This window comes from Microcoleus sp. B13-B6, assembly GCF_036705405.1.
GTDB lineage: Bacteria > Cyanobacteriota > Cyanobacteriia > Cyanobacteriales > Microcoleaceae > Microcoleus.
The window spans coordinates 1-57,671 of record NZ_JAUBUJ010000024.1 but is presented as its reverse complement, the minus strand read 5'-3'; the positions used below and the strand labels follow the sequence as shown (position 1 = coordinate 57,671).

The following is a 57,671-nucleotide window of genomic DNA, read 5'->3' as shown; positions in this document are numbered from 1 at the left end:
AGATACATTAGCAGTAGTCAGCGAAGAAGTACCCGATCCAACGGGATCAGTGCTATGGAAAGCCTTGCTTGAAGGACTCATTTTAGTGATGGCAGAAGGCTATAACTTGATTCAAGCAGATGCTCAATCCCCTCCTGGGTCTGTTGCTAATCCCACTTATAAGTTCTTGCACGATCGCGTCCAGGAAGCAGCTTATTCCCTAATACCCGAAAACGAAAAACAAGCCACTCATCTCAAAATTGGACATTTATTCCTACACAAATATTCGGACATAGAAAGAGAGGAAAAACTATTTGATATTGTCGGGCATTTGAATTTAGGGCAAGAATTAATCAGCCAGCCAAGCGAGCGGGAAGCTTTAGCACAACTTAACTTAGAAGCCGGACGTAAGGCAAGAAATTCTACCGCCTACGCTGCGGCCAATATCTATCTGCAAACAGGAATTGAGCTACTGACAGTCAACTGCTGGCAAAGTCAGTATGAATTGACCCTGAATCTCTATATTGCTGCTACCGAAGCTGCGTATTTGAATGCTGACTTTGAGGGCATGGAACAGATGGCAGCAGAGGTATTGCAGAATGCTCAGACGATTTTAGACAAAGTTAAAATTTACGAAATTCAAATTGCCGCCCTGACAGCCCAGGGCAAGATGTTGGAGGCGATCGCAGTAGGCAGAAATGCACTCTTGCAATTGGGGATTGATCTACCCACCGAACCTGATGAAGCCTTGATTGGCAAAGCGTTACAAAACCTTGCCAACCAACTCCAGGGTAGACAGATTGAAGAACTGGTTGACTTGCCTGTGATGACCGATTCCCAGACTCAGGCAGCTATGCAATTGTTAGGAATATTGTTTGCAACCATTTTCCAGGGAATGCCGGGTTTGCTGCCCCTACTTAGCTCCAGGATGGTGAGTTTATCGCTCTCCTTTGGGAATGCACCCGCATCAAGCGTGGGGTATGCGATTCACGGACTGGTTTTGTGTGCTTTTTTTGGAGATGTCGAAACGGGCTATGACTTTGGTAAATTGGCATTCTCATTGCTGGATCGGTTCAATATGCGGGAATTCAAGTCTCAAATTATAATTGTGTTTGGGGGTTTTATTCAGCATCGCCAAGAAGCTCTCTTAGCAACGATACCGACGCTGAAAGATGGCTATACGGCGGGCATGGAAACTGGTGATTTTCTAAATGCTGGCTACAACATAAGTGGTTACTTTTATGTCCATTTCTTCGGTGGGGTAGAACTAGACAGTTGGGCATCAGAAATAGCAGGTTACAGCGCTGTCATGGCGCAGGTAAAGCAATATTCTGCCCAGGGTTTGTTGAATATGACGCAGCAGACGGTGAAGAATTTGAGGGAAGCCTGTATTCTGTCGGATTGCTTAATCGGAACTGCCTACGATGAAACCGTGATGATTTCTAAGCACCATCAGAACAATGACCTGACAGCGATCGCTGCTGTCTACATCTACAAACTGCTGCTTGCTTACTGCTATGGCAATTATACGGCTGCCCTAAACTACATTGCCCAAGGTCAACAGTATTTAATGGCAGTATCGGGATCGGTTTTTGTTCCCGCTTTCCATTTTTATGCAGCTTTGACGCACTTGGCACTCTTCCCCACACAGCCAGGAACCGAGCAAGCTGAAATTCTTACTCAGGCCCAAGCCCATCAAACGACTCTGCAACAGTGGGCGCAAAATGCTCCGATGAATCATTTGCATAAATGGTATTTGGTTGAGGCCGAAAAACATCGCGTTTTGGGTAATAAAGTTGAGGCGATTGAAATGTACGAGCGCGCCATTGCTGGAGCTAAACAAAATCTATTCCTCAATGAAGAAGCAATAGCCAACGAACTAGCAGCCAAGTTTTATCTAGAATGGAATAAAGAAAAATTTGCCCAACTCTACATGATTGAGGCGTATTATTGTTATATCCAATGGGGAGCCACTGCTAAGGTAAAAGATTTAGAAACGCGATACCCCCACTTATTAAAACCTATTCAAGCCGGAAGAAAAAACACTAAAACTACCGGAACTGTAACGACCACGGGTTTGGTTAAAAACTTAGATGTCAGCACAGTAATGAAAGCTTCTCAGGCAATTTCTGGAGAAATTATGCTAGATAAGCTACTGTCTAGCTTGATGAAAATTTTGATCGAAAGTGCAGGGGCGCAAAGAGGATATCTAATTTTATTAACCCAGGAAAAGCTGTTAATTGAAGCTGAAGGGGCAATAAATTCCCCACAAGTCACCGTGTTGCAGTCAATCCCCGTTGAAGATTGTCAAGAACTTTCCTCCGCAATTGTCAATTATGTGGCCCGCACTCAAGAAAGCGTGGTACTAGATGATGCTGTCCGAGAGGGACAATTTACCAACGACCATTACATCCACAAAAATCAGCCCAAATCAATTTTATGCGTGCCGCTGATTAACCAAGCTCAAATCGTCAGTATTGTTTACCTAGAAAACAATCTGACAGCCGGAGCTTTTACCCCAGAAAGAGTGGAACTATTAAAAGTGTTATCTGGACAAGCGGCTATATCGATTCAAAATTCTAAACTCTATACAGAAGTACGCGAAAATGAAACCAGGCTGACTCAATTCCTAGAAGCTATGCCAGTAGGGATAGTTGTAATCAAACCCAGTGGTACACCTTACTACGTTAATCAGAAGGGGCAGCAGCTTCTGGGAAAAGGAGTTGCGCCTGATGCCACGTCCGAGCAATTCGCAGAGGTTTATCAACTATATACTGCGGACACTTCCAATCCGTATCCTGCTGAAAAAATGCCTGGAGTGCGGGCATTAAATGGCGAAAGTTCCACTGTTAATGATATGGAAATCTACCAGCCTGACAAGGTTGTACCCATCGAAGTTTGGGGAACGCCTATCTATGATAATCAGAGCAATATTGCCTACGGTCTAGCAGCATTTCAAGATATAACGGAGCGCAAAAAAGCCGAAACAGAGCAGATAAGGTTCACCAATGAACTATTTCAACTCAACAAAGCTTACGAGCGCTTCGTCCCCAATCAGTTCCTCCATTTTTTAGATAGACCAAGCATTGTCGATGTCGAATTGGGCGACCAAGTGCAGTTAGAAATGTCAGTGCTATTTTCTGATATTCGCGACTTCACCACGCTTTCGGAAAGTATGACTCCGGAGGATAATTTTCAGTTCATTAATGCTTATTTATCTCGGATGGAATCAGCGATTATTGAGAATCATGGCTTTATTGATAAATATATTGGTGATGCGATTATGGCCCTATTTAGCGGTAATGCTGATAATGCAGTAAATGCCAGTATTGCCATGCTGCATCAACTTCAAGTATACAATCAAGAGCGGGTTAATTCTGGCTATGCCCCGATTAAGATTGGCATTGGCATTAATACTGGGAATTTAATGTTAGGCACGGTGGGCGGACCAAATCGCATGGATACGACGGTAATTAGTGATGCGGTGAATTTAGCTGCTCGTGTGGAAGGATTAACAAAAAATTATGGTGTTGCTTTACTGATTACACAGCAGACTTTTAATAAGTTAGCTAATCCTAGCAACTATGCTATTCGCATGATTGCTCAAATTAGTGTGAAGGGAAAAGTAGACTTATCTACAATTTATGAAGTTTTTGAGGCAGATATTCCTGAAACAAAGCGAGGAAAATTAGCAACTAAAGATTTATTTAATCAAGCTTTGAGCTTATATCGGCAACAGAAATTTATCGAAGCCACAGCATTATTTGCTCAATGTTTAGAACTCTGCCCTTCGGATCAAGTTGCTCAAATTTATTGGGATTGGTGTGAACAAAAAACTATCAGTTTAAACATCGAACTCTTAGAGAGAAGTTTAGCATTAATAAAACCTCACTCTGATGAATTTGTAAGTAACTTTTATGAAATACTTTTTAATGAGTCTTCTCAGATTAAAGCTCTTTTTATGAATACAAGAATGGCACAGCAAAAAGAAAAGCTTTGGCAAAGCTTAGAAATCATTATTGAAAATTTACGGAAACCTAAGTTAATTAATGTTTTTGCTAAAGGATTAGGTGCAACTCATGCCAAATATGGCGTTTCAGTAGAACATTTTCCTGTTGTGGCCAATGCACTCATTCAATCTCTGAAAGCGCAGATGGGTTTAGAGTGGACACCTGAAACTGAGAAAGCTTGGGTAGAGGCTTATACAATTATTCAGTCAGCTATGATTGATGGAATGGCAGTTATGTGACCTTGATGAGGTGTTTGATGCTGACCCGCCAGAAATCAAAGCGGGCAAGTTAGCTACGCTGGAATTGTTTGCAGAAGCGAGGGCAAATTACTTGGAAGGGAAGTTAGCTGAGGCGGCGCGGGTGTTTGCCGAGTGTTGGCGTCAGAATCCGGGCGATGCCGTCGCTAAAATTTACTGGGAACGCTGTCAGTCTACTTTAAGGACTCGCACAAAAATCAAAGACAGCCCACACAATATAGATTAATCATAAAAGTCCAAAGCTCGATCGCTACATTAAAAACTAAACATTTGTTACAAAAAAAAATTACCTTTCTAACGTGCTATTCTATACACAAAGCTGGTGCCTTTTGACTTAGCGTTAATTTTTAGCAAAAAAATCAATATGCTCTCTCTTCCAGGCGTTGCTGTCGAGACGCTGCTTTACGAAAGTGTCAACTCTCTGGTTTACCGGGCGATTCGGGAAGCAGATAAAGGGCCAATTATCCTCAAACTGCTCAAAGAAAACTACCCCACACCTCAAGAATTGGTGCGCTACCGCACCGAATACCGCATCACCCAAGAGTTGAAAGAGGCGGGAGTCGTGCGGGTTTATGACTTGCAAAAATACCAAAACAGCCTCGTGATGTTTGTCGAGGACTTTGGCGGGGAATCCTTGACAATTTGGATGCAGCAGCGAAAGTTTACTCTGGAGGAATTTTTACAAATTGCGATCGCCACTACTGAAATTTTAGGAAAAATTCACAGCGCCAACATCATCCACAAAGATATTAACCCCTCGAATATTGTTTACAACCCCGAAACAAAACAATTAAAAATTATCGACTTTGGTATTTCTACTCAGCTAACGCGAGAAACGCCAACCCTGAAAAACCCCGGCGTTCTGGAAGGAACCCTCGCTTATATCTCGCCAGAACAAACTGGCAGGATGAATCGCACTCTCGATTACCGTACTGACTTTTACTCCCTCGGCGTCACCTTCTACGAATTGCTGACAGGAAAATTGCCTTTTGAGACAAAAGATGCTTTAGAGATAGTTCACTGCCATATTGCTAGACAGCCAGTTCCTCCGCACGAAATCAATCCAGAAATCCCCCTAATTGTGTCTCAAATTGTCAGTAAATTGATGGGGAAGAATGCCGAAAACCGCTATCAAACTGCCTTGGGGATAAAGCATGATTTAGAAATGTGTCTGCTTCAATTACAACAAACCGACAGCATAGAAGAATTTGACTTGGGAAGGCGAGATATTACAGACCGTTTCCTGATTCCCGAAAAACTCTACGGCAGAGAAAGTGAAGTCGATCATCTATTAGCTGCCTTTGAACGAGTCAGTATCGGTAGCGCCGAAATGATGCTGGTGGCTGGCTTTTCTGGGATTGGTAAAACCGCAGTAGTGAAGGAAGTCCACAAGCCTATAGCCAGACAGCGTGGCTATTTTATTAAAGGCAAATACGACCAATTTCAACGCACTATTCCCTTCAGTGCATTTGTGCAAGCTTTTCGGGAATTGATGAGGCAATTATTATCAGAAAGTGATGCTCAGTTACAAACCTGGAAAACCAAGATTTTGACAGCCGTGGGCGAGAGTGGGCAAGTGCTGATTGAGGTGATTCCTGAATTAGAACGCATCCTTGGCCCTCAACCTCCTGCACTAGAACTGTCGGGGAGTGCCACCCAAAATCGGTTTAATTTGCTGATGCAAAAGTTTGTGCAAGTATTTACTACTGCCTCACATCCGTTAGTGATGTTTTTGGATGATTTGCAGTGGGCCGATGGCGCATCTTTGAAGTTGCTACAACTGTTGATGGAGGATAGGGGGCATCTGTTGGTGTTGGGTGCTTATCGGGATAATGAAGTTTCCCCTGTTCATCCGTTTATGTTGACAGTGGATGAGATTATTAAGTCTGGGGCTGTGGTAAATACTATTAACCTGCAACCGTTGAGTTTAGCCGATCTCAACCAGTTGGTGGCAGATACGCTGATTTGTAATTTATCCTCTTCTCAACCGTTGACAGAATTGGTTTATGAAAAAACCAAAGGTAATCCCTTTTTCTCGACTCAATTCCTCAAGGCGTTGCATGAAGAGGGTCAAATTACTTTTGACCCCCCTGTGTCCCCCCTTAGTAAGGGGGGAAGTAAAGGGGGGTGGCAGTGCGATATTGCTCAAGCTAGACTTACCCACGCCTCGGATGTGGTGGAGTTTATGGCGGCGCAATTGCAGAAGCTGCCGAAAGAAACTCAGGATGTCCTCAAACTTGCCGCGTGCATTGGGGCGCAATTTGATTTAGAGACGTTGGCAGTAGTCAGTGAAGAATTATCAGAACAAACGGCATCAGCATTGTGGAAAGCCTTGCAAGAAGGACTCATTTTACAGATTACAGAAGGCTATAGCTTAATTCAAACAGACTTTCAATCCCTGAATCAGTCTGTTACTAACCCAATTTATAAGTTCCTCCACGATCGCGTCCAGCAAGCGGCTTATTCCCTAATACCCGAAAACGAAAAAAAAGCTACTCATCTCACAATCGGACAGTTACTCCTCCAAAATTATTCGGAGATAGAAAGAGAAGACAAACTCTTTGATATAGTGGGGCATTTTAATCAAGGAATTGATTTAATCAATCAATTAAGCGAACGAGAAGCCTTAGCCCAACTCAACTTAGAAGCGGGAGGTAAAGCGAGAAGTTCTACCGCCTATGCAGCCGCAATGGTCTATCTGCAAACAGGGATGGAGCTACTAACAGCCAACTGCTGGCTTCTTCAGTATGAATTGACCCTGAATCTCTATGTTGCTGCTACCGAAGCTGCCTATTTGAATGCTGACTTTGAGGGTATGGAACAGATGGCAGCATTGGTATTGCAAGAAGCTAAGACGATTTTAGACAAAATTAAAATTTACGAAATTCAAATCGCTACTCATGCAGCCCAAGGCAAGATGTTGGAGGCGATCGCAGTCGGTAGAGATGCACTCTTGCAATTAGGAGTTGAACTGCCTCCCGAACCTGACGAAGCCTTGATTAACAAAGCTCTACAAACCCTTGCCAGTCAACTCCAGGGAAGAAGGGTAGAAGAATTGATTAACCTGCCTGTGATGACCGATCTTCATACTCAGGCAACTATGCAACTGTTAGGAATGTTGATTTCACCCATTTACCAGGGACTGCCAGAATTACTACCACTGCTTAGCTCGACAATGGTGAGTTTATCGCTCTCTTTTGGAAATGCACCGGCATCAAGCGAGGGGTATGCAATTCACGGTATAGTGTTGTGTAGTTTTTTGAAACAAGTAGAAACTGGCTATGCCTTTGGCAAATTAGCACTCTCATTGCTCGAACACTTTAATATTCAGGAATTCAAGCCCGTCATTTTAGTTCTGTTTGGGGCCATGATTCAGCATCATCAGGAAGCTATGAGAGCAGCGATATCAACGCTGAAAGAGGGCTATACGGCTAGCATAGAAACTGGCGATTTTCTACAGGCTGGCAACAACCTAGGTTTTTACTTTCATACCAACTTTTTCAGTGGGGTAGAACTGGATACCTGGGAACCCGAAATAGCAGCTTACAGTGCTGTCATGGCCCAGGTAAAGCAATATTCTGCTCAGGTTTATTTAGATATGACGCAGCAGATGGTGTTGAACTTGAGGGAAGACGGGATTCTGTCGGATTGCTTAATCGGCTCTGCCTACGATGAAACGGTGATGATTCCTAAACACCATGAGGTTAATGAATTCACGGCGATCGCTACTGCCTACATCTACAAACTGCTGCTTGCTTACTGCTATGGCAATTACACGGCTGCGATCGACTACATTGCTCAAGCCAAACAGTATTTAATGGCAGTATCGGGATTAGTTCTTGTTCCCATTTTCCATTTCTATGCAGCTCTGACACACTTGGCACTCTTCCCCACACAGCCAGCAATTGAGCAAACAGAAATTCTTGGCTTAGTAGAAATTGATCGAACCACCCTCGAAGAGTGGGCGCAAAATGCTCCGATGAATTATCTGCATAAATGGTATTTAGTTGAGGCAGAACGGCAACGGGTGTTGGGTAATAAAGCTGAGGCGATTGAAATGTACGATCGCGCCATCTCCCTCGCTAAAGAAAATCAATTTCTCAACGAAGAAGCCCTTGCCAACGAACTCGCAGCCAAATTTTACCTAGAATGGGGTAAAGAAAAATTTGCCCAACTCTACATGATTGAGGCGTATTATTGTTATATCCAATGGGGAGCCACTGCTAAGGTAACGGATTTAGAAGCGCGATATCCTCAGTTATTGGCGGCAATTCAACCGGGAAGGAAAAACACTAAAACTACAGCAACAGTGATAACTACTGGTTCGGGTAATAAGTTAGATATAACCACAGTAATGAAAGGAACGAGCGCAATTTCGGGCGAAATAATGCTAGATAAGCTAATGTCTAACTTAATGAAAATTTTGATTGAGAATGCGGCGGCGCAAAGAGGCTATCTGATTTTCTCAAGTCAGGGAAAGCTACTGGTTGAAGCTGAAGGAGCCATAAACTCCGAACAAGTCACCGTGTTGCAGTCAATCCCCGTTGAAACCTGTCAAGAACTTTCCTCCGCAATTGTCAACTATGTGGCCCGCACTCAAGAAAGCGTGGTACTGGATGATGCTGTCCGAGAGGGACAATTTACCAACGACCCCTACATCCAAAAGCATCAGCCCAAATCAATTTTATGCGTGCCACAGATTAACCAATCTCAAATTATTAGTATTGTTTACCTAGAAAATAACCTGACAGCCGGAGCTTTTACCCCAGAAAGAGTGGAACTATTAAAACTGTTATCTGGACAGGCGGCGATCTCGATCCAAAATTCTAAGCTTTATACAGAAGTACGCGAAAGTGAGAACAGACTCGCTCAATTTTTAGAAGCAATTCCAGTCGGGGTGTCAGTGCTGGATGCTTCTGGCAAACCTTACTATAGTAATCGCGTTGCTATTCAATTATTAGGTAAAGGAGTTATTCCTCAAGTTACCAGCGAACAAATCTCCGAGGTTTATCAAGTGTATAAAGCTGGTACTGATCGGGAATATTCCTCTGCTGAATTGCCAATTGTGCGAGCGTTGAGGGGCGAAAGTGCCACCGCTGAGGATATGGAAATCCACCAAGGCAACAAGATTATTCCGATCGAGGCTTGGGGTACTCCCATCTATGATGAAAAGGACAACATTGCTTATGCAATTGTAGCCTTTCAAGATATCACGGAGCGTAAAAAAGCCGAAACAGAGCGAATCAGATTTACCGCTGAACTGTTTCTACTCAACCAAGCTTACGAGCGCTTCGTTCCCAATCAGTTCCTCCAGTTTTTAGATAAATCAAGCATTATTGATGTGGAATTGGGCGACCAAGTGCAGTTAGAAATGTCGGTGTTGTTTTCCGACATTCGCGACTTCACCACGCTTTCGGAAACTATGACGCCGAAGGATAATTTCCGATTTATTAATTCCTATCTTTCTCGCATGGAACCCGTTATTAATGAAAATAACGGGTTTATTGATAAATATATTGGCGATGCGATTATGGCGCTGTTTAGCGGCGAGGCGAATAATGCGGTGAAAGCCGGAATTGCTATGCTGCACTGTCTGGTTGAATACAATCAAAATCGCGCTAATTTTGGCTGTGCGCCGATTCAGATTGGGATTGGCATCAATACTGGAACTTTGATGCTGGGAACGGTGGGCGGTCAAAATCGCATGGACGGGACGGTAATCAGCGATGCGGTGAATTTAGCTTCTCGCGTGGAAAGTTTGACGAAAAATTATGGGGTGTCGCTGTTAATCACCCAGGAAACTTACTCGCGCTTAGAAAATCCCTCCCAGTACGCAATCCGCACCCTCGATACGGTAAAAGTCAAGGGAAAATCTGAATTAGTAACAGTTTATGAGGTGTTTGATGCTGACCCGCCAGAAATTAAAGCGGGCAAGTTAGCTACGCTGGAATTGTTTGCAGAAGCGAGGGCAATTTACTGGGAAAGGAAGTTAGCTGAGGCGGCCCGGCTGTTTGCCGAGTGTTGGCGTCAGAATCCGGGCGATCGCGTCTCTAAAATTTACTGGGAACGCTGTCAGTCTACTTTAAGGACTCGCACAAAAATCAAAGACAGGCTATACCATTTAGATTAATCATAAAAGTCCAAAGCTCGATCGCTACATTCTTTGAGGGGGAGATCATTTTCATTTTTCACCAGTGGTATTGGGGCGACGGTTGGGTGCAGTCTCGGTTGGAGGGAGTCTCGCTGCTACGGCTGAATTTGGGTCAAACGGCTAGTTTGTTGCGGCTGCGGGAGTTTTTGGCGGGTAAGCAGAAAGATCCAGACTGATGTGAAGGTCGATCGCACTTATTTTATCTCAAAGTCTCATCCTTCAGGTTTACCGATTTTGCCTGTTAATGTGTAGTGCATCGTCTTAAGTTTTACCCCATCTTTACTCCCTAAATCTTTCAACTTTGTTAACTAACTCGAAGCCAAATTGCCTCACCCTATTGACATAAATTTGGTCAGATGTTTATTAATTATTCGTAAAAATCTAGGTCTGGAGGAACACCAAACTCGACATAAATAATTATCTCTGAAGATAGAAGAACCCCAAATTAAACACAGCTAATGTATAAAACTATGAAGGAGAAAAAACTACTTAAAAATTGATTAATGTAATAAATTTTTAAGTAGAGCTTAAGATTATTAAAAAAAGGAAATTTATGGTACTGAGTATTATTGTTCACGGTGGAGCAAAAACCATCTCAGAAGAGAAGGTTGCAGCCAACAATGCAGGCTGTACCGCAGCAGCAGAAGCTGGTTGGGCAGTGCTCGCAAGCGGGGGTACCGCAGCAGAAGCTGTTGAGGCAGCTATCCGGGTTCTGGAAGCTGACCAGACATTTAACGCAGGCTTTGGATCGGTTCTCAACAACCAGGGAGAGGTAGAGCTAGACGCAGGGATGATGGAAGGCGGTTCATTAGCTTGGGGAGCTCTCGCAAATGTTCAAGGCGTGCGCCATCCCATCTCCGTGGCGCGAAAGATTATGGATAAAAAACCCATGTTCTTAGTAGCGGATCACGCCGAACATTTTGCAGCAGAAAATGGAGCCGAGATGTCTGCAAAAGAAGACTTAATCGCAGATGAGCAACAGGAAGAGTGGGAGGAGGAAAAAGAAGTTATTGACCGCCCCAATACCGTTGGTTGTGTAGCTTTGGATAGTAGTGGCACTTTAGTTGCCGGTACCTCAACAGGTGGCACTATGAATAAGCCCGCCGGTCGCGTCGGCGACAGCGCCATTATCGGCTCAGGCTTGTTTGCGGAGAATCAACAGGGCGCTTGCTCGACCACAGGCGATGGCGAGTCCATTATGCCAGTAGTTCTAGCTAAGACTGCGATCGACATTCTAGCGTCCGGCAAGCACCCAGACGAAGCAGCGAAGATGGCAATTGAGACTCTGGCATCTAAGGTGGCAGGAGAAGCTGGGTGCATCCTCATAGACCCTCAAGGGCGGGTTGGCTGGGCGCATAACTCAACCGACATGGCTTGTGCTTATAGAACCTCAGAAATGGACAAGGTGGCTGTGTTCACTAAGAAAAAACAACTCGCCCATCGTTGAAATTATTGAGGTTAAAGTCTCTCTAGTTGCAGAGAGTTAAAATTCCGCAACTAATATCTTGTTTCCTAGGTATTAAGTAGCTGGACATCAATAAACAGTTTTTCAATTTGTAGGGCGGGCATTGCCCACCCTACTTTTAATTATGTCGAGCTACTTAGTGGCCGGAAAAACAGTTCAATTCAAACTAGACTTGGATATTCCTATGAACTCAACATACGACTTTCCTTACTTTCAGGGTAATTCTCTTTCCGATTTGTTTGCTCCAGACATCACAGATGCACGTTATGCGTTCATCCTCAATTACCCTGCAACTGCCAGTTGGGCTGCTTACCCCAACAGGGAAAAATACTTTATTCAAGACGGCAGCAGTGAAGCCACCAAAACTTCTTTCGACAAGATTGGCCAGAAGGAACCTTGGAAAAATCTGGCAGTGTTAGGCGATGCCATCCCAGGAATTGTGATTAATCACCCGCCGAACTCGCTGATTGACTATTGGCGGGAGCATTTGGGCTTCAGCAACAGCAGTATGGAGATGATAGACTGCTCAACTTATCTCGAAGATCTCAGCGTAAGCGATCGCTTTGACAAACTCCTGACTCTATTTCCCTTCGACAATCTCAAACCCGAAAAACACGCCGTTCATCCCGACATCCACTACCACTTGCTCAGCAAAGCAACGCTAGCAGAATTAGGCGTGCAATGTCCGAAATACGAAAGCTACAATCTGCACGAAGTCAATCTCGAAAGCATTCAGTTACCAGAGCAATTCCCCTACTTGATTAAAACATCCCACGGACTTTCTGGAGAAGGCACTTATATTATCAAAAGCGCCAGCGATCTGAACTACTGCTTGCAGGAAGTGAGGAAATATCTCGATATTAAGTTGCTGGATACGATTATTGTCTCGGAATTCGTCAAGAATGAAGTGCAGAACTATTGCGTGCAGTTCTATGTAAGCAAAACGGGAAATATCACGCTTATCGGCACTACCGGCCAACTTGTCACTCCAGAGGGCAGCTATTTAGGGGGACTGATTCACTACCGCGAAACCGACATGAGTAGGTTTTTTGAGATGATTGCCGCTATTGGTAAATATGCTCACCAACAGGGTTATTTCGGCGTTATTGGCTTCGACGTGCTGGAAGATTCTGAGGGACAGTTGTATGCCATTGATGCCAATTTCCGAGTTAATGGCTCGACTCCGCTTTGTGTGCAGCGCCATACCTTACTGGGGCTGGGAAAGGAGGTGGCTAAATATTCGAGTGACTGGCGAATGGATGGGACTTTGGAATCGATTCTTGTCACCCTGAAACCCGAACTCGATCGCAAGGACTTGATAATCTTGTCAGCTTTAGAGAAGGTTAAATACGGGAAAATCTACACGGAAATTTACGGGATAGTTGCTGGTGAGGATATGAAGGATATGCAGCACATCGAGCAGAAGTTGCACAGTAAGGGATTGCAGCAATAGGGTTAATATCTATTCTACCGATTGCAGCGGTTATGCGGTTTTCCCGCTCATCTCGATCGCAGGCTTCGGTGATATCGGCAAACGGGCCATCAAAAATCAAAATTGAAGGTTCCACAGCTTTGAAGTGACCAGATTCATCGGGTTCGGCAAGATAATGCCACACTTCGCGAATATCCTCAACTAAATAACACTTTGATTGAGGGGAATTTCGATCCAAAACTCTGTTCTTTCTCCGGGTTCTGATGTACACCACAGTTTCCCTTTATGCTTTTGGATCACAATTTGATAACTAATAGACATCCCCATTCCCGTACCTTTTCCTACCGGTTTGGTGGTAAAAAATGGGTCAAATAGCCGTTTTTTGACTTCCTCTGTGATGCCACACCCATTATCAGCAATACAAATTCTGATCAATTCTGAGTTATACAGACTCGTACTAATCCGAATTGTCTTTTTCTCCACCCGATCTCGCTCATCTAAAGCATCCAGAGCATTTGTCAGAATATTCATAAATACCTGGTTAAGCTGTCCTGCATAACATTCGATCTGCGGCAGATTACCGTACTCTTTGATCACTTCAATCTCTGGATGTGTGTGTCTGGCCTTGAGACGATTTTGCAGAATCATCAGGGTGCTTTCAATGCCTTCATGGATATCGACTGCTTTGATATCTGCTTCGTCCAATCGAGAAAAGTTCCGTAGAGATTTAACAATATCGCGGATACGTTCAGAACCTACTTGCATAGACTTGAGCAGTTTTGATAAGTCTTCGCTCAAAAATTCTATCTCAATATCTTCCGACTTGGCTTGAATCTCCGATACCGGCTGGGGATAATACTTTTGATAAAGCTGTACTAGCTCTAGTAAATCTTGGGTATATTGGCTAAGATGAGATAAATTACCGTGAATAAAATTCGCGGGATTATTCACTTCATGGGCAATCCCGGCTACCAGTTGCCCCAGAGATGACATTTTCTCACTTTGGATGAGTTGGGCTTGAGTCTCCCGTAGTTCTTGAGTGCGTTCTTCTACTTTTTGTTCAAGGGTTTGGTAAGAGTTCTTTAATTCGTGACTCATTTGATTAAAAGATACTGATAAACTTACCAATTCCTCTACGAGAGTGTCGGAAACATTTTGCTCGAAATTTCCACCGGCGATCGCCTGACTGGCTTGACTCAATTGCCGAATAGGTTTAGCTATCCATTGTGAAGTGATAATTGCTAATCCTGTGGCGATTACCAGTGATAACAGACAAAGGATAATCGTCGTATTTCTATTATAATTTATTTGCTCCATAAAATCCGATTCAGGCACGACGACTACAATTAGCCAATCTATACCTCTACCATCATTCAGCGGTAGCAACTGAACAAACTGCCGTTCACTGTTGAGGGTAAATTCTAACTGTTCAGATTTATGAATTTGGTCAAAGTTACCAAAATATTTCTGCAAATATTTAGCTGTCTCCCGCACAAATGGTTCGCTACTTTCCACGGCGTAAATCATCTTCTGAGCTTTACCTTGTCCTTTGATTAGTGGCTCTTTGGTGGAACTAGAAATCATTGAACCAGATCGCTCCATCACAAAAGCCTTACCTGTTTTACCAATAGACAAACTTCCCAGAAATTCCCTTAAATTTTCTGAGAGGACAACAAGAGTGGCACAGACACCCACAAGTTTACCTTCTGAGTCATAGACAGGTTCGCTGGCAGTAATTGCAGGCTTACCATTGTTGACAATATTCACAAAAATATTGCTCCAAGTAGGCCTCCCTGCTTTCACAGCAGAAAGATACCAGGGGCGTTGGCGAGGATCGTAAGAAGAGTTTACCTGTTCTAGGAATTTTTGCCGATCGCCTCTATTATCCATTTCATAAGAAGTAAAATGATAGTTTGTTTCTTGATTACTCGCAGTCATCGCGATTGTTGACTCTCGACGAGCGGCCCCTAGATAATGTCCTTGGGCATCGCCACAATAGGAGCCAAAAACAAAAGGGGAGATTTGCACTTGGGTCAACAATTGCTTAGCGTTGCGGCCATTCACCATGTCCATGTGGCCCTGTGCAAAAGCGACTGAATTCACACGATTGATATCATGAGGTTTGTTGATATATTGCTTGAGTTCTCCTTCAATGCGTGCTATTAGTTCCTGACGAAGTTGAGCCGCCACATCGTTAACCGCTTTTTGTCCATTGCGTAAGGAAAGCCAACCTGTTAAGCTCACTGCTGTAAAGATTTGTAGAACAAATGGAACAACAAGAACACCGCGCAGAGGAATTTTTAGACAATTCGCAGTTGGAGGCATAGATGATAATGCTTAGCCATTGGTTCTTTGTCTATCATAATATCAATTCATCAAAGAAGCCTGAAGCGGAGCTATCCCGATCGTGACTCGCCCTTTTTGTAGCCCCGTTAATCTGCGGTTACAAGCGATCGCTTACTGGAAGTTTTTTATTTTTCCGTTGGTCGGTAAATTGACCAAATAGCATATATTTGATAAGTCGTTAATTTTTACATTCAACTAACAAATGATATTAATAGCTATCTTGGTTTATGTAAATGCAATAGTCGATCGCATTTACCGGCCTACTTACTTCGCCCGCACCACCAACACCGAACAAGGAGCCTCAGCCACAACCTCCGCACTCACCGAACCCTCCAAAATTCGCTTTAAACCAGTCAAACCCCGACAGCCGATCGCAATTAAATCGGCTTTATAGATATGAGCCAAACGCACAATTTCTTCTGCTGGTTGTCCCGAAACAATCTCCAATTCGCTCTGGCAAGGCAACTTTTCCTGATAAGATTGCAGTAACTTCTCCACCTCTCGGTAAGCAATCTCATCTCCCTGAGCGTGAGGTCGATCGACAACCGCGTCAAAATCCGACCTACCAGAACTGACAACATGAACTAGAATCACCTTTGCCGTCGGTTCTAGCTGAAATTGCCCTACAACTTGCAATACCTGAGTCGCTAACTCTGAATTGTCGATCGCTACCAAAACAGTATTCAATACCATGCACCTTTAAATTTCAGATACTAGACTTTAACTTTTCGCTGATTGTCGCCTACTTTCCACAATTTCGCCCTTCCCACCAACATCATTATTACCTACCCCGAAACCCGGTTTCTTAACATAATTGCGTCATTTAAGCAAGATTCTGGAAGAAACCGGGTTTCTTAAGCCCGCAGTGCGTAACTCCGTAGGTGCAAATAAACTGGGTCGCTTGTCACAGAATGTAAAGCTACCATAATCGCAAGAGAATTGCTTCCTTTCATTGCATTTCACTCGCTTTTGACTACCTATGTATTTTGCCGATCGCCAATCTCAAATCTACCATCTAAAACTCACCCTTTCCCTCATTTTCAGTCCGCAGCCGCACCGAATCAGCGTGAGAAGGAAGCCCCTCAGCTTCTGCCAAAACATTAATCGCCCTACTCACCTTCTTAAGTGCAGCCGGCGAATATTGAATCAAACTCGAATGCTTCATAAAAGTTTCGACACCCAGCGGCGACGCATAGCGCGGAGCCCCAGAAGTCGGCAAAGTGTGATTCGGGCCAGCCAAATAATCACCTACAGCTTCCGGCGTCGAGCAGCCCAAGAAAATCGCCCCAGCGTGGCGAATTTGGTCGAGCAAAGCCCAGGGATCTGCCACTTGCAATTCCAAGTGTTCCGGGGCAAACTCGTTAGAGAGTTCCGCCGCGGCTTTGAGCGAGTCAACTACTACGACTAAACCATAGTTGGCGATCGCCTTTTCTGTTAAAGTTCGGCGCGGGTGATTTGCCAACTGTCTGTCTACCTCAGCCACCACCTTCCTAGCCAGCACCGAATCCGCCGTCAGCAAAATTGCCGACGCCATCGAATCGTGCTCAGCTTGAGCCAACATATCCGCAGCCACGTGTACAGGATTCGCCGAAGCATCCGCAATAATCAACACTTCCGACGGGCCAGCCAGAGAATCGATCCCCACAGTCCCGTAAACCAGTTTTTTAGCCAGGGTGACGTAAATATTCCCCGGCCCAGTAATTAAATCCACCTTCGGAATAGTTTCCGTACCGTAGGCCAAAGCCGCGATCGCCTGCGCCCCGCCTACCCGATAAATCTCATCAACTCCCGCTTCCTGAGCCGCTACCAGCACCGCAGGATTCATTTTCTTCTCCTGTCCGGGGGGAGTACACATCACCAGTCTCGGCACCTTGGCGACCTTCGCAGGAACCGCATTCATGATCACCGAGCTAGGATAGGACGCCTGACCGCCAGGAATGTAGATTCCTGCTCGATCGACCGGCGTGTAGCGCTTGCCCAAAACAATCTCGTCATCACCAAACTGCACCCAAGACTTGGGTACGCGCTGTCGGTGAAACGCCTCTACCTGTTTGCAAGCCAGCCGGATTGCATTTAATAATTCTTTCGACACCTGCTGGTAAGCAGCATCCAATTCGGCGCCTGTCACCCGTAAATCTTCCACATTTAGAGTCATGCGGTCAAATTCAGCAGTGTAGTGCAGCACAGCCTGATCGCCTCTGCGCCTTACAGCTTGCAGCACCTCCCGCACGGTGGCTTCTTTGTGAACGACAAGTTCGTCATGGGTGCGATCGCAGATCCGTCGCAGTTCAGCTTGTGCCTCAACCCACTGAGTAATGATTCGCAGCATGGAGATTAGGAATGCCGTCTATAACTTCACTAACATTTGCTTGACAATTGGGGATTTTTGTGGGGATCTCCTAGAGAAGTAGGCCACCACCAGTCCACAAGCTTAAACCGCGAGAGCCGCGGCATTTTCCAAGGCTTCAGTGCAGCGTTTAAATCTCTGTCGAGGATTTTGCAACACTGAGGACAAGTCACAACCTTCTCTCTTGAATTGCCCGCCAGAGAACCGGTTGCGGAGGGAGAGGGTGGGAACGCAGAGGGGGAGAGTGTCCGACCCCGATAATATCCGAGAGGGAGAGTGTTCGATCGGGAGAATTTTGGTTCTGCCTTCTACCTTCTACCTTCTGATCCGGCTGTCTTCTACCTTCTACCTTCTACCTTCAGCTTTTTACCTTCTACCTTCGGTAAGTGCTTCTTGCCGAAGCCCAAATAACCCGTATTCTTTGTTATAGCTTAACTTGGATTTTTCAGAGAATTGGATTTTAAGCAAAATAGGTGCTATATTAGTTTTTCCAACACCTGATAATTTTTTTATAAAAAAACGCCAAATTATTGTATACTTGAAAATTGCGCGCAAGAAACCGTGACTTTAACTCGTGACGGTGGAAACACCGCAAAACGCATCTGTAAAACCCGTGTCATACCTTTGGGTATTGTCAGGGGTAAAGAACAGGCAGTTAAATGAGTCAATAAAAAATTATTGCGCGGGCGTCGCCAAAAAGTAGCCACAGACTCAGCTCAATCTAAATTTCAATCTGAGCGAATGGAAAGTGGCTGTCTCACTCCGCCATTAAAAATCAAGCTTTTTGCGGATCGCTCCCGAAAAGGTTGTCCTTCAAAATCCCCGTGTCTTGGGACTGTCTTGAGACTAGGGTGTATCAATGAATACCTACTTCCAGCAACTGAACTATGGCAAATATTAAGTCCGCCGTCAAACGAGTCAAAATCGCCGAACGTAACCGCTTGTACAACAAATCTTACAAGTCAGCGGTCAAAACTTTGATGAAGAAGTATTTCGCGGCCGTAGACAAGTACGCCGCAGCTCCGAGCCCGGAATTAATGCAAGAAGTCCAGCAGCGAATGTCTGAGGCCTACAGCAAAATTGACAAAGCTGTCAAAAAAGGTGTACTCCACCGCAACAACGGCGCTCGCAAAAAGTCCCGCTTGGCAAGAACCCTCAAGCCACACGAAGCATCCTCGGTAGCATCTTAAGGAAGCAGAAAGTTCGGCAACGAAGCAGTGTAAAAGATTGAAGGAATGGAGGTTGAGGGAAGAAGTCAAGCGTGAAGAAGTCAAGCGTGAAGAAGGAAGAAGGAAGAAAGAAGACGGAAGATTTTTCCCGCACACTCTCTGCCACTCCCACTCCCAGACTCTTTCACTCCCCCCTCGCCCTATCCCACCAGGACTCTCCCGTATCACCTCTAATCTGCTTCCCCCATGCAGCTCATCGACACTCACGTTCATATCAACTTTGAAATCTACAAATCTGAGTTAGAAGCCATTCGAGAACGCTGGCGCGAAGCTGGTGTAGTTCGGCTGGTTCATTCTTGTGTAGAGCCAGAAGAGTTTGCCGGCATTCAAGCAATCGCCAACCAGTTTGCAGAAGTGTCGTTTGCGGTTGGACTCCACCCCCTAGATGCCGAGAAGTGGAAAGACGAGACTGCGAGCCAGATTAGGGAATTAGCGAATTCGGACTCTAGGGTAGTGGCGATCGGCGAAACCGGACTGGACTTTTATAAAGCTGACGATCGAGAACACCAGTTTAAAGTGTTTGAGGCACAGCTTGAAATCGCCCAGGAACTTGACAAACCAGTCATTATCCACTGTCGCGACGCCGCCGCCCCAATGGCCGAAATGCTGAGGAACTTTTGGCAAACACGGGGGCCAGTGCGCGGGGTCATGCACTGCTGGGGAGGCACACCCGAAGAAACCCAGTGGTTTTTAGACCTAGGTTTCTACATTAGTTTTAGCGGAACAGTCACCTTTAAAAAAGCCTTGCAAATACAAGAATCAGCTTGTATGGTAAATAGCGATCGCATCCTAGTCGAGACAGATTGCCCTTTTCTCGCCCCCGTACCCCAGCGGGGAAAACGCAACGAACCAGCCTACGTCTACTACGTAGCCGAGCAAGTTGCTAAATTGAGAGGAGTTTCTCTCTTAACTCTGTCCCAGCAGACAACCGAAAATGCCTGTCAGCTATTCGGCTTTTCAGTTTAGTTATAGCAGAACAGAGAAACGAGGAAAACAGGTTGATTTAGGAGCCAGCGATCGGGACAATCCCATTTCTATCCTGCCAGAAAAACCGGATTCATCCTTTATGGGAGATTCTTTTGGCGTTGCCTGTTGCGATCGGATTTGCGTCCTATAATAAAAAGAACCGACCGATCGGGCGTTGGCTTAGTCTCCACGACTGCGATGTCGCCCGGAAACTACCAACACAATGCGAGTACGCTAACCTTCGGGATCGGTCAAAACTTCACGCAATACCTCAAACTTACACACTCAAACTTACACATCAGAAGAAACTTGGAACCTCAGCAATTTGGCAATAGCTGTCAAGTCAATTTTAGGAGTCAAAAGTGTAGGGAATTCACCCCGGGATACTACGAGATCAGAGCTAAAAGCATCTCGATCGAAACTAAAATCCGCACAAAAATACTGCGAGCCACCAGCAATAATAACCGTTGCAGCAGTTGGCAGGCGATCGAAAACATCATATAAATTCTCTCACACAATCAATCAAAAAAACGCAACAAGGTAAAAAAGCCCAGCCTTGGCGCCATGTAAAAAGCTAGAGCCACTGCGGAAAAAGGATACCCATGACCACTAAAGATTACACAGAATTCGCCTTCACCTTGCCCGACCTGATCGAAATCCAGCGGGCAAGTTTCCGCTGGTTCCTAGAAGCCGGACTGATCGAAGAACTCGACAGCTTCTCCCCGATTACAGACTACACGGGCAAGCTGGAACTCCACTTCATGGGCAAAGACTTCAAACTCAAGCGCCCCAAATATGATGTGGACGAAGCCAAGCGCAGGGACAGCACCTACTCGGTGCAAATGTACGTCCCCACCCGCCTGATTAACAAAGAAACAGGGGAAATCAAAGAACAAGAAGTCTTCATCGGCGATTTGCCCTTGATGACCGAGCGCGGCACTTTCATTATCAACGGCGCGGAACGGGTCATCGTCAACCAAATCGTGCGTTCCCCCGGCGTGTACTACAAATCGGAAACCGACAAAAACGGTCGCCGTTCCTACAACGCCAGTCTGATCCCTAACCGTGGCGCGTGGCTCAAGTTCGAGACAGACAAAAACGATTTAGTCTGGGTCAGAATCGACAAAACCCGCAAACTATCGGCTCAGGTGCTGCTCAAAGCCCTCGGACTCACAGACGGCGAAATCTACGACTCCTTGCGGCACCCGGAATACTTCCAAAAGACGATCGAGAAAGAAGGACAATTCGGCGAAGAAGAAGCTTTGATGGAGCTCTACCGCAAACTCCGTCCAGGCGAGCCCCCCACCGTGGCGGGGGGCGAACAGCTCCTCAACTCGCGCTTTTTCGACCCCAAACGCTACGATTTGGGCCGAGTCGGACGCTACAAACTCAACAAAAAATTGCGCTTGACAGTCCCCGATACCACGCGGGTGCTGACATCGCAAGATATCTTGACGGCGATCGACTACTTAATTAACCTCGAATTCGACATCGGCTCCACCGACGACATCGACCACCTAGGCAACCGTCGCGTCCGCAGTGTCGGAGAACTGCTGCAAAACCAAGTGCGCGTCGGACTCAACCGCTTAGAACGGATCATCCGCGAAAGAATGACCGTCTCCGATGCCGACTCCCTCAGCCCCGCTTCTCTGGTCAACCCCAAACCGCTGGTAGCAGCAATCAAGGAATTCTTCGGTTCCTCCCAGCTATCGCAGTTCATGGATCAAACCAACCCTCTGGCAGAACTAACGCACAAACGTCGGCTTTCGGCCTTGGGCCCTGGAGGTCTGACTCGGGAACGCGCCGGGTTTGCAGTGCGGGACATTCACCCGTCCCACTACGGCCGGATTTGCCCGATCGAAACACCAGAAGGCCCCAACGCCGGTCTGATCGGTTCCTTAGCAACCCACGCCCGCGTTAACCCCTACGGCTTCATCGAAACTCCTTTTTATCCAGTAGAAAAAGGACGGGTGCTGCGCGACAAAGCGCCTGTTTACATGACAGCCGATGAAGAAGACGATTTGCGCGTCGCCCCCGGAGACATCAGCCTCGACGAAGACAACAACCTCTTGGGCGAAACCGTAGCCGTCCGCTACCGCCAAGAATTTACTACCACCACGCCGATGCAGGTGGACTACATGGCGATTTCGCCCGTGCAAATCGTCTCCGTCGCGACATCGCTGATTCCGTTCTTGGAACACGACGACGCCAACCGAGCTCTGATGGGATCGAATATGCAGCGGCAAGCTGTGCCGCTACTGAAACCAGAACGGCCCCTAGTTGGTACGGGCTTGGAAGCTCAGGCGGCGCGAGATTCCGGGATGGTTGTGGTTTCCCGGATTAACGGCGAGGTGATATACATCGACGCCACCCGGATTATTGTCAGACCTCTTGCTGAGGATGCCGAATCGAATTCCAGCGAAGAACATTTCCTGATTCGGGAATACGACGAACTCAAAGTCAAACAGCCCTCGGTTTGGAAGCAAAAATATGCTGGCTGCATCGAACACGAACTGCAAAAATATCAGCGCTCTAACCAAGATACTTGTTTAAACCAGCGTCCGCTGATTTATGAGGGCGATCGCGTCGTAGCAGGTCAAGTGCTCGCCGACGGTTCCTCCACCGAAGGAGCAGAACTCGCTCTGGGTCACAACATCCTGGTAGCCTATATGCCTTGGGAAGGCTACAACTACGAAGACGCGATGCTAATTAGCGAGCGTTTGGTGTACGAAGATGTCTACACTTCGATCCACATTGAAAAATACGAAATCGAAGCCCGTCAAACCAAACTCGGCCCCGAAGAAATCACCCGTGAAATTCCTAACGTCGGCGAAGACGCGCTGCGCCAGCTAGACGAACAAGGAATTATCCGCAAAGGAGCCTGGGTAGAAGCCAGCGACATCCTAGTCGGCAAAGTCACCCCCAAAGGCGAATCCGACCAACCGCCGGAAGAAAAACTGCTGAGGGCAATCTTCGGCGAAAAAGCCCGCGACGTGCGCGACAATTCCCTCCGCGTCCCTAACGGCGAAAAAGGCCGCGTGGTGGATGTGCGGGTGTTTACCCGCGAACAGGGCGACGAACTGCCCCCCGGCGCCAACATGGTCGTCCGCGTCTACGTGGCTCAAAAGCGGAAGATTCAAGTCGGCGACAAAATGGCCGGCCGCCACGGAAATAAGGGTATTGTGTCCCGGATTCTGCCGATGGAGGATATGCCTTATTTGCCCGACGGGACTCCCGTTGACATAGTGCTCAATCCCTTGGGCGTACCGTCGCGGATGAACGTGGGTCAGATTTTTGAGTGCTTGCTGGGGTGGGCGGGCGAAAATCTGTCGATGCGGTTCAAGATGGTGCCTTTTGATGAAATGCACGGCGCTGAAAAGTCGCGGGAAACCGTACACGGCAAGCTACAGGAGGCACGCGAAAAAACCGGCAAGCCTTGGGTGTTTAATGAAAAGCACCCCGGCAAGACTATTGTCTACGATGGCCGAACTGGGGAACCGTTCGATCGTCCGATCACAGTCGGCATCGCCTATATGCTGAAGCTGGTTCACTTGGTAGACGATAAGATCCACGCCCGTAGCACAGGCCCTTACTCGCTGGTAACGCAGCAGCCTTTGGGCGGCAAAGCACAGCAGGGGGGTCAGCGGTTCGGAGAAATGGAAGTCTGGGCTCTGGAAGCGTTCGGCGCCGCTTATACTTTGCAAGAGTTGCTGACTGTGAAGTCGGACGATATGCAGGGGCGGAATGAAGCGCTGAATGCGATCGTCAAAGGCAAAGCTATTCCGCGCCCCGGTACGCCGGAATCTTTCAAGGTGCTGATGCGGGAGTTGCAGTCTTTGTGCTTGGATATTGCCGTGCACAAGGTGAATACGTCCGACGAGGGCAGCGAGCACGTTGAGGTGGATTTGATGGCAGATGCTGGGGGCAAGCGATCGCCCTCCCGGCCTACTTACGAATCGCTTTCTCGTGACGAACTTGACGAGGATTAGGCATTAAAGATTTTAGATTAAAGATTAAAGATTTTTTGACAGCCTTCAATTCTTTAATCTTTAATCGACAATCTCAAATTAAAATGCCTCAGCAGTGTTCGTACCACTGCTGAGGCGAATCAACGCTCTAAACAGGAGAGACGCTGAACATGAATATTGTAACAGTTGTCCCAGGAATTCAAGGAGAAGTTGACCGGGCGACGGGCTGTATTAATTGGCAAGGGAGCAAGTTTGGCAACGGTTACGGGCGCAAGTGGATCGATGGCAAAACAGTATTAGTCCACCGTTTAGTCCTCGAGTCGAAAATAGCAGGGTTCCTCGGTTCCGGTTATTTTGGTTGCCATACCTGCGACAATCGAAGCTGCATCAACCCGGCACATCTGGTAGTAGGTACTGCTGCTGAGAATACCGGGCAGATGATTGGGCGCGATCGCAAAACTCCCAGACGCAAAAGTATTCCCGGTATTGGCATATTGTCGATCGCACAACTACGGGAAATTCAGACTAAATATTTATCTGGAACCATCAAGAACCACCTAGCAAAAGAGTATGGAGTACAACATGAAACTATTACTAAGATACTTCAGACAAATATTCCCGATAACTTCACTACAGTTTCACCCAATTTTTTAGGAGAAATTCAAGACAGCGGCTGCATCATTTTCTCAGGTGGAAAGGATGGTCAAGGTTATGGCAGATACTGGAAAAATGGGAAATTAAAATCAGTTACCCGTGCTGTTTTAGCCGAGAAATTAGGATATGAACTTCCGACTTCGATGGATGCTTGTCATACCTGCGACAATCCCAGTTGCATCAATCCAGAACACCTTTGGGCAGGTACTCGCACTCAAAATTTGTTAGATGCTTCTAAGAAAGGACGCACTCAAGGAAAAAGTCATCCTCTTTCCAATGCCAAATTAGATTGGGAAAAGGTGCGAGAAATTCGACAAAAGCTAGCAGCAGGAGAGAGGATGAAGGATGTAGCACAGGAATACAGTGTCGGCCGCAAAACCATACACGATATTAAATATCACGTCACTTGGAAGGAAGCAGGCGAAGAGGTTCCAGTTCCTCGCATGGGTGGATATCTCGATCGAAAATTGACTTTCGAGCAAGCTCTTGAGGTACGAAAAAGGATTAGAGATAGAGAATCAATCTCTCAAATAGCTGATGACTTAAAAGTATCCTCAAGTGTTATCTATGATATTAAAAATAATATCACTTATAAAGGAGTATAAGAGTGATTTAAACCTAAAAAAAGCACAGAAAAAAGATAAACCACCCCAAATAATCTACTGTAAATTATCAATTGGAGTCAAGAATGGCTAAAATAGAACAACGCTTTGATTACGTCAAGATCGGGTTAGCTTCACCCGAAAGAATTCGACAGTGGGGAGAGAGGACTTTACCCAACGGTCAGATAACTGGAGAGGTGACAAAACCAGAAACAATTAATTATCGCACGTTAAAACCTGAAATGGATGGCTTGTTTTGCGAGCGCATTTTTGGGCCTGCAAAAGATTGGGAATGTCATTGTGGGAAGTACAAACGAGTTCGCCATAGAGGCATTGTTTGCGAAAGATGCGGTGTAGAAGTCACTGAATCTCGCGTCCGCCGTCACCGGATGGGATTTATCAAATTAGCGGCTCCCGTAGCTCACGTTTGGTATCTCAAAGGCATCCCGAGTTACATGGCAATTCTGTTAGATATGCCGCTGCGAGATGTCGAACAAATCGTGTATTTCAATGCCTACGTTGTCCTCAATGCAGGTAATGCAGAAAAGCTGCAATACAAGCAATTGCTCACCGAAGATGCTTGGCTGGAAATAGAAGACGAACTTTACAGCGAAGATTCCACGCTGACGGGCGTAGAAGTAGGCATAGGTGCTGAAGCTTTGCAAGTTTTGCTGCAAAATATTCCGCTAGAAAGTGAAGCGGAAAAGTTGCGGGAAGATATTGCTAATGCTAAGGGTCAAAAACGGGCAAAGTTAATTAAACGCTTGCGGGTTATTGACAACTTCATCGCTACGGGTTCTCAACCCGATTGGATGGTTCTCAACGTGATTCCCGTGATTCCCCCCGACTTGCGGCCAATGGTGCAGTTAGACGGCGGCCGTTTTGCAACCAGTGACCTCAACGACCTCTATCGGAGAGTCATCAACCGCAATAACCGCTTAGCTAGACTGCAAGAAATTCTGGCGCCGGAGATTATCATCCGTAACGAAAAGCGGATGCTGCAAGAAGCAGTGGATGCGCTGATTGACAACGGTCGCCGGGGCCGGACAGTGGTGGGGGCAAATAATCGGCCGCTGAAGTCGCTGTCGGACATCATTGAAGGGAAACAAGGTCGCTTCCGGCAAAACTTGCTGGGTAAACGGGTTGACTACTCCGGGCGTTCCGTGATTGTGGTGGGGCCGAAGCTGAAGATTCATCAGTGCGGATTGCCGAGGGAAATGGCGATCGAACTTTTCCAGCCCTTCGTCATCCACCGCCTAATCCGCCAAGGATTAGTCAACAACATCAAAGCAGCCAAAAAACTGATTCAGCGCAACGATCCTAGTGTTTGGGACGTGCTTCAGGAAGTGATTGAAGGACACCCAGTAATGCTAAACCGGGCCCCCACCCTGCACCGTTTGGGGATTCAAGCCTTTGAGCCGATTTTGGTAGACGGGAGAGCAATTCAGCTTCACCCGCTGGTTTGTCCGGCCTTTAACGCCGACTTTGACGGCGACCAAATGGCCGTACACGTGCCATTGTCTCTGGAATCTCAGGCCGAAGCGCGGTTGCTCATGCTGGCTTCTAACAACATTATGTCGCCGGCTACTGGGAGACCGATCGTTACTCCTTCTCAAGATATGGTGCTCGGTTGCTATTACTTGACAGCCGAAAATCCTGACGCTCAAAAAGGAGCCGGTCACTATTTCTCCAACCTCACCGACGCAGTTGTAGCTTACGAGCAAGGAGTTGTTGACTTGCACTCTTATGTGTGGGTGAGGTTTCAAGGCGCTATCGAAAACACAGAACCGGAAGGAGAACCGCTGAAAGTAGAACGATCGACTGACGGCATAGTGACGAAGGAATATAAGTTCCGCCGGGTTCGGGAAGATGGGGAGGGTAAGGTGATTAATCAGTTTATTCGCACTACTCCGGGCAGGATTATTTATCACCAAACTATTGAGTCGGTGATAAATAATTAGGAAGTAATGGGTAAGGGGTGGTGGGTAATGACTGATAAGTAATCGCTAATAAATAATGGTGATTGAAGTTAGAAAAGTTACCCATTACTACTTACTAATTACTAATAAATACGGTTGGGTTAAGAAGGGGTGGGTGAAATGTTGGGTGGGTGAAATGTTGGGGTTAGTTCCACGGGCCCAACCTACTTACTACTACTTACTACTGCCCTCTGCCTCGCAGCAAGAGAGCCTCCTGCGTCAATACTCCAATTACCAATTACTACTACTACTCAGAAAAATGACAGAAAATAAGGAAATTGTTTTTCGCAATCGAGTTGTTGACAAAGGTCAGCTCAAAAAATTAATTTCTTGGTCTTTTATGCACTACGGAACGGCCCGTACAGCGCAAATGGCCGATAAACTCAAAGACCTGGGTTTCCGGTTTGCGACACGAGCGGGAGTTTCGATTAGCGTAGACGACCTACAAGTGCCCCCATCAAAACGATCGCTCCTAGATGCAGCCGAAGAAGAAATCCGCATCACCGAACAAAAATACACCAGAGGCGAAATCACCGAAGTCGAACGCTTCCAAAAAGTAATCGACACCTGGAACAGCACCTCAGAAGACCTCAAAGACGAAGTAGTCAAAAACTTCCGAGCCACAGACCCCCTGAACTCCGTCTACATGATGGCCTTCTCCGGAGCACGGGGAAACATCTCCCAAGTCCGACAGCTAGTCGGAATGCGCGGATTGATGGCAGACCCCCAAGGAGAAATCATCGACCTACCAATCAAAACCAACTTCCGCGAAGGACTCACCGTCACCGAATACATCATCTCCTCCTACGGAGCACGCAAAGGCTTAGTCGATACAGCACTGCGGACAGCAGACTCAGGCTACCTCACTCGCCGCTTAGTCGATGTATCCCAAGACGTAATCGTCCGGGAAGTAGACTGCGGCACCCAGCGCGGAATTCGAGTCCGACCCATGACCGATGGAGCAACAGTGCTCATACCCCTCAAAGACAGATTGCTAGGGCGCGTCTTAGCCAGAGATGTCCAGCACCCCAAAACAAAAGAAATTGTCACCTATGGCAGCGAGAAAGCAGTCCGAAATCAGCCAATCACCGATGAATTAGCAGGAGAAATTGGTAACTCTGGAGTAGGCGAAGTGTACCTACGATCGCCCCTGACCTGCGAATCAACCCGATCCGTATGTCAACACTGCTACGGCTGGAGTCTCGCCCACCTGAAAATGGTAGACATGGGAGAAGCCATCGGGATTATTGCCGCCCAATCCATCGGCGAACCCGGAACCCAACTCACCATGCGTACCTTCCACACCGGCGGCGTATTCACCGGAGAAGTCGCCAAACAAGAACGCGCCCCCTTCCCTGGCGTAGTCAAATTCAAAAACCTGCGTACCCGCTCCTTCCGCACCAGACACGGCGAAGAAGCACTCGTCGCCGAAAACAACGGCAAACTTGTATTTGAAGGCGACGGATTTGAAGAAGGGAAAACCAGCGCCAAAAATCAAAAACTCAAAATCGAACTAGCCATCGTCCAAGGCTCCACCCTCATGGTCAAAGACGGACAGCGCGCCATACCCGGTCAAGTATTAGCAGAAGTGCCCATCGTCGGACGCGCAGCCCGCAAAACAACCGAAAAAGTCACCACAGACGTAGCCTCCGACCTAGCCGGAGAAGCCAAATTTGCCGACCTAGTACCAGAAGAAAAAACCGATCGCCAAGGCAACACCACCCGCACCGCCAGCAAAGGCGGACTCATTTGGATACTCTCAGGAGAAGTCTACAACCTGCCCCCCGGCGCCGAACCAGCAGTGAAAAACGGCGATCGCATCCCCGCCGAAAGCGTCATAGCCGAAACCAAACTCATCTCCGAACACGGCGGCGTAGTCCGCATCGCCGACCCCAGAGAAATCGAAATAATCACCGCCCAAGTCCTCCTCGACCAAGCAGTCGTCCGCGCCGAAAGCGCAGGCGGCCGCGACCACTACACCATCGAAACATCTTCCAAACAGCGGTTTTCCCTCAAAACAGCCCCAGGAAGCAAAGTCATCAACGGAGAAGTCGTCGCCGAACTGCTCGACGACAGCTACCGCACCGCCACAGGAGGCATCGTCAAATATGGCGGAGTCGAAGTCCACAAGCGCGGCAAAGCCAAACTTGGCTACGAAGTCGTCAAAGGCGGCACCCTGCTCTGGATACCAGAAGAGTGCCACGAAGTCAACAAAGACATCTCCCTCCTCCTAGTCGAAGACGGCCAATACGTCGAAGCCGGCACAGAAGTCGTCAAAGACATCTTCTGCCAAACCAGCGGAGCAGTAGAAATCACCCAGAAAAACGACATCCTCCGGGAAATAGTCATCAAACCAGGCACCCTCCATGTAGTAGACCGCCCCCCCCTAACATTAGGCGAAGGTCAAATCGTCAACGCCGGTCAAGAAATTTTCCCAGGCTTGATTGCCGAAGAATTGGGCTATGCCGAATATATCGAAACCCCCGAAGGCCCCGCCTTATTGCTGCGGCCCGTCGTCGAATTTCCCGTACCCGACAAGCCACCCGTACCCTCACAGACCGCCCTCAACGAGTCCATCTCCTTGAAAGCAGTGCAGCGACTTCCTTACAAAGATGGAGAGCGCGTCAAATCAGTCGAAGGATTGGAACTACTGCGGACTCAGCTTATCTTGGAAATTGGCTCCGGAGCTCCGCAACTGGCCGCAGATATCGAGCTATTGCCAGACGAAGAAGATGCTACAGCTTTTGGCGCCGATGGTTCTGGGCCAGCTTGGGGTTCGGCTGAAGATGGGTCGCAGGAGTTGGCAGTGGCTGTGGATGATGGGAGCGATCGAACCTCCAAGACTTTCCGCTTGCAGCTAGTAATTTTGGAATCCCTCGTAATTCGGCGGGATGTCTCTGCTGACCCGACTCAAGGCAGCACTCACACGCGGCTGTTGGTCGAAGATGGACAGTCGATCGCCCCCGGTGCCGTAGTCGCCCGCACCGAAATTCTCTGCAAAGAAGCCGGTATCGTTCGGGGCATCCGTGAAGGCCACGGCGAACCAGTGCGCCGACTCTTGGTGATGCGAGATGCCGACTCTATTTCCATTTCTGTAGCCGGCACCCCCGATGTCAGTCCGGGTCAACTGCTCGTCGCTGGTACCGAAATAGCTCCCGGAGTTGTTCTCGAAGAATCCGGCCAAGTTGTGAAAGTTGTACCCGCATCCGAGACAGAACCCGCCAAACTTGTGCTCAGGGTAGCCCGCCCTTACCGGGTTTCCGCCGGTGCAGTCCTGCACGTAGACGACGGCGACCTAGTGCAGCGGGGCGACAACCTAGTGATTCTCGTGTTTGAGCGCGCAAAGACTGGGGATATCATTCAGGGTTTGCCCCGCATTGAGGAACTTCTGGAAGGACGGAAGCCCAAGGAAGCCTGTATTTTAGCCAAGCGGCCCGGCACAGCTCGTGTAGTTACAGATGACGATGTTGTGGAACTGGCGGTGATTGAGGATGACGGCCGGATTGAGGAGTATCCTTTGTTGCCCGGTCAAAACCCGATCGTTTCTGACGGACAGCGCGTAGGCGTCGCCGAAGCCTTGACCGATGGGCCTGCTAACCCTCACGAGATTCTGGAGGTGTTCTTCCACGTGCTCAAGGAGCGGCAGTCTACTTTTGAGGCGGCTTTGGAGAGTTTCCAACAGGTGCAGACCTTTTTGGTGAACGAAGTGCAGTCGGTTTATCAGTCTCAGGGCGTCGATATTTCCGACAAGCACATCGAGGTAATCGTCCGGCAGATGACCAACAAAGTCAGGATGGAGGATGGCGGCGATACTACTATGCTGCCGGGCGAGTTGGTAGAGTTGCGGCAGGTAGAGCAGGTGAATGAGGCGATGTCAATTACTGGTGGGGCGCCGGCGGATTATACTCCCGTGTTGCTGGGGATTACTAAGGCTTCGCTGAATACTGATAGCTTTATTTCCGCTGCTTCGTTCCAGGAGACTACGCGGGTGTTGACTGAGGCTGCGATCGAAGGTAAGTCTGACTGGCTGCGAGGCCTCAAGGAAAATGTGATTATTGGCCGCCTGATTCCTGCCGGTACTGGGTTCAATGCCTATGAGGATGCTGGGGTTCAGGATGCGGGTTTTGATGGTGCCGTATTTGATGACGACATCCACGATTTACAGGAGGATGTTGTACTTGACGATCGCACTGCCCGTCGTGCTTATACGATCGAAAGCGGCTATGAAATTGGCCGCGGGGCCGATCTTGAGCCCGATGAGGATTTTGAGGAAGTTGAGGTTGATGATGACGATTTTGTCGCTGAGACTGAAGACGATGCCTTGGGGCCTGACGCTGACGATGAAGATGATATTGGTTTTGATTTTGATGAGGACGAAGACTAATCATAGTTTTGAGGTTGCATGAAGCGAGTGAATGGTGTTGCGATCGCTGAGGATAATTTCGTTCCTCGTCGCAACGCACACTCCTATTTCACTCGTCATAAAAATCTCAAATTTGTCCTCAGAAATTACAAGTCCGAACTCATAGCTTTGTGCGATCGGACATCGAAAGGAAGAAGGAAGAAGGAAGATTCAGAGTTCAAGAAAACTTTGTAAATAAGAGAGTTTTAATTGTTTGTTGGTTCAAACAAACAATTCTTTCTTCCTTCTTCCTTTTTCCTTCTTCCTTCTGCATATATGGTTCACTCAATCAGGCAGCAAAGCCTTGATTTGATTAACAAACTCTTGATGGTCTACCACAGGTTTAGAGATGTAACCGTCGGCACCGCTTTGATCCAGAAATGTTTCTTTATCACCGGCCATCGCGTGAGCAGTCACCAAAATAATCGGCAGCGAGGCCGTTTGCGGGTCAGCTTTGAGCAGTTGAGTAATCTTAATGCCGTCAACAGATTTGCCCTGGTACACGCTGCGCGAAAGAGACACATCCATTAAAATCAAATCAGCTTCGCCGTTGGCAGCAATCTGCATCACCTCTTCAACATTTTCCGTGTGCTTTACGGCTAAGCCCCCCCGCTTAGTCAGAATTTTGGAAAAAACCCGAGCATTAACCAAATCGTCCTCTACAATCAGAACGGTTTTCATAAATAAATATGGGAAGTATAGAAACTTTGTGACTTTAGTCCAAAGAGGAACACGGCACAGGGACTACATCCCCGTCAAAAATGCAGAGTTTTTAGCGCCATCAGCCGGGAACCCTGCAAAACCCGTATGTATATCCTTGAGCCACTAGCTGTGAGAGGGTTTACAGATGCTTAGAAGCATCCAGTACCATCATTTAGACTACTACACACAGACAGTTTAGTTCTTTTTTATAACTAGACCTGGAACTGGTGAGAGTCTCCTGATTCTCAGGTAGCAGGTTTCTAGTACAATCCAGGACGGATGGACGACGCCTCGAAACCGGGTTTTTGATCGTTTCGGCGGGCTATAACGAACTCTTGCTATGAAAAAACCCGGTTTCTGACTACCCGTGCGTCCTGGACTATAGTATCCTCTCTTTCGGTCAAGCCTTCGGCTTCTACCATTTTAGATTTTAGATTTTAGATTTTAGATTTTAGATTTTAGATTTTAGATTTTAGATGGGAACTGATTGACTGGATATCCGTTTGGAACACGGGCCTACAGTTGCACTATTTTTTGAACTGGTATTAGATTCGGGAATGTGTGATAATTATTTTCCTTCTTCCTCATTAGAATCAAGCCATGTTTATTCACATACTCCCGTCGCCACAGCATTCGGAGTAGCGAATCGAGCGGGGATTGTTGGAGATTCCTAATACTCAGTTTTAACCCCTCAAAACGGCTGAAAATATCGACGCTTGCGTTCATCAAGGGGATGTCAGACTAGGAGATATCGCCAGGAGAGCTTTTGACTGATGAATTCATCAATATCGGCATTTTTGACACTCTCAGCGAGTCAGGGCCACGCTCTATGGTTGAATAAGCCCAAAACTTGGACTTCCCTCATCAGAAAAAATGGGTAGAAACCCCGTGCTAGAAGCACGGCTTTATATTTTTGATTTACTACCGCCTTGGGATTGGTTAACGGGAGTGTACTTTTGTATTGCACTTTCAACGGGACAATTACCGCTTCCAATCTTCCAATCCTGTACGCATAGTATTTTGCACTGGTTGTGCCTCCCATGAATGGGGTAATGTTAGCTTCGACAATGTTTCGAGAGCTTGTTAGACCTGCAACACTGTTGAGCGTGACCTTAGAACTGTTTAATTGCTTCGGACAGAGCAGGGGACTAGCTACACATCCACAGGGTGTCGTGACTCTCAAAACGTAGGCAATTAAGCCTTAGTCTGGTCAGTACGGCTTGCCAGATTTCTCTTGCAAGCCCCGTGTCTTTAGACCGGGGTTACTGACAGTCCAGTCGCCTCTACACGATCAGAACAAGTACCAGTACCAGAGGTATTCCAATTCCGCTTACTTTTCTTTTTTAATACTTTCGGAGTCCATCACGCTTGCCAAAATACGGTAAGCTCGATCGTCTACCATTGCTGCTTGATCCAAGCTACGACTATACCGAGACGAGATCAATCTGGGGTTTCTCCTGAATATAATATTTCTTCGTGTAGATGGTTATTCCTAATTGCAATTAAATTCTATCATGGATTGACGGGGACTCAAGTCCCTCGTGATGCTTTCCTAGGAAGAGCTACAGCCTCACTACGTTCTGAGTTTCTGGCATTCCGTGTTCTCCTGTGAATCAACCTTCTCACGGCAGAAGGTAAATAGACAGGTAGACACAAATGAAGGCAACATAGAGGTTAGGGTAAGAGTGGAGAGTAAGAGGCCAGTGTGGCCCGTCTTCGGGACTCTGATTCTGCTTTCACAAGTTAAGTTTATTTTTATTCTTCAACTGGGCGGTTGGGTCGAACTTTCGGTTCGCCTGCTGCAAAGGCTTTTAAATCGAGACAGGGAACCTCGGCATTATTGACAGAGGCTGTTTTCACTCAGGAATTAACGGACACAAGGACTCATGGCTAAACAACTCAACCTACTTTCCGGGCAAGTAATTTCTACGCCTCTGCACGCCGAGATGCAGCAATCGTACCTCGAATATGCCATGAGTGTGATCGTCGGGCGAGCTTTGCCTGATGTCCGCGACGGTTTAAAACCAGTTCACCGTCGAATTTTATATGCGATGCACGAACTCGGTCTGACGCCAGACCGACCTTACCGTAAGTGCGCCAGGGTAGTTGGAGATGTTTTGGGAAAATATCACCCCCACGGCGACCAATCGGTTTACGACGCTCTGGTACGCATGGTTCAGGAGTTTTCGAGCCGCTATCCTTTACTGGCGGGTCACGGCAATTTCGGTTCGGTGGACAATGATCCGGCGGCTGCTATGCGCTATACGGAAACGAGGCTAGCACCGATCGCCCACGAAGCTATGCTAACCCAAGTCGGCGATGCAACTGTTGATTTTACTGCTAACTTTGACAGTTCCCAGCAGGAACCGACGGCGCTGCCTGCTCAGTTGCCGTTTCTGTTACTCAACGGCTGTACGGGCATTGCTGTGGGGATGGCAACTAATATCCCGCCGCACAATTTGGGGGAGGTGGTAGACGGTTTAATTGCTTTGATTGAAAACCCGGAACTATCCGACGAGAAGTTGATAGAACTGATTCCAGGTCCTGATTTTCCAACCGGAGGGGAAATCGTCGCTACAGAGGGCATTGTTGACGCCTACACTAAGGGTCGAGGCAGCATTGCGGTCAGGGGTGTGGCCGGGGTGGAAGAAGTGCCAGGTAATCGCAAGGTGCGTACTAAAACGGCGATCGTGGTGACGGAGTTTCCGTTTCAGGTAAATAAGGCGGCTTGGATTGAAAAGGTGGCGGAGTTGGTCAATGCTGGCCGCCTCGACGGTATTTCTGATTTGCGTGACGAGAGCGATCGCGAAGGCATTCGAGTGGTGATTGAACTCAAGCGGGAATTTACCCCTGAAGCGGTTCTGGCTCGTCTTTACCAACAAACTGACCTGCAAACAAATTTTGGCGCGATTTTGCTGGCAATTGTCAACGGTCAACCGCGACAGTTGACGCTGAGACAATTGTTGCAAGAATTTCTCGATTTCCGGGAAGTGACTCTTACCCGCCGCTACAATTACGAGTTGCAAGCTGCAGAACGCCGCTGTCATATTGTCCAAGGCTTAATGTTGGCTTTGACAAATCTCGATACCGCGATCGACATTCTCAGAAATTCTCCTGACGGCTCTACTGCTAAGCAAACTTTCCAAGTTCGCCTCAATTTGAGCGAAAGTCAAGCTGATGCGATTTTGGCGATGCCTATGCGTAGGCTGACTGGTTTGGAAAGGCAAAATTTGCAGTCTGAGTTTGATGAGTTGATGGCTAATATTCAAGAATTGCAGCGGTTGTTGAGCGACAGACGCGAACTTTTGAAGGCTTTAAAGAAGGAATTTCGATCGCTCAAACGCAAGTACGCTGACCCCCGCCGCACTAAATTCGCCAATGGAACTGCACGCGCAGCAAACGCCGAATCACAATTTGCGGGCAAGAAAAATTCTGGGGTGAAGCAGTTGTCGCCGGCAACGATTCAGCCTAACTTATTGCCCGTTCTAGAGGCAGAGGAAACTATTGTTGAATTTTCGCACAAGCAGTACGTGCGACGCTTGCCGCCTGGGGAAAAACCACGCTCGAAAAGTCGCGAAAAATCGGTTTCAGCTTTAGAAAAAAATGAAGATTTTATTGTGACGGCAGATCTGACGAAAACCGATCGCACTTTGGTCGTCTTAACTCCTAACGGCAAAGCTTACCCGCTGAAAGTGGCCGATATTCCTAGTAGTAGCGCCAAAGACCGGGGAACGCCGATCGTTAGTTTGTTGTCGCCGAGTGCTACTAAAGAAAGTGCCGGTCGCGCTTTGTCGGAAATCACAGTTGCACACTTTATTTTGCCGGAAAATTCGGAAGCGGCAGATTTAGTAACTCTGACTCAGCAAGGGAAAATTAAGCGCTTGCCGATGCAGGAATTTGCTGATTTGACTAATCGCGGCGTTACTGTTGTTAAACTCAAGGAGGACGATCGGCTGCGCTGTGCGAGTCTGGGTAAAGTCGGCGAGCAAGTGGCGATCGCAACTTCAGGAGGCCGAGTCCTTCGGTTTGAGATCGATGATGAACAACTGCCGCCAATGGGCCGCGCGGCCCAGGGATCTCAAGTAACCAGGTTGCGGAAGCAGGAAGAGTTGGTGGGTTGCATCACTCTCGACGCGAACGACAGTCTGGTACTATTTTCCGAGTTGGGTTGGGCAAAACGAATGCCTGCAGGTTCTGTCAGACTTACTAACAGGGGCGAAATTGGCACTCAAGCTTTTCGTTTCTCAGAGCCTAAAGATGCTTTAGTTGGCTTGCTGCAGGCTGTTCCGGGTACGGATGTCAAACTTTTTACTAATTCTGGCCGCCTGCTGCGATCGACTATTGATGCTATAGCTTTTTGGGGGAAAGATGCTGCGGGCGATCGAGTTTTTGACCTCAATCCAGGTGAAAAAATTATCAAAGTTATCAGCAGTCAATAGTCATTAGTCATTGGTCATTATTCGCTGTGCCTCGATTGAGACTTGGCCTTGTTGCCTTCGAGCGTCTACGTCCAATTCTATTCCCCATTCAGCCTTGTTCCCAGGCTCTGCCTGGGAATACATACCCGGAGGCTCTGCCTCCAATTCCCCAATCTAAAATCTAAAATCTAAAATCTAAAATTGTTTAATGGCGCAAGTTGTATTAGAAAATATCTACAAAAGTTTTCCGCTCCGCCAAGGAGAACAGGAAAAAGAAGCAAACACCGTCGCAGAAAGTGTCTCGCCTATAGCCGATCGCCCTTCGTCTAACAGCGTTTTGCGGCGCATTAACCTAACGGTCGAAGACGGGGAATTCATGGTGCTGGTGGGGCCTTCTGGCTGCGGAAAAAGCACTTTGCTGCGATCGATCGCCGGTTTGGAAGTTTTGACTGCCGGCAATATTTGGGTTGGCGATCGGCTCCTTAACGATTTGCCTCCTAAAGACCGAGATATCGCTATGGTATTTCAAAATTATGCTCTCTATCCTCACTTAACAGTTTACGATAATCTCGCCTTTGGATTGCGCCGCTCGGAAAGGGAGAAGGAAGAAGGAAGTTCGGCAACGGATTCTGTAACGGATGTAACGGATGTAACTGATAGAAGGAAAAAGGAACAAGGAACAAGGGAAAAGGGAGCAGCTAGAAGGAAGCAGCTAGAAGGGAGCAGAGAGAAGGGAGAAGAGACAGAAAAAGAAAAAGGAAGCAGGGAGAAGGCAGAAAAAATCAGGAATCAGGTAAAAGAGCTTATTAATTATTTAGCTTCTAATACTTTAAACAACGAGCGAATATATGCTTTATGGGAGGATTTTTTGGTAGGAGCGACTCGCAAGTTGCCTCCGGGTTTGCGCTACTTGTCGGAACGGGAAAAGGCTGTAGGAAAAAGAGTGCGGGAGGTAGCTGAATTATTGCAAATAGAATCTCTTTTAAATCGCTTGCCGAAACAACTTTCGGGAGGGCAAAAGCAGCGGGTAGCTTTGGGTAGGGCGATGGCTAGAAATCCTGAAGTTTTTTTGATGGACGAACCGTTATCGAATCTGGATGCGAAATTGAGGGCCCAAACGAGATCGCAAATTGTGCAGTTGCAGCGACAGTTGGGAACTACAACTATTTATGTAACTCACGACCAAACTGAGGCGATGACTATGGGCGATCGGATTGCTATTATGAAGGTCGGCCAGATTCAGCAAGTAGCTCAACCTCTAGAGCTTTACAATAAGCCGGCTAATCTGTTTGTTGCTGAGTTTATTGGTTCTCCGCCGATGAATTTCTTGTTGGTGGAATTTAGTGCCCCCTTGTTGATTTCTCACCCGCAATTTCGCTTTACTTTACCCGATATTTGGGCAAAAAGTCTACAACAATATGACGGGCGAGGGCTAATTTTGGGCATTCGGCCGGAACATCTGAGCATTAACCCTCCGGCTACCAAAAATATTTCGGTACAAGTGGAAATTGTAGAGGCTTTGGGACACGAAACTTATTTGGGAGTTTGTTTGACGGATGCTCCGGCCGTGCGGATGCAAGTGCGGGTTCCTCCGGAGCGATCGATCCGAGTTGGCGAGGAGCTTTGGTTGGCCATCGCCCATGACAAGATTCACTTGTTCGACCCTGATACCGAGTTGGCTATTTTTCCTCGTTAGGCAAAATCATCAAGGTCGATCGACCGTTGTGACCGATATCACTAATCACAAGCTTGCATTTTTTTCAAGGAATGTTATATTTATTTACATAAGCCTTACACAAGTTAACGAAAGGAGTTCGCACTATGCAAGAACAAAAACGCAACGCTTGGAACTGGGGCTTCAGCGAAGGAGCCGAAAATTGGAACGGTCGTTTCGCTATGATTGGCTTTTCTGCCGCTGTCATCATCGAATTGGTTTCCGGTCAAGGTCTGCTTCACTTTTGGGGCGTGATGTAATTTTCTAGTTAAGATTTTTGTGCCAATGCAAAGCTTGGGAGTTCCGTTACGGACTCCCAAAATTTTGACAGCGCGATTTGGGCCACAAATAGCCAATTGCTCCCTGCAGTTAGCAGCACAAAATTTAACAGCTATAGCTCAAACCGGGTCGGGGGGTTCCCCCCCCAAAAGAGTGATAATCACTCTTTCGGGTGATGCTAGCAAATTACTCTAGCGGATATATTCTTTTAAGATGCTGTTCCGGTTGGGATGGCGCAACTTCCGCAGGGCTTTAGCCTCGATTTGGCGAATCCGCTCGCGGGTGACGTTAAAGATTTGACCAATTTCCTCCAAGGTCTTCATCCGTCCGTCATCTAAGCCGTAACGCAGTCGCAGTACATCCCGTTCGCGGGGGCTGAGAGTATCCAAAACGCTTTCCAAATCTTCCCTGAGCAAGTTTTTCGAGACTTGATCTTCTGGCGTTTCCCCGTCAGATTCAATAAAGTCTCCCAGACGCGAGTCTTCCTCTTTGCCGATCGGAGTTTCTAGAGAGATGGGCAACTGTGCGGACTTAGCAATGAACCGCAACTTCTCGATCGTCATCTCCATCTTAGTGGCGATTTCTTCTTCCGTAGGCTTGCGGCCCATTTCCTGAGACAGGAGTTTGGTAGTTTTCTTGATCCGCGAAATGGTTTCGTAAAGGTGAACCGGCAGGCGGATAGTGCGGGATTGGTCGGCAATTGCTCGGGTGATGGCCTGACGTATCCACCAAGTTGCGTAGGTAGAAAACTTGTAGCCTTTTTCATGATCGAATTTTTCAGCGGCCCGGATCAGACCCAAAGAGCCTTCCTGAATCAAATCTTGGAAAGACAAACCGCGATTCATGTATTTTTTGGCGATCGACACCACCAAACGCAGGTTTGATTGCACCATTTTCTCCTTGGCCCGACGGCCGACGTGGAGTCGGTGACGGAATGCAGGAAGTGCCATATCTACAGCATTAGCCCATTCGCTGTCTTTGGGTTCGCGGTTATACTCTTCGAGCAGTTGTTCTCGAACTCGCTCTAATTCCAGCAAATCTGCAATCTTGCGCGCTAGTTCAATCTCTTCGTCAGCTCGCAGCAATCGAATCCGACCGATTTCTTGCAGGTAAAGACGAATAGAGTCTTCAGTATAATGCTTTTTCTTTGCCTGTGCCCGACGGCGGGCTTTGGCGCCTTTGCCAGATTTAGGGTCTTCCTCAGATTGAGAGTCTAAGAATTCTTCTCGATCGTCTTCTTCGTCGATAAAGAGTTCCAACTCGCTCTCAGGTAGAACGCTTTCGGCGCCCCGAAGCAACTCGAGTGTTTCCATTTCCGGTGTAATTGTGGTTGCGAGTACGGTGTTAGCCTGGATCATGCCGTCTTCCTCATGCTCCTGAATTAAAGAATAAATAACAGTGGAATAGTGTCTGTTTGTAGTTTAGACAAGTTAGCCAGTATTGACATTCCCGCAGGAAAAAATAGTGGGATTTTCGGTCGGCTACCTGAATCTGTTACCGAAACTGCACCTGTTTTATGAGTCACAGTTCGAGTTCTGGTCTGAAGCAGCCAGGGCATTCAATCGATCGCAGATTTTAACATCGCGACCTTGAATTGAGCTTGAGGCTTTTTCTTTCGGAGCGAGTTATCACATCATCTGCGATACCTGGCGTCCAGAAGCAAACCATGAAGTGCGATCGATCGCACTTCCAAAAATACTGGCTTTTTTACTCGGTACTTCGAGCTTTTACCCGTACAAGTTTTCGGCACGGAACCCTCTAACTTTTGTATTCGAGGTGTCGAACTTTTGATGCGCCTTGCTTTCACTCTGGTTGTCAGACATGACAGTTGCACGGCAAATTTTCGCCACCTTGGATGCTGGTCTGCTGCCTCAAATGCAACAGCAGAGGGTTGAAGCACCAAACGGGGAGAATCGGATCTTGCCAAGACCTTTCCGATTGTAGCCTTTCTCACAAAAAATGGAAGTTGTTTTCCATTGTTGGTCAAGAACTAGGAAAACTCTGTCAGCTTAGCTTGACAATACTAACTCATGTCCGGCTCTGCTAAATCCTGAGAACGGCCCGCAAAAACTTTGGCACGATCGAACGGCGCTGTTTTCTGCGTATATCTGGGTGAACGGCTGCGGCGTAGTTGGCCAGACAGTTAGCAGACAATTTTTGAGTTGCCCAAATTGGAACCAATACCATCCGTGTAGATACACCCATCATTACCCTGTTTCCCTGAATTGAATCATACGCAATCTGCGATTGAATAAAGCTCGTAGCTTTAGTTTTAAGCCGGCAACTCTGGATTAGAGACCGACTCTGACCCCAAATGAAGCGTTGCGGGTTGAGTAGTGCAACAGGGGCTTTAATTGTTAAGTTAGCTCAAATCTCAGAAATTGGGTTTAATTTTCACGTTAAATCACATTAAGTTCTTAACGTCACATTCTTATTTAAGCAGTTCGACACGAGTTTGTCGCGTCCGTGGCAAAAACCACCCGGATAAATTCTACTGAGAGTTAAGCCGCCGCGCAACTCTGGGCTGCGGACTTCTCTAAAATTTTTGGCTTTCGGTTCGCACTTACGCGATCGCACGTTCTCACAAACCATACAATTAGACATCTCCCGGAAGTATAACTTCACGATTCCTTTAAATATATCGTGACAGCGTAAAGATTCCATAAAGCCCTTTAATTAATTTTAGGTAGCATTCCCGAATTGTCTTGATAATTTCAAGCAGACGCAAAAAAATCCCCAGCGGACGTTGATGCAACTACCTGCAGATAATAACTCCGCCAGGGAAGAAAAATTTACCCAGTTAGCGATGTGCTTGCTATTGTGAGAGAATGCCTAAACCGCAGGATGCGCTTAAAGATGTGGAGGGGTAGGACGCTGGTGCGATGCTCAAAATTTTGTTATTATTTACAGCGTGTCATCAGAAAGCGCTGATCTAGGTTTGATCTCTAAATCATTCCTGGCTCCTAGCTCAGCAATGACGAGAGCGAAAATTGTCTATAAAGTTGATTATACTTGCTTACTATTGATGATTTCTAATAAAGCTTTATAAAAGACTTTGAAGCTTTTAGAGCGATTCAATTCAGGATTCATATATTGAGAAATTTCGCTAGAGGCTTTATATTTTTCTAGTCCTCCCGGATGATATCCAGCTTTTTTCAGGACTCTTTCCAAAGCCTCCCATGTACCCCCTTTAATAGCATCGGGGTCGCGATACGGTTGTTGAGTAGCTAAATTGGGAGAGACTTTAGGGTAAGCTTGGCGAATTGCTTCAACCTCGCCGAAAAACCACGCTTCTAATTCTTCAACTACAATTCGATTTAAGACTTGGAATGATTTATCTTTTTGACAGGAAGATTTAGTGATTAATCCCGATGATATTGCTATTATTTCTAGGTGTTGTTTTAATTTTATACAATCTTCTCGATCTTCATCTATTAAAATAACAATTTTCCAATCAGGCGGAAGCCATGCTTGATAACCTTTCAAACGGTTAGGCAATTTAGCCAGTAAATCGGTTTTCCCTCGAAAAGCATGAATTTTATAGGTAACAGTCGATGGCAATATTTTGGGTAAAATCTGGGTTAAAGCTGATTCTAGTGATGCTTCTTCCACTAAAAACTCAAGATGCAAAATCCTCACCTTCTCTTTATTTTAAGTGTAAAATCATTGCGGTGCACCCGCATTTTTAAGCGGATTTCCCACCTCAAAGAAATCTTCCATCCACAGCGAACCCAGTAAGGCACCGTGTTCCATAAATTGTTTTACTCCCTGCATATCTGCGGTTCTTTTTGCTTGAGTAAAACCTTTCTCATCTCGATATAATACCCATAATTCCTCTGGTTTCAAACTATCCACAAAAAAGGGAGAATGCGTTGTCACCATTAATTGAGTATTCGCAGAAGCAGAACGACATTCTTCTGCAAGCTGAGGTAATAATCTCGGATGTAAATGATTTTCTGGTTCTTCTATCCCCACTAACTGCGGGGGATTTGGGTCAAATAATACTATCAAATAAGCTAAGAGCTTTAAGGTACCATCGGAGGCAAATTTTGCCAGAATTGGATGAGAAAAAGGAGCATCTTTAATTTCCAACAAAAGTCTGCCATCCTGCATGATTGAGGCTTCGACTTTTTCGAGGCGTGGAATACGACCGGAAAGGGTTTTTAGTATTTCTTCTAACCGTTGGGGATGTTGTTCCTTGAGGTATTGGATAACATTTGGTAAATTATCCCCCGTGGCGGACAATCTTTCCTGTGCACCTGCTTCGGTAAGGCTGCGGGTATGATCTGCGGTTAAATATGATAAATACCAGCCTGTAATAAAACGTCTTAATGCACTAACGCGGGGATGTTTGGCAAATTGTCCTAATGTATTTACTGCTAAAAATTCAGATGATTCTAGTTTTTCGGTTATCCTTTCACCTTCTTCATCAGGACTTTCGCCACTAATGACTTGTCCTTCCCCTTTTTTGAAGTCTAAAAAACGAAAGGGTTTTCCTTTTCCCGATTGTCCGCGTCGCCAATGCAACCATTCTTCAGCAATGAAGGGACGATTATTTTCTTCATCTATAGCGAGATGATAGGTAATTAAAGGCGAGTCGGATGTCTCTCGATATTTTAATTCAATGATAATGCAGCCTTCGCTGTCTCTGGTGCGTAATTCTCGAAATCGGCCCCGTCTATCCCAGGCTTTTCTGAGGCTTTCGGTAAAACATTCGGATAGGAAAGCGAAAACATCGAAAATAGTTGACTTGCCGCTACCGTTGGGGCCTAAGAATACAGTTAAGGGGGTGAGATTTTTGAGTTGGAGATTGTGCAAAGCACGGTAATTTTGTACTTTGAGATATTCTATACGGGGAATAGATTTCATGATTTCACCTCCTCAATTATAATCTCGGTTTTTTTTATCCTAATTTCTCCTTTAACGAACCGCGAAGACGCGAAGTGCGCGTTCGGCGAAGCCGTTCCCGAAGGGTAGGAAGAAAAGAGAAGAAGAAAAAACTAAAGTCCTGACGGAGAACTTAATTTAACCGCGAGACAGATTACTGCTGATTCCGCAGGCGGGGGTTCACAAACTCGTTTAATCCTTCCCCCACCAAAGACAGTCCCACCACCATTAAAGTCATCGCTAAACCGGGAAACAAAGCTGTCCACCAAATGCCAGTAGGTAGCGCATCTAAAGCTAAACGCAAGTCGTGTCCCCATTCAGGAGTTGCTTCGGGAAGTCCTAATCCGAGAAATCCCAAACCTCCTAATGTTAAAATTGCATCGGCAGCGTTGAGGGCAAACAGCACAGGTACGCTCTGAATCACATTCAGAAACAGGTAGCGCGAAAGCACTGTCCAAGTGTCAGCACCCATTGCTCGCGCGGCTTCGACAAATAATTCGGTTTTGACGCTGGTGGTGTGATTCCTGACGACGCGGTAGTATTGAGGGATGTAGGAAATGCTCAGGGCGATCGCAGCATTCAAAACTCCTTTTCCCACTACAAACGCTAGCGTCAAAGAAAGTAGCAGCCCCGGCAAAGTATAAATTGTATCCATTAAAAATAACAACACTCGATCGAGCTTACCGCCCAAATAACCGCTAACCAAACCCAGCGGCACACCGATAAACAAACTCAAAGCAGTGGCTAAAATCACCACTTGCCAAGCCGCGCGAGAAGCAAACAGCGTGCGCGAAAACACATCGTAGCCGCTGCGGCTAGTACCAAACCAATAATTCGCCGACGGCGGTTCGTGGATGGGGTTACTCAAAGCCTCGGTAGGATTTTGCAGCCATCCCCAAGCTTGCATAGCTGGAGACAAGGTTGCTACCAATATAAACACGGCAGTTATTGTCAAACCTGCCCACATCATTTTCATTGACAGGCTTGACGGTGAGGCACTGTTGAGAAATCGCGGGAGTCGGAGGCGGCTTTGAGCCATAATGACGATCGACCTATATAAGACTTTTCGATTTTAGTAGCACTCAGGCGCAAAAACCCGGAACAGTCAATCGATTTTAGATTTTAGATTTTAGATTTTCGATTGACCCCACGGATAAATGCGGGGGCTCTTCTGATTTTCGCTTTTCGATTTGGGATTGATTCCACGGATAAATCACGTGGCGGGTACCACCTTTGAAATTCCTGGTCAAAAATCCTCTTTCTCATTCGCCAAACACTCGCGACAAACCGGGTTTTTTCGGGAGATGCGGCTAAAAAAGACCCGGTTTCTCCCCTGTACGGGACTGGCGCGCAGGGGAGAAACCGGGTTTTTGGCAGGCGGGACGCAAGTCGAGTTTAGGTTAAATCTCTCTTGGCAAACCTCAAATCTAAAATCGATCGAATTCTACAAATTGCTGGCAATTAACTCGCGGTACTGGCTTTTCGGCTTAACTCCCTTGAGCTCAGCTACCAAATCTTTGTCTTTGAAATACTGAATCGTCGGCGTACCAATCACGCCAGCATTTTCAGCAATTTCTGGATCTTCTTCGATGTCAATTTCCACGTAGTGGATTTTGCCCTCGAACTCATCTACTACTTTGCTCAAAATCGGCTTGAGGCTGTGGCAAGGCCCACAACTCGGAGAGGCATATTTGACCACAATCAGTCGATCGCTATCGTGGAACAACTTCCGCAAAGCATAACCTCCTTCGTGGCGCGTGTCGTTGATATCAAAGTTCTCGCTGGTTTTGCGTACTTTTGGAGCTTCCGGCGCTGCTGTGGGTTGCTCGGATTCCTCAGTTTGATGGAATTCCTGCATTAAACCGTTAACTGACAGCCAACGTTCTGCCAGCATCGCCCCCATGCAGCCACTGCCTGCTGCGGTGATTGCTTGGCGAAACTCGTGGTCTTGCACGTCGCCGACGGCGTAAACTCCCTCGACGCTGGTTTCTACCGAACCGTGTTTGGTAACGATATAGCCTACTTCGTCGAGTTCTAGCTGACCTTGGAACAGTTGAGTGTTGGGAGTGTGACCGATCGCATAAAACAATCCTTTCACCAGCAAATCGCTCTGGGCGCCTGTCACGATATTTCTAAGTCTCACCCCGTCCATTTTGCCACCGGCTTCGCCCAAAATATCCAGTGCTTCGGTGTTCCAGTGCACGGTAATTTTGGGATTGCTCAGCACTCGGTCTTGCATGGCTTTGCTCGCGCGCATTTGATCGCGCCGCACCAGCATATGTACGTGAGAGCCGTATTTTGTCAAATAAATAGATTCTTCCGCTGCTGTGTCGCCCGCGCCGATTACAGCTAAGTCTACTCCTTTAAAAATTGGGGTAGCGCCGTCGCAAATCGCACACGCAGAAATGCCGTGACTCCAAAATACGTGTTCGCTAGGCAGCCCCAGCCTTTTCGCCGTCGCGCCTGTAGCGATTACTATCGTGTGGGTTTTGATTTCTCTGTCTTCCGATCGCACTGTAAACGGACGCTTGGTCAAATCCACCGAAATTACATCTTCTGTGTATAATTCGGCACCCCAGCGCGCTGCTTGAGCTTTCATCCGATCCATCAGTTGCGGCCCGGTGATGCCTTCGGGAAAGCCGGGGAAGTTTTCGACTTCTGTGGTGGTCATCAGTTGACCGCCGGGGACGCCTCCCATTTGGTAGCCTTCAAAGACTACGGGTTTCAGGTTTGCCCTCCCGGCGTAGATTGCTGCTGTGTAGCCTGCTGGGCCTGAGCCGATAATTACTAGGTTTTCTACGGTTTCGTTGGTCATAGCTATTTAATTAAACTCATAACGACTTCGTTTTACTAATTCTAGCAGAGTTCGATCGAGTTTGGTTTGATGCCATTGGGCGATCGAGCATCTGTATCTATTGTTGAGGGTCGATCGGTCTTCGGGGCAATTCCAGCTACTTTAATAAGCAAAAACAATCTAAAAGTCGATTTAGTTTTAAATGTTCGATCTATTTTAAGGGCTGAAATCTTAAGAAAATCTAAAGACGACCAAAATTATTGACTTCATTCTCAATTATTTTACCTATTTACTTGTTTTGAGGCTTGTGGTACGATTTTCACAATCCAGGGGCATTATGACTAATTTAAGTTTTTGACGCTGAAAGCTTTTAAAATCGTAAAATTAACGAATTCGCAAATGTAATAAGTACAATTATTTATGCAAAATCCGCATTTTATGGTTTAAGAATTGTAACGGAGATTTTGCCGGATTTGACAAAATACAGTATTTGTGGTATGCAAGGTGCGATCGGGGGAAAATTAGAAGGAAATTTTTAACCGCTTTGGAAGCACAGGCGGGACGCCCGTGCCACAATTAACATAGAATTTTGTATTTGTGTGTGAATGGATAAAATCAAGATATTGTTTGTATGCAGCCGGAATAAGTGGAGGAGTTTGACTGCCGAGAAAATATGCGAGAAGGTTAGTGGCTACAGCGTGCGATCGGCGGGAACGGAAAAAGGTGCAAGAATTAGAGTAACTGAGGGTTTGCTGGGTTGGGCGGATTTGATATTTGTGATGGAGAAGAAGCATGGCGATCGACTTCGCAGCAAATTTCCCGAAAGTCTCGAAGGCAAGAAAGTTATTTGCCTGCAAATCCCGGACAATTACGAATATATGGAACCGGAATTAGTCGAGCTTTTGCAGGCGAAACTGAATCCCTATATGGAAATTCCAGAGAACGAGATAAATTTTATGCAGCGAGTTTTGGAACCGGAAGTGATGGATTCCTTGGAAGAGGCGATCGAATACGATTCGATGGATTTTACTGAGGTTAATGCTGCTTTTGCTCAGAGTGCTGCGGCGTTGGGGCCGGTTTTTGGAAACGTTTTGGATGCGGGGACGGGTACGGCGAGAATTCCGATCGCCCTTTGTCAACTCCGGCCAGCATGGAAATTGACTTGCATTGATTTGTCGGCAAATATGCTGAAAGTTGGGGCCCAAAATGTGGAAAAGGCGGGCGTGCGATCGCAAATAAGTCTCGAATTAATCGATGCTAAAGCCATGCCTTACCCTGACAATTATTTTGACATGGTGATTTCTAACAGCATTATCCACCATTTGCCCGATCCGCTGCCGTTTTTGCAGGAAGTCAAGCGGGTATTGAAGCCGCAGGGAGCAATTTTTTTGCGGGATTTGCTGCGGCCGGAAAAAGCGGAAATCAGGGATAATTTAGTCAATCTGTATGCGGGAGATTGCAACGCGCATCAAAAACAGTTATTCAGCGATTCGTTGCAAGCAGCATTTACGCTGGATGAAGTTGAGGAGATGATCGAAAATGCCGGGTTGGATGGGTTGAGGATTTATGAATCTTCAGACAGACACTGGACGGCGGAGCGTGCTTGGTGCGAGTCTTTGTAGGCACGGGGCGATCGGTTGCAAATATCTACTTTTGGGCAGGAAGAATTAGTATGATTGAACCGCGAAGACGCGAAGGACACGAAGGAAGAATAGGGAAGAAAAAGCCAGAATCAGCGTTAGGGTAATGGAATTATGCGGCGCATGAGGTTTCCGCTAATGTCTTCATCCAACCACTCAAGTGCATCGGGTTCCCAGTAGGCAGTTGCTAGTGGCAACCAACCAAAAAAAGAGCCAAGTCCACCGCAAATGGAGCATCCGCCGTCTCCGCCTCGGACTGTATGTTTGTCGCTAATTACCTCGCCATCGTAAGGATTTTGAGCGATGTGGAGTCCGAAAAGGTTGGGCTGCAAGTGGAGTTTCCAGTCGGCTGCCTTGTCAGTTGGGTAGCAATCGCTAGGATTTAAGTCTCCCCAGCGAAATAGAGTGGTACTTCCGGCACCGCAAGCATACTCCCATTCGTCGAAAGTTAGCAAGCGCAGTCCTTCAGTCGCCAATTCAGTCGCGAGTTCTTCATGCGTTTTGCTCGTAATTTGCCAAGCCTCAATCGAGCCATCCTCAGCACGATCGAATCCGTATCTATCGTTACATATCATCCTCTGCCTGTCTGGAAACTCTTTTAATAAATTCTGGATTTTAAGTGACTCCGAACTAATTGCCTCAAGACCGATTTTTGTCGGTTGAATTTCTACAAGCATCGGCGAAAATGTCACCTTTCGAGGAGGTGTAGTGACGCTTTGGACGTAAGAGTATATATCTCGATCGATCTCATACACCTCGGCAGTATATTGAAATGATTCAATTTGCTCGTCTGTCGGGCGAAAGTTGCCGGCTTCGCATCCAATTTGGACTTCGCCTCCTGGCATCAGAGAAAATAAAGCTCCTCCATACTCAAAAATGGCAATAGAGAGTTCGGAGCCCCCATCAGGGTAAAATCGCAAACCTTTAAAAATTACTGACTGTGGCAGATGTGCTGCTAATTCCTGTGAGTAGCGATTTTTTTGTTCTTCGCTCAATTTTTGCCATTCCTGCAATTCCATAAGCCAAAAGTTCCTGAACTCAACCTCTTCTACTTATCTAATTTTATAGCATCTAAAATCACTCGATCGCGCCCTAGGTCTTTAGCATGATAAAGCGAACGGTCTGCCGCTGCAATCAGGTTTTCCTGAGAAGTTTCGGGTTGAGGAAACGTACTCGCTACCCCCAAACTCAGCGTTACGAAAGAACACACCGCTGAATTAAGGTGTTCGATTTCTAGTTCTTTGACGCAAACTCGAATTCGCTCTGCAATCCAAACAGCTATTTCAGACGAAGTGCGGGGTAAAATTACCGCAAATTCTTCACCTCCGTAACGAGCTACCAGAGTCTCCCCCGAAACTGCGCCTGCTGAGTAATGTACAGCCTCAACAATAGTTTTGGCTACCTGCTGCAAGCAAGCATCTCCCGCCTGATGTCCGTAAGTATCGTTGTATGTCTTAAAAAAGTCAACATCGCATAAAATCAAAGATAGTTCGGCTGCTGCTTCTCCCAATTCTTGCCATTTTTTCTCTAAGTATTCGTTAAAACAGTGGCGGTTGGCAATCTGAGTTAAGCCATCTAAGTTTGCAAGGCGATACAATTCGGAATTAGCTGCTTTTAATTGAGAGTTAGCTGCTTCTAACTCGGATTGCGTGAGCGATAAATTGTAATAAAGTTCGCTCATAGACCAAGTAGCTTGTTGGTGAATTTGGGATAAAGCTACCCAGAGTTGATGCACGTCTAAAAGTCGGTAAACTTGAGGTTCTAACTGCACAACAATCGGCTCGTAAAGCAGTTCCGGCGGTCGCTGCACGGATCGCTGAGCTGCCATGACAATTAAGGCTACTCCTGGTAAAATTAAAATATCGGTTTGAGCTATTTGATACAAGGCTATAATCGGTCTGCAAGCAAATATATCTACTCCGTAAGGGCGGCTCATTCGTTCCATAAATCGCCGACGCGATATCATCCCTAAAAATTCCCCATTTACGGTCAAGATAACTCCCGGAAGCAGCGGCTGAGATTGAAACAACCGAGCTACTTCTTTGGCGAGATATGAGGAGTCAACCTGAAAATTGAATAGAGCCAGATCCTTAAGGGTAGACTCTAAAGATAAATTTTGGGGTGAGTTTTCTGGCGAGTTAGACGGCTCAATAAATTCAACAGACACAGCGCAGATCCGAATAAACAATAAACCAGCAACAAAGCTAGTGTCAGCTCTTCAATTATATATAGCCTTTCGAGCTCTCATATGAGGTACTCATGGGCATAGGGCATAGGGCATAGGCCTCCGTGGGCATAGGGCATAGGGCATACCTCACCACGCTTGAGAACCGCTATAATTATTTATTTCTTACCATTGGTTGTATTATTTCCTCCACTATTTTTAAATAATGGAAAATGCTGCTGCCTGAGTTTTTGCCGTAGCTGCATTGCATTGATTCATACTCACTAAATTAAAGATTTATTGAATTATTCTCGATTTTTTACTCTATTTTTGACTAGGGGATTTTTAGGGCGTAAAACAACGATTTCGGCGCCATTCCTCAACTCATTGACCGAAAGCATCTAGGATACAAGCCCCCGTACTCATCCGTGGAAAAATAAAAAACCTGTATCCGATACACAAGCCCCCGAATTTATCCCTGGGGTCAATGCTTCAATCTAAAATCTACAATCTAAAATCTAAAATCGATTGACGGTGTACACAAACTCAAGAAACTTGGTTGTTAAACCTGGGTCGAGGCTGTAACGAGGTTTTGCGTAAAAAAACGCGGTGTCTGCCCCTGTCCTCAACTCAAAACTCAAAACTCCACATTCCCTTACCACCCCCAAGTTCCTGCCCCTCCCTTAAACGGGCCGACAATATCTTGGGTAATCCAGCCGCCGTAAAAATCCCCTGGTTGAGATTGCACTAATTCCCCGTCCACATAACAGGCATCCATCTTGCTCGGATAAAAAGCCACATAATCTTTAATAGCTGCAAAAACCTGATTAGGATTGGGATAAAACCAAGCAGCATTGACTACTTCTTTCGACTCTACCGTCACAGTGTAATAACCGGCTTGCCCCTTCCACTCGCACCAAGAACCTCGTGAAGTTTTGTGCAAATATTCCATTTTGATGTCATCGGGGCAGATATAGTAGGCAGGAGGGTGACTCGTCTCCAATACCCGCTGAGGACGGCGCGTGTCGGCGATCGTCACTCCATTAAAAATTATCTGTACGTGTTTGGTCGATTCCTCAAGCCGAGGGGGACGCGGGTAATCCCAAACAGACTCTTCACCAGGGCTGGGCTCTATTCTATCGAAGTTCATGTGCACCATCTCCCCTCCAAAAAAAACACTTAGCGACTTAGCATTACAATTTAATGTACCCTTAATCGAGTCGCTGCTTCAGAGCAAACCAGCTTTTTTCAACTCTTCACAATATGAGTATTCGCGGTATAGATGTTTCCGACTACCAGCCCAATGTCAATTGGCAAGCAGTTGCCAGGGATGGTATTACCTTCAGTTTTGTCAAATCGACCGAGGGTGCAACGTTCGTTGCCCAAACTTTCGCCCGCAATTGGGTGGCCATGAAAGCGGCGGGGATTCAACGCGGCGCTTACCACTTTTTTCGACCTGCAAGCAGCATTCAAGGACAAATAGATTTGTTCTTGAAAACTGTAAAACTCGAACCGGGGGATTTGCCGCCAGTCTTGGATATCGAAACTACAGGCGGTTTGAGTGTGGATCAATTGTGCGATCGAGCCGCAATTTGGCTAGAAGCCGTCGAAAAAGCCACCTTGATGCGACCGATTATCTACACCTACCCCGGTTTCTGGGACAACTTGGGGACAAAACGGTTGGCCGATTACCCCCTGTGGATTGCTCACTATACCACTGCTGAGGAACCTTGGGTTCCCGGCGGCTGGAAAACTTGGACTTTTTGGCAGTACAGCGACAGCGGCAGCGTCTCCGGCGTATCGGGCAATGTAGACACCAATATTTTTGAAAGCGTCCGAGAAGGCGCCGTAAGTTATAAAGTTGCAGACATCCAGAGGGAATTAAGAATTAAAGGTTTCTATCAAGGCGCGATGGACGGTAAATTTGGAGCCAACACCACAGCGGCGCTAATCTCGTTTCAGAAATCTCAAGGTCTCAATCCAGACGGCATTGCCAGCCTCAAAACCTGGGCCGCTTTGATGCGAAAATCTCCCAAAGTAGTTGTCCCCCCTCCAGCGCCGACACCCACCCCGCAGCCGACTCCCACTCCGACTCCCCCTCCCATATCAGACGTGCGACTGACTCAGGTATTCTCGTCTTATCAAGCTAAGGCTAGCCAAGATACTGCCTTAATTTGGCTGCAAAGTCAGGTTCCTACCTCTGTTTTAGCGGACTTTGCTCAAAAATGGCGGGCAACTGCCTTACCTCCAGACACTAATTTGCGATTGATAGATGTCGGCAAATTTTATCGCGGTTTAGCACAACAAGACCAAGCTTTAGATTGGCTGCAAAAACAACTTTCTCCGGCTATTATTAACGAGTTTGCACAAAAATGGCGCTCTCAATCTATTGTCACTAATTCTCCGATTCGGCTGATAGATGCGTGCAAATTTTATCGGGCTGCACCAAACCAGAACCAGGCTTTAGATTGGCTGGAAGGGCGAATTTCGCCGGCAATTCTATCGGAGTTTCTTCGCAGGTGGCAGAATGCCAATCGATTATAGATTATAGATTATAGATTTTAGATTGACTCTACAGATGAATCTTGCGAGTTGAGATTTTATATCATGTCCGATCGAGTGACCGCGATTAAAAGGGCGGGTTTTTGAGATGGTCAATTATAGGCCGGTATTGTTGGCTCACGGGCCCCTACCGTATTAGGGGTAATCGACCGGACATAATATTAGATGGGAACTCTACTCTAAAGATGAGTCTGAGGGCGATCGATTAGATTTTAGATTTGAGATTGACTCTACAGATGAATCATGGGATTTTAGAGTTTTTTAGATGGAAACTACTCTAAAGATGAGTCTGGCGGCGATCGATTTGAGATGTGAGCTTTTTGATTGGAGATTGACAATCAAGCATCTAGGATACCCGCCACGTGATTCATTCCGAAAGCAGACTCAGGACCGGTGAAATAAAAAACCTGTATCCGATGAAACTTGCCCCCCGAATTTATCCGTGGGGTCAATGCTTCAATTCTTTAATCTAAAATCTAAAATCTAAAATCGCGCAATCGATTGACTCCCCATCAAAATTAGTCAAACCCTCTCCCTCTCTGCCCGCACCCCATCAGACTCTCGAACATAACAGATAATCTCTCGCTTAGCTACAGCTTACTGCCATCTTTGACGGCAAGAGAATTATCTGATAAAGTTATAGCGACTATCAACGTTTTTTAATCTTATTGGGAAAAATCCAGGGCCGTGCCGAGTTTGTAAGCTGCGCCGAAAATAGCGCCTGCACTCCAATTACCCGCGATCGCACATTTAAAACTAAGCGGGCAGCCTGTAACAATTATATCTATGGAAATCCCCTTTAACATCACCCAGTTGATGGTCATGACCGTCCTCTGTGGCATCAGCGCTCAAGTTCTCGCCGCTTATCTGAAAGTTCCGGCGATCGTCTTTTTGCTGTTGTTTGGCATTTTAGCCGGCCCAGACTGCTTGGGAGTGCTGCACCCCAATCTGCTGGGCAGCGGTTTGGAAGTTATGGTATCCCTTTGCGTAGCTTTAATTTTGTTTGAAGGCGGCTTGAATTTGGAATTGCGAGATTTGGGCAAAGTTTCCGGCAGCATCCGCAATTTAGTTACCGTAGGCACTTTAATTACGCTAATTGGCGGCGGAATGGCCGCACACTGGTTGGGGGAATTTCCCTGGCCGATCGCCTTTCTGTATGCTTCTCTAGTAGTCGTCACAGGCCCGACAGTAATCGGCCCTTTGCTCAAACAAGTATCAGTTGACAAAAAAGTTGCCGCCTTGCTAGAAGCAGAAGGCGTTTTAATCGATCCTGTCGGGGCAATTCTGGCAGTATTGGTGCTGAATATTATTTTGAACGGCAATGCTGATTTGCTGGTTGTGTTCCGAGATTTAATCGTCCGACTCTTCGTTGGCGCAGTCATCGGAGTTGCGGGAGGTTGGCTGCTGGGATTCATTCTCAAGCGATCGCAATTTCTCTCAGAAGACCTCAAAAACTTAGTAGTTTTAGCCGGTTTGTGGGGATTTTTCGGCTTAGCAGAAGAAATCCGCAGCGAATCGGGACTGATGGCAACAGTCCTCTCCGGCATCGTCCTCAGAGCCGCTGCTGTGCCGGAAGAAAGGCTGCTGAGGAGGTTTAAAGGTCAACTGACAGTCCTGGCTATTTCCATGCTGTTCGTGCTGCTGGCGGCCGATTTATCCCTCGCTAGTGTGGTCGCGCTCGGTTGGGGAAGTTTGTTTACAGTTTTAGCTTTAATGTGGGTAGTGCGGCCGATCAACGTTTGGCTGTGTACTTGGAACAGCGGACTGAATTGGCGGCAGAAATTATTTGTTTGTTGGGTAGCGCCGAGGGGAATTGTCTCAGCGTCGATCGCATCTTTATTTGCAATTTTGCTCACCCAGCGGGGAATCAACGGCGGCGACTCGATTAAAGCCTTAGTTTTCCTAACAATTATTATGACAGTTTTCGTCCAGGGACTAACCGCCGGACGGATGGCTCAAATTTTGGGCATCACCTCAAAATCCGCAACAGGTGCAGCAATTGTCGGGTCAAATCCTTTGAGCAGATTAATTGCTCGCTTGTTTCAAGAACGCGGAGAATCGGTGGCAATTATCGACACAAATCCCGAAGCTTGCGAACAAGCAGAACGAGAGGGTTTGCGGGTGTTTTTGAGCAGTGCTCTGGATCACAGCGTGTTAGAAGAAGCCGGACTGGAATCGATGGGAACTTTTCTGGCAATGACTAACAACGGCGAGGTAAACTTAGTGTTAGCTCAGCGAGCGGCCGAAGAGTTTGCACCGCCGAGGGTTTTGGCAATATTCCCCAAAGATCCGCAAGCAAATACGCCTGCAAATCCGACTAAAATCAATCAAGCTTTTGTCTCCGATTTGTCGCTGAAGGATTGGAACGAATATTTAAGCGACGGCGAAGTGAAATTGGGGGAAACTGAGTTAAAAACAGAGGGATTGCAGTTTCAGATTGCTCACTTGCAAGCTTTGGTTAAAGCCGGGGAGTTGGCGCCGCTGCTGCTGGAAAGGCAAGGGTACTTGCAAGTAGTGTCGGCGACTCAGATTTGGCAAGCAGGCGATCGAATTATTTATTTGCTGTACGATCCGACACCGAAATTGTTGAAAAGATTGTCGGGTTCGTCGCAGTCTCGTTTGACTATGGAAAAGCATCAGGTAGTTGAAGAAGTGCCAATTCCTTCTCCGGTTTTAGAGGAGGTTTTGGAGTCAGCGGAAATAGCAAAGGATGCTAAAGTTTTGCAGCCACCAGTTTCGCGATAAGGGTTAGTATCCCGATCGTACTCTATAATCTGCTTGTCGCGATCGCGGCTTTGCTTTCATCGATCGGCATAAAAATACAGCAGGTAAATTGACCAGACTATAGCGGTGTTCAATTTACCTGATATAATAATGATTCTTCAATTAGAAACTACCCTGTGATTGCGAGCGATCGGATGGAAAATGTAACCGTATCCTTGAGTAGTTTTAATGAAATTCGGCACTGCGGCATCGACTTTAGCCATTTTCCTGCGAATCAGACGGATATACACGTCCACCACTTGCTCGTCTCGTGCGTCATTGCATTTCCATCCCCAAACTTTTTCGATTAGCTGTTGGCGACTCCAGGCTTTACCCGAATGAATGGCTAAAAAATGCAATAGCTGAAATTCTAAAGGTGTGAGAGCTAAAGTTTTCTCTTTCAATCTCACCTCTCTACTGATTAAATCGATCGCTAGTTCACCGAAGACAAGATTGCGGACGGGGGCGTCATCCTCTACAACCAGAATTTGGGAATTTCGAGCGGTAGATATCGTCATAATTTTTGACTCTATTGCGACTATTTCAAAGTTCAAGAAAGCGAGTAAGCTGTTCACCATGTAAAACTCAGAGGCTATCTAAGCAAGTATTGGGTTTCAGTCTGTAAAATACGCAGTTTAAATGCTAAACAGCTTAACAGTCTTTTAATTAGCCCTTAGATATCCCCTTGCACGCTTAATAAAGAGGGGAAGATGCTTCAAAGTCCTCCTTCTTAAGGAAGGACTGTTTCAATTACAAACTACCTTGTTACTCCGAGCGCTCGGAGCAAAACTGTAACCGTATCCCCGAACAGTTTGAATAAAATTGGGAACAGCGGCATCAACTTTAGCCATTTTCCTGCGAATTTGGCCGATATGCACGTCCACCACTCGCTCTTCGGTTGCATAATTGGATTTCCACCCCCAAACTTTTTCGATTAGCTGTTGGCGGCTGCAAGCTTTACCCGAATGAGTTGCCAAAAAACACAATATTTCAAATTCTAAGGCTGTCAGCGTTAGAATTTGCTCCTTCAATCTCACCTGCCTACCCACTAAATCGATCGCTAATTGACCGAAGATAAGGTTGGGCGGAGCGACGGATCTCGCCCGCCTCAACAAGACTTCAACTCTCACTGCCAATTCTTCAAGATTAAACGGTTTGCAAATAAAATCATCGGCACCTGCTTTCATGATTTTAATCCGATCTTCTTGGCCGGTGCGGCTGCTCAGAATTGCAACTAAAACATTAGTTTGATTTTGCATTTGTTGGCAGAGTTTATACCCAGTTGTGTCGGGTAAATTCCAATCCAATATCACCAGAACAGGGTTGAATTCCTCAAAAATTTCGAGAGCTGTTTTGCCGTCTGCCGCAACTTGTACTTGATATGTCTGGTTCAAAAAGCGGTAGACGAGAGTGCGGACGGGGGCGTCATCTTCTACAAGCAGAATTTTGTGATTTTGACCAGTAGATATTGTCATAATGTTCGACTCTCTTGTTAGTTAATGGTGCCAAGTTAGGAATTGTAGGTTCAAACTCTGTTCTAATTAGATTCATTCTTTACTTAAATCTTAAGCAGCTCCGATCAAAAAATCATTCGTTCTACCCACAGAGTTGATGAAGTATCAGGTGCAAACTTGATTGCGGGAAAGTGCAACGTATGCGAATATCAGGACTTACGCATTGGGACGTAGTTCTGTCCTTCTGAGTAAAACGAAGAATCTCCAGCCCTATAAAAAGTTAAACCTATAGTCCGGCAGGGGTTTTAACCCCTGCCTCAAAGCGAAAGTCCTCGCTATCAGGACCCAGAAGAAAAATCCGGGTTTTCTACCCCCTTTATGATTCGGCGGTTGAAACCGCTACTACACACACGAAGTCTGCCTCCGCAGACTAAGGAATGAGAATTAAATAACTTCCACAAGTTTGTGGGATGGGCGTCCCGCCCGTCCTTTTTGGACGGGCGGGAC

The 57,671-nt window shown here is 46.7% G+C and carries 37 protein-coding genes (1 of these 37 running past the window's edge); 19 read left to right on the top strand and 18 right to left on the bottom strand.

All coding sequences use genetic code 11. The features are described from left to right. From QUB35_RS13355 to QUB35_RS13335, 5 genes are all read left to right on the top strand, one after another. Nucleotides 1-4,228, top strand: partial view of an AAA family ATPase gene (locus QUB35_RS13355; protein WP_333142365.1) — the 3' portion only. The gene continues 1,904 nt to the left of window position 1, outside the view; the window shows 4,228 of its 6,132 coding nt (coding positions 1,905-6,132); its start codon lies beyond the left edge, outside the window; the stop codon is at nucleotides 4,226-4,228. After that, on the top strand, nucleotides 4,209-4,472 hold the full coding sequence (locus tag QUB35_RS13350) for a hypothetical protein (RefSeq protein WP_333142364.1): 264 nt from the start codon (nucleotides 4,209-4,211) through the stop codon (nucleotides 4,470-4,472). The genes QUB35_RS13355 and QUB35_RS13350 overlap by 20 nt, the downstream gene beginning before the upstream one ends. 138 nt (nucleotides 4,473-4,610) lie before the next feature. After that, nucleotides 4,611-10,376: an AAA family ATPase gene (locus QUB35_RS13345; protein ID WP_333142363.1), complete on the top strand. Its 5,766-nt coding sequence runs from the start codon at nucleotides 4,611-4,613 to the stop codon at nucleotides 10,374-10,376. 574 nt (nucleotides 10,377-10,950) lie between these two features. After that, nucleotides 10,951-11,844 carry an isoaspartyl peptidase/L-asparaginase family protein gene (locus QUB35_RS13340; RefSeq protein ID WP_333142362.1) on the top strand — a complete coding sequence of 298 codons (894 nt, stop codon included), beginning with the start codon at nucleotides 10,951-10,953 and terminating at the stop codon, nucleotides 11,842-11,844. Between the two features lie 142 nt (nucleotides 11,845-11,986). Next, nucleotides 11,987-13,315, top strand: a complete 1,329-nt coding sequence (locus tag QUB35_RS13335) for a carbamoylphosphate synthase large subunit (RefSeq protein ID WP_333142361.1) — start codon at nucleotides 11,987-11,989, stop codon at nucleotides 13,313-13,315. 180 nt (nucleotides 13,316-13,495) lie between these two features. On the opposite strand, the gene QUB35_RS13330 is transcribed toward QUB35_RS13335, so the two are convergent. From QUB35_RS13330 to hisD, 3 genes are all read right to left on the bottom strand, one after another. Next, nucleotides 13,496-15,538, bottom strand: a complete 2,043-nt coding sequence (locus tag QUB35_RS13330) for an ATP-binding protein (protein WP_333142360.1) — start codon at nucleotides 15,536-15,538, stop codon at nucleotides 13,496-13,498. Between the two features lie 366 nt (nucleotides 15,539-15,904). Then, a complete protein-coding gene (locus QUB35_RS13325; protein ID WP_333107034.1) occupies nucleotides 15,905-16,333 on the bottom strand; it encodes a universal stress protein in 429 nt (142 codons plus the stop codon). Between the two features lie 322 nt (nucleotides 16,334-16,655). Beyond that, nucleotides 16,656-17,969, bottom strand: a complete 1,314-nt coding sequence (gene hisD / locus QUB35_RS13320) for a histidinol dehydrogenase (RefSeq protein ID WP_333142359.1) — start codon at nucleotides 17,967-17,969, stop codon at nucleotides 16,656-16,658. A gap of 905 nt (nucleotides 17,970-18,874) precedes the next feature. Between hisD and rpsT the strand changes: the two genes are divergently transcribed. The 8 genes from rpsT to QUB35_RS13280 all read left to right on the top strand — a co-directional run bounded on the left by rpsT (nucleotide 18,875) and on the right by QUB35_RS13280 (nucleotide 31,982). After that, the gene (rpsT, locus tag QUB35_RS13315; protein ID WP_333041544.1) at nucleotides 18,875-19,177 is read left to right on the top strand and encodes a 30S ribosomal protein S20; all 303 of its coding nucleotides are present in this window, start codon (nucleotides 18,875-18,877) and stop codon (nucleotides 19,175-19,177) included. A gap of 225 nt (nucleotides 19,178-19,402) precedes the next feature. Continuing rightward, nucleotides 19,403-20,182 (top strand): TatD family hydrolase, encoded by a 780-nt coding sequence (locus QUB35_RS13310; protein ID WP_333142358.1) that lies wholly within the window; start codon nucleotides 19,403-19,405, stop codon nucleotides 20,180-20,182. After that, nucleotides 20,151-20,333: a hypothetical protein gene (locus QUB35_RS13305; RefSeq protein WP_333142357.1), complete on the top strand. Its 183-nt coding sequence runs from the start codon at nucleotides 20,151-20,153 to the stop codon at nucleotides 20,331-20,333. The genes QUB35_RS13310 and QUB35_RS13305 overlap by 32 nt, the downstream gene beginning before the upstream one ends. A 451-nt stretch (nucleotides 20,334-20,784) precedes the next feature. Further along, on the top strand, nucleotides 20,785-24,171 hold the full coding sequence (gene rpoB / locus QUB35_RS13300; protein ID WP_333142356.1) for a DNA-directed RNA polymerase subunit beta: 3,387 nt from the start codon (nucleotides 20,785-20,787) through the stop codon (nucleotides 24,169-24,171). 149 nt (nucleotides 24,172-24,320) lie between these two features. After that, nucleotides 24,321-25,409 (top strand): HNH endonuclease, encoded by a 1,089-nt coding sequence (locus QUB35_RS13295; RefSeq protein WP_333142355.1) that lies wholly within the window; start codon nucleotides 24,321-24,323, stop codon nucleotides 25,407-25,409. Between the two features lie 83 nt (nucleotides 25,410-25,492). Then, on the top strand, nucleotides 25,493-27,367 hold the full coding sequence (locus QUB35_RS13290) for a DNA-directed RNA polymerase subunit gamma (protein ID WP_333142354.1): 1,875 nt from the start codon (nucleotides 25,493-25,495) through the stop codon (nucleotides 27,365-27,367). A gap of 277 nt (nucleotides 27,368-27,644) precedes the next feature. Further along, nucleotides 27,645-31,769, top strand: a complete 4,125-nt coding sequence (locus tag QUB35_RS13285; protein WP_333142353.1) for a DNA-directed RNA polymerase subunit beta'' — start codon at nucleotides 27,645-27,647, stop codon at nucleotides 31,767-31,769. A gap of 18 nt (nucleotides 31,770-31,787) precedes the next feature. Then, nucleotides 31,788-31,982, top strand: coding sequence for a hypothetical protein (locus tag QUB35_RS13280; RefSeq protein ID WP_333142352.1), 195 nt, complete (start codon nucleotides 31,788-31,790; stop codon nucleotides 31,980-31,982). Between the two features lie 90 nt (nucleotides 31,983-32,072). On the opposite strand, the gene QUB35_RS13275 is transcribed toward QUB35_RS13280, so the two are convergent. After that, on the bottom strand, nucleotides 32,073-32,468 hold the full coding sequence (locus QUB35_RS13275; protein ID WP_006632892.1) for a response regulator: 396 nt from the start codon (nucleotides 32,466-32,468) through the stop codon (nucleotides 32,073-32,075). A gap of 1,907 nt (nucleotides 32,469-34,375) precedes the next feature. Between QUB35_RS13275 and QUB35_RS13270 the strand changes: the two genes are divergently transcribed. From QUB35_RS13270 to QUB35_RS13260, 3 genes are all read left to right on the top strand, one after another. Next, a complete protein-coding gene (locus tag QUB35_RS13270) occupies nucleotides 34,376-36,928 on the top strand; it encodes a DNA topoisomerase (ATP-hydrolyzing) (protein WP_333142351.1) in 2,553 nt (850 codons plus the stop codon). 187 nt (nucleotides 36,929-37,115) lie between these two features. Beyond that, nucleotides 37,116-38,603: an ATP-binding cassette domain-containing protein gene (locus QUB35_RS13265; RefSeq protein ID WP_333142350.1), complete on the top strand. Its 1,488-nt coding sequence runs from the start codon at nucleotides 37,116-37,118 to the stop codon at nucleotides 38,601-38,603. 125 nt (nucleotides 38,604-38,728) lie between these two features. After that, nucleotides 38,729-38,881, top strand: a complete 153-nt coding sequence (locus QUB35_RS13260; RefSeq protein WP_190735352.1) for a chlorophyll A-B binding protein — start codon at nucleotides 38,729-38,731, stop codon at nucleotides 38,879-38,881. 210 nt (nucleotides 38,882-39,091) lie between these two features. On the opposite strand, the gene rpoD is transcribed toward QUB35_RS13260, so the two are convergent. The 8 genes from rpoD to trxB all read right to left on the bottom strand — a co-directional run bounded on the left by rpoD (nucleotide 39,092) and on the right by trxB (nucleotide 46,602). Further along, on the bottom strand, nucleotides 39,092-40,258 hold the full coding sequence (rpoD, locus tag QUB35_RS13255; protein WP_333142349.1) for an RNA polymerase sigma factor RpoD: 1,167 nt from the start codon (nucleotides 40,256-40,258) through the stop codon (nucleotides 39,092-39,094). A 275-nt stretch (nucleotides 40,259-40,533) separates the two neighbouring features. Further along, nucleotides 40,534-40,827, bottom strand: coding sequence for a hypothetical protein (locus tag QUB35_RS13250; protein ID WP_333142348.1), 294 nt, complete (start codon nucleotides 40,825-40,827; stop codon nucleotides 40,534-40,536). 116 nt (nucleotides 40,828-40,943) lie between these two features. Then, nucleotides 40,944-41,105 (bottom strand): hypothetical protein, encoded by a 162-nt coding sequence (locus QUB35_RS13245; protein WP_333142347.1) that lies wholly within the window; start codon nucleotides 41,103-41,105, stop codon nucleotides 40,944-40,946. A gap of 204 nt (nucleotides 41,106-41,309) precedes the next feature. Next, a complete protein-coding gene (locus tag QUB35_RS13240) occupies nucleotides 41,310-41,564 on the bottom strand; it encodes a hypothetical protein (RefSeq protein WP_333142346.1) in 255 nt (84 codons plus the stop codon). A 342-nt stretch (nucleotides 41,565-41,906) separates the two neighbouring features. Beyond that, a complete protein-coding gene (locus tag QUB35_RS13235) occupies nucleotides 41,907-42,512 on the bottom strand; it encodes a DUF4276 family protein (RefSeq protein ID WP_333142345.1) in 606 nt (201 codons plus the stop codon). Between the two features lie 51 nt (nucleotides 42,513-42,563). After that, a complete protein-coding gene (locus QUB35_RS13230; protein ID WP_333142344.1) occupies nucleotides 42,564-43,769 on the bottom strand; it encodes an AAA family ATPase in 1,206 nt (401 codons plus the stop codon). A 172-nt stretch (nucleotides 43,770-43,941) separates the two neighbouring features. Then, nucleotides 43,942-44,826, bottom strand: a complete 885-nt coding sequence (locus QUB35_RS13225) for an ABC transporter permease (RefSeq protein ID WP_333142343.1) — start codon at nucleotides 44,824-44,826, stop codon at nucleotides 43,942-43,944. Nucleotides 44,827-45,231: 405 nt separating this feature from the next. Beyond that, nucleotides 45,232-46,602, bottom strand: coding sequence for a thioredoxin-disulfide reductase (gene trxB, locus QUB35_RS13220; RefSeq protein WP_333142342.1), 1,371 nt, complete (start codon nucleotides 46,600-46,602; stop codon nucleotides 45,232-45,234). 584 nt (nucleotides 46,603-47,186) lie between these two features. Here trxB and QUB35_RS13215 point away from each other — a divergent pair. Further along, nucleotides 47,187-48,203: a methyltransferase domain-containing protein gene (locus QUB35_RS13215; RefSeq protein WP_333142341.1), complete on the top strand. Its 1,017-nt coding sequence runs from the start codon at nucleotides 47,187-47,189 to the stop codon at nucleotides 48,201-48,203. A 116-nt stretch (nucleotides 48,204-48,319) separates the two neighbouring features. Here QUB35_RS13215 and QUB35_RS13210 read toward each other — a convergent pair whose 3' ends face one another. From QUB35_RS13210 to QUB35_RS13200, 3 genes are all read right to left on the bottom strand, one after another. Further along, entirely contained in the window at nucleotides 48,320-49,240 is a 921-nt protein-coding gene (locus tag QUB35_RS13210) for a hypothetical protein (protein ID WP_333142340.1), read from the bottom strand. A 29-nt stretch (nucleotides 49,241-49,269) separates the two neighbouring features. Beyond that, a complete protein-coding gene (locus QUB35_RS13205) occupies nucleotides 49,270-50,388 on the bottom strand; it encodes a diguanylate cyclase domain-containing protein (protein ID WP_333142339.1) in 1,119 nt (372 codons plus the stop codon). Between the two features lie 652 nt (nucleotides 50,389-51,040). Continuing rightward, a complete protein-coding gene (locus QUB35_RS13200) occupies nucleotides 51,041-51,535 on the bottom strand; it encodes a DUF427 domain-containing protein (protein WP_333142338.1) in 495 nt (164 codons plus the stop codon). Between the two features lie 113 nt (nucleotides 51,536-51,648). Here QUB35_RS13200 and QUB35_RS13195 point away from each other — a divergent pair, with 113 nt between their 5' ends. Next, nucleotides 51,649-52,929 carry a GH25 family lysozyme gene (locus QUB35_RS13195; RefSeq protein ID WP_333142337.1) on the top strand — a complete coding sequence of 427 codons (1,281 nt, stop codon included), beginning with the start codon at nucleotides 51,649-51,651 and terminating at the stop codon, nucleotides 52,927-52,929. 683 nt (nucleotides 52,930-53,612) lie between these two features. Here QUB35_RS13195 and QUB35_RS13190 read toward each other — a convergent pair. Continuing rightward, nucleotides 53,613-53,771: a hypothetical protein gene (locus tag QUB35_RS13190; RefSeq protein WP_333142382.1), complete on the bottom strand. Its 159-nt coding sequence runs from the start codon at nucleotides 53,769-53,771 to the stop codon at nucleotides 53,613-53,615. Between QUB35_RS13190 and QUB35_RS13185 the strand changes: the two genes are divergently transcribed. Further along, nucleotides 53,734-55,692 (top strand): cation:proton antiporter domain-containing protein, encoded by a 1,959-nt coding sequence (locus QUB35_RS13185; protein ID WP_333142336.1) that lies wholly within the window; start codon nucleotides 53,734-53,736, stop codon nucleotides 55,690-55,692. The two genes, QUB35_RS13190 and QUB35_RS13185, sit on opposite strands and share 38 nt — an antisense overlap. Before the next feature lie 137 nt (nucleotides 55,693-55,829). Here the strand turns inward: QUB35_RS13185 and QUB35_RS13180 are convergent, their stop codons facing one another. Both QUB35_RS13180 and QUB35_RS13175 read right to left on the bottom strand, forming a co-directional pair. Beyond that, entirely contained in the window at nucleotides 55,830-56,228 is a 399-nt protein-coding gene (locus QUB35_RS13180; protein ID WP_333142335.1) for a winged helix-turn-helix domain-containing protein, read from the bottom strand. Nucleotides 56,229-56,456: 228 nt separating this feature from the next. After that, complete coding sequence (locus tag QUB35_RS13175; RefSeq protein ID WP_333142334.1) at nucleotides 56,457-57,185, bottom strand: response regulator transcription factor; 729 nt, start codon at nucleotides 57,183-57,185, stop codon at nucleotides 56,457-56,459. Between the last annotated feature and the right edge of the window lie 486 nt (nucleotides 57,186-57,671).

What these genes read in the sequence shown, in the direction of transcription:
- QUB35_RS13210 (WP_333142340.1), bottom strand. Translation starts at nt 49,240, where the DNA reads ATGGAATTGCAGGAATGGCAAAAATTGAGCGAAGAACAAAAAAATCGC.
- QUB35_RS13180 (WP_333142335.1), bottom strand. Translation starts at nt 56,228, where the DNA reads ATGACGATATCTACCGCTCGAAATTCCCAAATTCTGGTTGTAGAGGAT.
- QUB35_RS13265 (WP_333142350.1), top strand. Translation starts at nt 37,116, where the DNA reads ATGGCGCAAGTTGTATTAGAAAATATCTACAAAAGTTTTCCGCTCCGC.
- QUB35_RS13280 (WP_333142352.1), top strand. Translation starts at nt 31,788, where the DNA reads ATGAAGCGAGTGAATGGTGTTGCGATCGCTGAGGATAATTTCGTTCCT.
- QUB35_RS13275 (WP_006632892.1), bottom strand. Translation starts at nt 32,468, where the DNA reads ATGAAAACCGTTCTGATTGTAGAGGACGATTTGGTTAATGCTCGGGTT.
- QUB35_RS13200 (WP_333142338.1), bottom strand. Translation starts at nt 51,535, where the DNA reads ATGAACTTCGATAGAATAGAGCCCAGCCCTGGTGAAGAGTCTGTTTGG.
- QUB35_RS13230 (WP_333142344.1), bottom strand. Translation starts at nt 43,769, where the DNA reads ATGAAATCTATTCCCCGTATAGAATATCTCAAAGTACAAAATTACCGT.
- QUB35_RS13325 (WP_333107034.1), bottom strand. Translation starts at nt 16,333, where the DNA reads ATGGTATTGAATACTGTTTTGGTAGCGATCGACAATTCAGAGTTAGCG.
- QUB35_RS13185 (WP_333142336.1), top strand. Translation starts at nt 53,734, where the DNA reads ATGGAAATCCCCTTTAACATCACCCAGTTGATGGTCATGACCGTCCTC.
- QUB35_RS13290 (WP_333142354.1), top strand. Translation starts at nt 25,493, where the DNA reads ATGGCTAAAATAGAACAACGCTTTGATTACGTCAAGATCGGGTTAGCT.
- QUB35_RS13225 (WP_333142343.1), bottom strand. Translation starts at nt 44,826, where the DNA reads ATGGCTCAAAGCCGCCTCCGACTCCCGCGATTTCTCAACAGTGCCTCA.
- QUB35_RS13295 (WP_333142355.1), top strand. Translation starts at nt 24,321, where the DNA reads ATGAATATTGTAACAGTTGTCCCAGGAATTCAAGGAGAAGTTGACCGG.
- QUB35_RS13245 (WP_333142347.1), bottom strand. Translation starts at nt 41,105, where the DNA reads ATGGGTGTATCTACACGGATGGTATTGGTTCCAATTTGGGCAACTCAA.
- trxB (WP_333142342.1), bottom strand. Translation starts at nt 46,602, where the DNA reads ATGACCAACGAAACCGTAGAAAACCTAGTAATTATCGGCTCAGGCCCA.
- QUB35_RS13270 (WP_333142351.1), top strand. Translation starts at nt 34,376, where the DNA reads ATGGCTAAACAACTCAACCTACTTTCCGGGCAAGTAATTTCTACGCCT.
- QUB35_RS13240 (WP_333142346.1), bottom strand. Translation starts at nt 41,564, where the DNA reads ATGGAATCTTTACGCTGTCACGATATATTTAAAGGAATCGTGAAGTTA.
- QUB35_RS13305 (WP_333142357.1), top strand. Translation starts at nt 20,151, where the DNA reads ATGCCTGTCAGCTATTCGGCTTTTCAGTTTAGTTATAGCAGAACAGAG.
- QUB35_RS13345 (WP_333142363.1), top strand. Translation starts at nt 4,611, where the DNA reads ATGCTCTCTCTTCCAGGCGTTGCTGTCGAGACGCTGCTTTACGAAAGT.
- QUB35_RS13350 (WP_333142364.1), top strand. Translation starts at nt 4,209, where the DNA reads ATGGAATGGCAGTTATGTGACCTTGATGAGGTGTTTGATGCTGACCCG.
- QUB35_RS13260 (WP_190735352.1), top strand. Translation starts at nt 38,729, where the DNA reads ATGCAAGAACAAAAACGCAACGCTTGGAACTGGGGCTTCAGCGAAGGA.
- QUB35_RS13285 (WP_333142353.1), top strand. Translation starts at nt 27,645, where the DNA reads ATGACAGAAAATAAGGAAATTGTTTTTCGCAATCGAGTTGTTGACAAA.
- rpoD (WP_333142349.1), bottom strand. Translation starts at nt 40,258, where the DNA reads ATGATCCAGGCTAACACCGTACTCGCAACCACAATTACACCGGAAATG.
- rpoB (WP_333142356.1), top strand. Translation starts at nt 20,785, where the DNA reads ATGACCACTAAAGATTACACAGAATTCGCCTTCACCTTGCCCGACCTG.
- QUB35_RS13340 (WP_333142362.1), top strand. Translation starts at nt 10,951, where the DNA reads ATGGTACTGAGTATTATTGTTCACGGTGGAGCAAAAACCATCTCAGAA.
- QUB35_RS13310 (WP_333142358.1), top strand. Translation starts at nt 19,403, where the DNA reads ATGCAGCTCATCGACACTCACGTTCATATCAACTTTGAAATCTACAAA.
- QUB35_RS13335 (WP_333142361.1), top strand. Translation starts at nt 11,987, where the DNA reads ATGTCGAGCTACTTAGTGGCCGGAAAAACAGTTCAATTCAAACTAGAC.
- rpsT (WP_333041544.1), top strand. Translation starts at nt 18,875, where the DNA reads ATGGCAAATATTAAGTCCGCCGTCAAACGAGTCAAAATCGCCGAACGT.
- QUB35_RS13195 (WP_333142337.1), top strand. Translation starts at nt 51,649, where the DNA reads ATGAGTATTCGCGGTATAGATGTTTCCGACTACCAGCCCAATGTCAAT.
- QUB35_RS13215 (WP_333142341.1), top strand. Translation starts at nt 47,187, where the DNA reads ATGGATAAAATCAAGATATTGTTTGTATGCAGCCGGAATAAGTGGAGG.
- QUB35_RS13190 (WP_333142382.1), bottom strand. Translation starts at nt 53,771, where the DNA reads ATGACCATCAACTGGGTGATGTTAAAGGGGATTTCCATAGATATAATT.
- hisD (WP_333142359.1), bottom strand. Translation starts at nt 17,969, where the DNA reads ATGCTGCGAATCATTACTCAGTGGGTTGAGGCACAAGCTGAACTGCGA.
- QUB35_RS13175 (WP_333142334.1), bottom strand. Translation starts at nt 57,185, where the DNA reads ATGACAATATCTACTGGTCAAAATCACAAAATTCTGCTTGTAGAAGAT.